The sequence below is a fragment of the Limosilactobacillus caccae genome (assembly GCF_900156885.1).
GTDB lineage: Bacteria > Bacillota > Bacilli > Lactobacillales > Lactobacillaceae > Limosilactobacillus > Limosilactobacillus caccae.
The window spans coordinates 1-57,671 of the sequence record NZ_FTOY01000011.1; the positions used below are offsets into that span (position 1 = coordinate 1).

Annotated in this window: 54 protein-coding genes, 6 tRNA genes, 2 rRNA genes and 3 pseudogenes (1 of these 65 running past the window's edge); 57 read left to right on the top strand and 8 right to left on the bottom strand. The window is 45.9% G+C overall.

Translation table 11 applies throughout. The features are described 5' to 3' along the window. Positions 1–132 precede the first annotated feature (132 nt). The 5 genes from CZ502_RS06015 (at position 133) to CZ502_RS10930 (ending at position 3,662) form a co-directional block, all read left to right on the top strand. Positions 133–3,054 (top strand): 23S ribosomal RNA (locus CZ502_RS06015). 81 nt (positions 3,055–3,135) lie between these two features. After that, positions 3,136–3,252, top strand: a 5S ribosomal RNA gene (rrf, locus tag CZ502_RS06020). A 5-nt stretch (positions 3,253–3,257) separates the two neighbouring features. Next, a tRNA-Asn gene (locus CZ502_RS06025) sits at positions 3,258–3,330 on the top strand. A 50-nt stretch (positions 3,331–3,380) separates the two neighbouring features. Next, a tRNA-Thr gene (locus CZ502_RS06030) sits at positions 3,381–3,453 on the top strand. Between the two features lie 86 nt (positions 3,454–3,539). After that, a complete protein-coding gene (locus CZ502_RS10930) occupies positions 3,540–3,662 on the top strand; it encodes a hypothetical protein (RefSeq protein WP_255372234.1) in 123 nt (40 codons plus the stop codon). Between the two features lie 328 nt (positions 3,663–3,990). Here the strand turns inward: CZ502_RS10930 and CZ502_RS06035 are convergent, their stop codons facing one another. Next, positions 3,991–4,266 carry a hypothetical protein gene (locus CZ502_RS06035; protein WP_076460601.1) on the bottom strand — a complete coding sequence of 92 codons (276 nt, stop codon included), beginning with the start codon at positions 4,264–4,266 and terminating at the stop codon, positions 3,991–3,993. Between the two features lie 388 nt (positions 4,267–4,654). Here CZ502_RS06035 and CZ502_RS06040 point away from each other — a divergent pair. From CZ502_RS06040 to CZ502_RS10935, 8 genes and pseudogenes are all read left to right on the top strand, one after another. Beyond that, positions 4,655–5,743: pseudogene (locus tag CZ502_RS06040) on the top strand (DUF389 domain-containing protein). A gap of 77 nt (positions 5,744–5,820) precedes the next feature. Next, a complete protein-coding gene (locus CZ502_RS06045) occupies positions 5,821–6,465 on the top strand; it encodes an ArsR/SmtB family transcription factor (protein WP_076460603.1) in 645 nt (214 codons plus the stop codon). A 127-nt stretch (positions 6,466–6,592) separates the two neighbouring features. After that, positions 6,593–6,880, top strand: coding sequence for a thioredoxin family protein (locus CZ502_RS06050; RefSeq protein WP_076460605.1), 288 nt, complete (start codon positions 6,593–6,595; stop codon positions 6,878–6,880). A 14-nt stretch (positions 6,881–6,894) separates the two neighbouring features. Beyond that, a complete protein-coding gene (trxA, locus tag CZ502_RS06055; RefSeq protein WP_076460607.1) occupies positions 6,895–7,209 on the top strand; it encodes a thioredoxin in 315 nt (104 codons plus the stop codon). A 12-nt stretch (positions 7,210–7,221) separates the two neighbouring features. Continuing rightward, the gene (locus tag CZ502_RS06060; RefSeq protein ID WP_076460609.1) at positions 7,222–7,545 is read left to right on the top strand and encodes a thioredoxin family protein; all 324 of its coding nucleotides are present in this window, start codon (positions 7,222–7,224) and stop codon (positions 7,543–7,545) included. Positions 7,546–7,555: 10 nt separating this feature from the next. Then, positions 7,556–8,521 carry a thioredoxin-disulfide reductase gene (gene trxB / locus CZ502_RS06065; protein WP_076460611.1) on the top strand — a complete coding sequence of 322 codons (966 nt, stop codon included), beginning with the start codon at positions 7,556–7,558 and terminating at the stop codon, positions 8,519–8,521. After that, positions 8,511–9,158, top strand: a complete 648-nt coding sequence (locus tag CZ502_RS06070) for a DsbA family oxidoreductase (protein WP_076460613.1) — start codon at positions 8,511–8,513, stop codon at positions 9,156–9,158. The genes trxB and CZ502_RS06070 overlap by 11 nt, the downstream gene beginning before the upstream one ends. 10 nt (positions 9,159–9,168) lie before the next feature. Continuing rightward, a complete protein-coding gene (locus CZ502_RS10935) occupies positions 9,169–9,303 on the top strand; it encodes a hypothetical protein (RefSeq protein WP_255372235.1) in 135 nt (44 codons plus the stop codon). 81 nt (positions 9,304–9,384) lie between these two features. Here the strand turns inward: CZ502_RS10935 and CZ502_RS06075 are convergent, their stop codons facing one another. After that, entirely contained in the window at positions 9,385–10,290 is a 906-nt protein-coding gene (locus tag CZ502_RS06075; RefSeq protein WP_076460616.1) for a LysR family transcriptional regulator, read from the bottom strand. A 123-nt stretch (positions 10,291–10,413) separates the two neighbouring features. Between CZ502_RS06075 and CZ502_RS06080 the strand changes: the two genes are divergently transcribed. The 7 genes from CZ502_RS06080 (at position 10,414) to CZ502_RS06110 (ending at position 15,451) form a co-directional block, all read left to right on the top strand. Continuing rightward, positions 10,414–11,400: an NAD(P)H-dependent flavin oxidoreductase gene (locus CZ502_RS06080; RefSeq protein WP_076460619.1), complete on the top strand. Its 987-nt coding sequence runs from the start codon at positions 10,414–10,416 to the stop codon at positions 11,398–11,400. Positions 11,401–11,469: 69 nt separating this feature from the next. Further along, positions 11,470–12,321 (top strand): AraC family transcriptional regulator, encoded by an 852-nt coding sequence (locus CZ502_RS06085; protein ID WP_076460622.1) that lies wholly within the window; start codon positions 11,470–11,472, stop codon positions 12,319–12,321. Between the two features lie 123 nt (positions 12,322–12,444). Further along, on the top strand, positions 12,445–13,266 hold the full coding sequence (locus tag CZ502_RS06090) for an MFS transporter (RefSeq protein ID WP_076460625.1): 822 nt from the start codon (positions 12,445–12,447) through the stop codon (positions 13,264–13,266). A gap of 11 nt (positions 13,267–13,277) precedes the next feature. Continuing rightward, positions 13,278–13,613: a hypothetical protein gene (locus CZ502_RS06095; RefSeq protein WP_159434556.1), complete on the top strand. Its 336-nt coding sequence runs from the start codon at positions 13,278–13,280 to the stop codon at positions 13,611–13,613. A gap of 44 nt (positions 13,614–13,657) precedes the next feature. Continuing rightward, positions 13,658–14,587: an alpha/beta hydrolase gene (locus CZ502_RS06100; protein ID WP_234982452.1), complete on the top strand. Its 930-nt coding sequence runs from the start codon at positions 13,658–13,660 to the stop codon at positions 14,585–14,587. A gap of 307 nt (positions 14,588–14,894) precedes the next feature. After that, positions 14,895–15,146, top strand: coding sequence for a type II toxin-antitoxin system RelB/DinJ family antitoxin (locus CZ502_RS06105; RefSeq protein WP_076460630.1), 252 nt, complete (start codon positions 14,895–14,897; stop codon positions 15,144–15,146). A gap of 11 nt (positions 15,147–15,157) precedes the next feature. Beyond that, complete coding sequence (locus tag CZ502_RS06110; RefSeq protein ID WP_076460632.1) at positions 15,158–15,451, top strand: type II toxin-antitoxin system RelE/ParE family toxin; 294 nt, start codon at positions 15,158–15,160, stop codon at positions 15,449–15,451. Between the two features lie 249 nt (positions 15,452–15,700). On the opposite strand, the gene CZ502_RS06115 is transcribed toward CZ502_RS06110, so the two are convergent. Beyond that, the gene (locus CZ502_RS06115; protein ID WP_076460634.1) at positions 15,701–16,339 is read right to left on the bottom strand and encodes a TetR/AcrR family transcriptional regulator; all 639 of its coding nucleotides are present in this window, start codon (positions 16,337–16,339) and stop codon (positions 15,701–15,703) included. A 126-nt stretch (positions 16,340–16,465) separates the two neighbouring features. On the opposite strand from CZ502_RS06115, the gene CZ502_RS06120 reads away from it, so the two are divergent. Beyond that, entirely contained in the window at positions 16,466–17,578 is a 1,113-nt protein-coding gene (locus CZ502_RS06120; RefSeq protein ID WP_076460636.1) for an NADH-dependent flavin oxidoreductase, read from the top strand. Between the two features lie 93 nt (positions 17,579–17,671). On the opposite strand, the gene CZ502_RS06125 is transcribed toward CZ502_RS06120, so the two are convergent. Together CZ502_RS06125 and CZ502_RS06130 are read right to left on the bottom strand one after the other, a co-directional pair. Further along, the gene (locus CZ502_RS06125; RefSeq protein WP_076460638.1) at positions 17,672–17,935 is read right to left on the bottom strand and encodes an alpha/beta fold hydrolase; all 264 of its coding nucleotides are present in this window, start codon (positions 17,933–17,935) and stop codon (positions 17,672–17,674) included. Further along, on the bottom strand, positions 17,892–18,260 hold the full coding sequence (locus CZ502_RS06130) for a winged helix-turn-helix transcriptional regulator (protein ID WP_076460640.1): 369 nt from the start codon (positions 18,258–18,260) through the stop codon (positions 17,892–17,894). Before CZ502_RS06130 ends, CZ502_RS06125 begins: the two co-directional genes overlap by 44 nt. A 123-nt stretch (positions 18,261–18,383) precedes the next feature. On the opposite strand from CZ502_RS06130, the gene CZ502_RS06135 reads away from it, so the two are divergent. The 7 genes from CZ502_RS06135 to CZ502_RS06165 all read left to right on the top strand — a co-directional run bounded on the left by CZ502_RS06135 (position 18,384) and on the right by CZ502_RS06165 (position 24,318). Then, the gene (locus tag CZ502_RS06135; RefSeq protein ID WP_076460642.1) at positions 18,384–18,746 is read left to right on the top strand and encodes a phenylpyruvate tautomerase MIF-related protein; all 363 of its coding nucleotides are present in this window, start codon (positions 18,384–18,386) and stop codon (positions 18,744–18,746) included. Between the two features lie 116 nt (positions 18,747–18,862). Further along, the gene (locus tag CZ502_RS06140; RefSeq protein ID WP_076460644.1) at positions 18,863–19,978 is read left to right on the top strand and encodes an NADH-dependent flavin oxidoreductase; all 1,116 of its coding nucleotides are present in this window, start codon (positions 18,863–18,865) and stop codon (positions 19,976–19,978) included. A 22-nt stretch (positions 19,979–20,000) separates the two neighbouring features. Continuing rightward, entirely contained in the window at positions 20,001–20,858 is an 858-nt protein-coding gene (locus CZ502_RS06145; RefSeq protein WP_076460646.1) for a DsbA family protein, read from the top strand. 11 nt (positions 20,859–20,869) lie between these two features. Next, entirely contained in the window at positions 20,870–21,730 is an 861-nt protein-coding gene (locus tag CZ502_RS06150) for an alpha/beta fold hydrolase (RefSeq protein WP_076460648.1), read from the top strand. 27 nt (positions 21,731–21,757) lie between these two features. Further along, entirely contained in the window at positions 21,758–22,882 is a 1,125-nt protein-coding gene (locus CZ502_RS06155) for an NADH-dependent flavin oxidoreductase (RefSeq protein WP_076460650.1), read from the top strand. Between the two features lie 17 nt (positions 22,883–22,899). Next, entirely contained in the window at positions 22,900–23,760 is an 861-nt protein-coding gene (locus CZ502_RS06160; RefSeq protein ID WP_076460652.1) for an alpha/beta fold hydrolase, read from the top strand. Between the two features lie 3 nt (positions 23,761–23,763). After that, a complete protein-coding gene (locus CZ502_RS06165; protein ID WP_076460654.1) occupies positions 23,764–24,318 on the top strand; it encodes an NUDIX domain-containing protein in 555 nt (184 codons plus the stop codon). Between the two features lie 55 nt (positions 24,319–24,373). On the opposite strand, the gene CZ502_RS06170 is transcribed toward CZ502_RS06165, so the two are convergent. Beyond that, positions 24,374–25,126 carry an NADPH-dependent oxidoreductase gene (locus tag CZ502_RS06170; protein WP_076460656.1) on the bottom strand — a complete coding sequence of 251 codons (753 nt, stop codon included), beginning with the start codon at positions 25,124–25,126 and terminating at the stop codon, positions 24,374–24,376. A gap of 101 nt (positions 25,127–25,227) precedes the next feature. Between CZ502_RS06170 and CZ502_RS06175 the strand changes: the two genes are divergently transcribed. The 22 genes and pseudogenes from CZ502_RS06175 (at position 25,228) to CZ502_RS06280 (ending at position 48,311) form a co-directional block, all read left to right on the top strand. Continuing rightward, entirely contained in the window at positions 25,228–26,091 is an 864-nt protein-coding gene (locus CZ502_RS06175; RefSeq protein ID WP_076460658.1) for an NAD(P)-dependent oxidoreductase, read from the top strand. Positions 26,092–26,093: 2 nt separating this feature from the next. Continuing rightward, positions 26,094–26,867, top strand: a complete 774-nt coding sequence (locus tag CZ502_RS06180) for an SGNH/GDSL hydrolase family protein (RefSeq protein ID WP_076460660.1) — start codon at positions 26,094–26,096, stop codon at positions 26,865–26,867. Beyond that, complete coding sequence (locus CZ502_RS06185; protein WP_076460663.1) at positions 26,851–27,597, top strand: alpha/beta hydrolase; 747 nt, start codon at positions 26,851–26,853, stop codon at positions 27,595–27,597. Before CZ502_RS06180 ends, CZ502_RS06185 begins: the two co-directional genes overlap by 17 nt. A 78-nt stretch (positions 27,598–27,675) precedes the next feature. Then, complete coding sequence (recQ, locus tag CZ502_RS06190) at positions 27,676–29,472, top strand: DNA helicase RecQ (RefSeq protein WP_076460665.1); 1,797 nt, start codon at positions 27,676–27,678, stop codon at positions 29,470–29,472. Positions 29,473–29,566: 94 nt separating this feature from the next. Then, a tRNA-Asn gene (locus CZ502_RS06195) sits at positions 29,567–29,639 on the top strand. Positions 29,640–29,926: 287 nt separating this feature from the next. After that, a complete protein-coding gene (locus CZ502_RS06200) occupies positions 29,927–31,426 on the top strand; it encodes a peptide MFS transporter (RefSeq protein WP_076460667.1) in 1,500 nt (499 codons plus the stop codon). Positions 31,427–31,498: 72 nt separating this feature from the next. Further along, the gene (locus tag CZ502_RS06205; protein ID WP_076460669.1) at positions 31,499–32,320 is read left to right on the top strand and encodes a metallophosphoesterase; all 822 of its coding nucleotides are present in this window, start codon (positions 31,499–31,501) and stop codon (positions 32,318–32,320) included. Positions 32,321–32,420: 100 nt separating this feature from the next. Beyond that, positions 32,421–32,503: transfer RNA gene (locus CZ502_RS06210), tRNA-Tyr, on the top strand. 10 nt (positions 32,504–32,513) lie between these two features. Beyond that, positions 32,514–32,585, top strand: a tRNA-Gln gene (locus CZ502_RS06215). A 69-nt stretch (positions 32,586–32,654) separates the two neighbouring features. Continuing rightward, positions 32,655–33,302: a hypothetical protein gene (locus CZ502_RS06220; protein ID WP_076460671.1), complete on the top strand. Its 648-nt coding sequence runs from the start codon at positions 32,655–32,657 to the stop codon at positions 33,300–33,302. A 106-nt stretch (positions 33,303–33,408) separates the two neighbouring features. Continuing rightward, the gene (locus CZ502_RS06225; protein WP_076460673.1) at positions 33,409–34,791 is read left to right on the top strand and encodes a DHA2 family efflux MFS transporter permease subunit; all 1,383 of its coding nucleotides are present in this window, start codon (positions 33,409–33,411) and stop codon (positions 34,789–34,791) included. Between the two features lie 123 nt (positions 34,792–34,914). Then, positions 34,915–36,564: an aspartate-alanine antiporter-like transporter gene (locus tag CZ502_RS06230; RefSeq protein ID WP_076460675.1), complete on the top strand. Its 1,650-nt coding sequence runs from the start codon at positions 34,915–34,917 to the stop codon at positions 36,562–36,564. 27 nt (positions 36,565–36,591) lie between these two features. After that, positions 36,592–37,308, top strand: a complete 717-nt coding sequence (locus CZ502_RS06235) for an aspartate/glutamate racemase family protein (RefSeq protein WP_076460677.1) — start codon at positions 36,592–36,594, stop codon at positions 37,306–37,308. A 151-nt stretch (positions 37,309–37,459) separates the two neighbouring features. After that, complete coding sequence (locus tag CZ502_RS06240; RefSeq protein ID WP_076460679.1) at positions 37,460–38,161, top strand: GntR family transcriptional regulator; 702 nt, start codon at positions 37,460–37,462, stop codon at positions 38,159–38,161. A gap of 70 nt (positions 38,162–38,231) precedes the next feature. Further along, positions 38,232–39,698: a nicotinate phosphoribosyltransferase gene (locus CZ502_RS06245; RefSeq protein WP_076460681.1), complete on the top strand. Its 1,467-nt coding sequence runs from the start codon at positions 38,232–38,234 to the stop codon at positions 39,696–39,698. A gap of 12 nt (positions 39,699–39,710) precedes the next feature. Continuing rightward, the gene (gene nadE / locus CZ502_RS06250) at positions 39,711–40,538 is read left to right on the top strand and encodes an NAD(+) synthase (protein WP_076460683.1); all 828 of its coding nucleotides are present in this window, start codon (positions 39,711–39,713) and stop codon (positions 40,536–40,538) included. 65 nt (positions 40,539–40,603) lie between these two features. Continuing rightward, positions 40,604–42,112: pseudogene (locus tag CZ502_RS06255) on the top strand (Tex-like N-terminal domain-containing protein); the annotation flags it as partial. Then, positions 42,067–42,423: pseudogene (locus CZ502_RS06260) on the top strand (SprT family protein); the annotation flags it as partial. The pseudogenes CZ502_RS06255 and CZ502_RS06260, both read left to right, overlap by 46 nt. 48 nt (positions 42,424–42,471) lie before the next feature. Then, positions 42,472–42,557, top strand: a tRNA-Leu gene (locus CZ502_RS06265). Positions 42,558–42,712: 155 nt separating this feature from the next. Beyond that, on the top strand, positions 42,713–44,662 hold the full coding sequence (locus tag CZ502_RS06270) for a glycoside hydrolase family 2 TIM barrel-domain containing protein (protein ID WP_076460685.1): 1,950 nt from the start codon (positions 42,713–42,715) through the stop codon (positions 44,660–44,662). Next, positions 44,646–45,605 (top strand): beta-galactosidase small subunit, encoded by a 960-nt coding sequence (locus CZ502_RS06275; RefSeq protein ID WP_076460687.1) that lies wholly within the window; start codon positions 44,646–44,648, stop codon positions 45,603–45,605. Before CZ502_RS06270 ends, CZ502_RS06275 begins: the two co-directional genes overlap by 17 nt. 234 nt (positions 45,606–45,839) lie before the next feature. Then, positions 45,840–48,311, top strand: coding sequence for an MMPL family transporter (locus CZ502_RS06280; protein ID WP_076460689.1), 2,472 nt, complete (start codon positions 45,840–45,842; stop codon positions 48,309–48,311). Between the two features lie 42 nt (positions 48,312–48,353). Here the strand turns inward: CZ502_RS06280 and CZ502_RS06285 are convergent, their stop codons facing one another. After that, entirely contained in the window at positions 48,354–50,138 is a 1,785-nt protein-coding gene (locus CZ502_RS06285) for a putative glycosyltransferase family protein (RefSeq protein WP_076460691.1), read from the bottom strand. Between the two features lie 168 nt (positions 50,139–50,306). Between CZ502_RS06285 and CZ502_RS06290 the strand changes: the two genes are divergently transcribed. The 7 genes from CZ502_RS06290 to CZ502_RS06320 all read left to right on the top strand — a co-directional run bounded on the left by CZ502_RS06290 (position 50,307) and on the right by CZ502_RS06320 (position 56,575). Further along, the gene (locus CZ502_RS06290; RefSeq protein ID WP_076460693.1) at positions 50,307–51,257 is read left to right on the top strand and encodes an AEC family transporter; all 951 of its coding nucleotides are present in this window, start codon (positions 50,307–50,309) and stop codon (positions 51,255–51,257) included. Between the two features lie 63 nt (positions 51,258–51,320). Then, positions 51,321–52,019, top strand: a complete 699-nt coding sequence (locus CZ502_RS06295; protein WP_076460695.1) for a 2,3-bisphosphoglycerate-dependent phosphoglycerate mutase — start codon at positions 51,321–51,323, stop codon at positions 52,017–52,019. Continuing rightward, complete coding sequence (locus CZ502_RS06300) at positions 52,006–52,872, top strand: alpha/beta hydrolase (protein ID WP_076460697.1); 867 nt, start codon at positions 52,006–52,008, stop codon at positions 52,870–52,872. The genes CZ502_RS06295 and CZ502_RS06300 overlap by 14 nt, the downstream gene beginning before the upstream one ends. Before the next feature lie 275 nt (positions 52,873–53,147). Next, complete coding sequence (locus CZ502_RS06305; RefSeq protein ID WP_076460699.1) at positions 53,148–54,290, top strand: trans-sulfuration enzyme family protein; 1,143 nt, start codon at positions 53,148–53,150, stop codon at positions 54,288–54,290. Between the two features lie 23 nt (positions 54,291–54,313). Further along, positions 54,314–55,009 (top strand): amino acid ABC transporter permease, encoded by a 696-nt coding sequence (locus CZ502_RS06310; protein ID WP_076460701.1) that lies wholly within the window; start codon positions 54,314–54,316, stop codon positions 55,007–55,009. A 12-nt stretch (positions 55,010–55,021) separates the two neighbouring features. Beyond that, on the top strand, positions 55,022–55,771 hold the full coding sequence (locus CZ502_RS06315; RefSeq protein WP_076460703.1) for an amino acid ABC transporter ATP-binding protein: 750 nt from the start codon (positions 55,022–55,024) through the stop codon (positions 55,769–55,771). A gap of 12 nt (positions 55,772–55,783) precedes the next feature. After that, positions 55,784–56,575, top strand: coding sequence for a transporter substrate-binding domain-containing protein (locus tag CZ502_RS06320; RefSeq protein ID WP_076460705.1), 792 nt, complete (start codon positions 55,784–55,786; stop codon positions 56,573–56,575). A 58-nt stretch (positions 56,576–56,633) separates the two neighbouring features. On the opposite strand, the gene CZ502_RS06325 is transcribed toward CZ502_RS06320, so the two are convergent. Beyond that, positions 56,634–57,671, bottom strand: partial view of a putative polysaccharide biosynthesis protein gene (locus CZ502_RS06325; RefSeq protein ID WP_076460707.1) — the 3' portion only. Its footprint extends 567 nt past the window's final position; only the last 1,038 of its 1,605 coding nucleotides appear in the window; its start codon lies off the right edge, out of view; the stop codon is at positions 56,634–56,636.

Here is a 57,671-nt window from a genome sequence, read left to right on the forward strand (position 1 = left end):
TTGTACTTTGAAAACTAAATAATATCTAATTTCTTTATTCATAAAACAATAAACCGAGAACACCGCGTTATTTGAGTTTTATTAACGAAATAATCGCTAACTCAATTAATCAAACGATCGTCAGATCGTTTAGGTTAAGTTATGAAGGGCGCATGGTGAATGCCTTGGTACTAGGAGCCGATGAAGGACGGGACTAACACCGATATGCTTCGGGGAGCGGTAAGTACGCTTTGATCCGGAGATTTCCGAATGGGGAAACCCAATCAGCTTAATCGCTGATTACTTGACTAGTGAATCTATAGCTAGCAAGGGGAAGACGCAGTGAACTGAAACATCTTAGTAGCTGCAGGAAGAGAAAGAAAATTCGATTCCCTGAGTAGCGGCGAGCGAAAAGGGAAGAGCCCAAACCAACGAGCTTGCTTGTTGGGGTTGTAGGACTGAACATTAGAGTTACCAAAGTGCGACGTAGTCGCAACAGTTGGGAAGCTGTGCCAAAGAGGGTGAGAGCCCCGTAGACGAAACGTCACACTCTCTATTCAGGATCCTGAGTACGGCGGGACACGTGAAACCCCGTCGGAAGCAGCGAGGACCATCTCGCAAGGCTAAATACTACCTAGTGACCGATAGTGAACCAGTACCGTGAGGGAAAGGTGAAAAGCACCCCGGAAGGGGAGTGAAATAGTTCCTGAAACCATGTGCCTACAAGCTGTCGGAGCCCGTTAATGGGTGACGGCGTGCCTCTTGCAGAATGAACCGGCGAGTTACGATTGCATGCAAGGTTAAGGTGGAAAAACCGGAGCCGTAGCGAAAGCGAGTCTTAAATGGGCGCATAAAGTATGTAGTTGTAGACCCGAAACCAGGTGACCTACCCATGTCCAGGTTGAAGGTGCGGTAAAGCGCACTGGAGGACCGAACCCGTGTCAGTTGAAAATGGCTGGGATGAGGTGTGGGTAGCGGTGAAATTCCAAACGAACTTGGAGATAGCTGGTTCTCTCCGAAATCTCTTTAGGGGGAGCCTTGAGGTAAAGAATCGTGGAGGTAGAGCTACTGTTTGGACAAGGGGCCCGTCATGGGTTACCAACTTCAGATAAACTCCGAATGCCATTGATTTATACTCAGGAGTCAGACGATGAGTGATAAGATCCACCGTCGAAAGGGGAACAGCCCAGATCACCAGTTAAGGTCCCTAAATATATGCTAAGTGGAAAAGGATGTGGAGTTGCATAGACAACTAGGATGTTGGCTTAGAAGCAGCCACCATTTAAAGAGTGCGTAATAGCTCACTAGTCGAGTGATCCTGCGCCGAAAATGTACCGGGGCTAAGCATATTACCGAAACTGTGGATGTGCACTACGTGCACGTGATAGGAGAGCGTTCTAAGGGCGGCGAAGTCAGACCGTGAGGACTGGTGGAGCGCTTAGAAGTGAGAATGCCGGTATGAGTAGCGAAAGACAGGTGAGAATCCTGTCCACCGAATGACTAAGGTTTCCTGGGGAAGGCTCGTCCTCCCAGGGTAAGTCGGGACCTAAGCCGAGGCCGAGAGGCGTAGGCGATGGATAACAGGTTGAGATTCCTGTACCAGTTAACTGCGTTTGACGATGGAGGGACGCAGGAGGCTAAGCAAACCGTACGATTGGAAGAGTACGGCCAAGCAGTAAGTCAGGATGTGAGTGAAATGCTTACATCCGGGTTGACAAGCTGTGATGGGGAGCGAAATTATAGTAGCGAAGTTGCCGATGTCACACTGCCGAGAAAAGCTTCTAAGGAGTAGTTAACTGCCCGTACCGCAAACCGACACAGGTAGTCGAGGAGAGAATCCTAAGGTGAGCGAGAGAACTCTCGTTAAGGAACTCGGCAAAATGACCCCGTAACTTCGGGAGAAGGGGTGCTGGCCGCAAGGCCAGCCGCAGTGAATAGGCCCAGGCGACTGTTTATCAAAAACACAGGTTTCTGCAAAATCGTAAGATGAAGTATAGGGGCTGACGCCTGCCCGGTGCTGGAAGGTTAAAAGGATGGGTTAGCTTCGGCGAAGCTCAGAATTGAAGCCCCAGTAAACGGCGGCCGTAACTATAACGGTCCTAAGGTAGCGAAATTCCTTGTCGGGTAAGTTCCGACCCGCACGAAAGGCGTAACGATCTGGGCGCTGTCTCAACGAGAGACTCGGTGAAATTGAAATCCCTGTGAAGATGCAGGGTACCCGCGACAGGACGGAAAGACCCCATGGAGCTTTACTGTAGCTTGATATTGAGTGTTTGTACTGCTTGTACAGGATAGGTAGGAGCCATAGAAGTCGGAACGCTAGTTTCGACAGAGGCGTTGGTGGGATACTACCCTTGCATTATGACCACTCTAACCCGCAGCACTAAGCGTGCTGGGAGACAGTGTCAGGTGGGCAGTTTGACTGGGGCGGTCGCCTCCCAAAAGGTAACGGAGGCGCCCAAAGGTTCGCTCAGTATGGTTGGAAATCATGCGCAGAGTGTAAAGGCACAAGCGAGCTTGACTGCGAGACAGACAGGTCGAGCAGGGACGAAAGTCGGGCTTAGTGATCCGGTGGTTCCGTATGGAAGGGCCATCGCTCAACGGATAAAAGCTACCCTGGGGATAACAGGCTTATCTCCCCCAAGAGTCCACATCGACGGGGAGGTTTGGCACCTCGATGTCGGCTCATCGCATCCTGGGGCTGTAGTCGGTCCCAAGGGTTGGGCTGTTCGCCCATTAAAGCGGTACGCGAGCTGGGTTCAGAACGTCGTGAGACAGTTCGGTCCCTATCCGTCGCGGGCGTAGGAAATTTGCGAGGACCTGTCCTTAGTACGAGAGGACCGGGATGGACATACCGCTGGTGTACCAGTTGTTCCGCCAGGAGCATCGCTGGGTAGCTATGTATGGATGAGATAAACGCTGAAAGCATCTAAGTGTGAAACTCGCCTCAAGATGAGATTTCCCATTCCTTTATGGAAGTAAGACCCCTCAGAGATGATGAGGTAGATAGGATGGAAGTGGAAGTGCTGTGAGGCATGGAGCGGACCATTACTAATCGGTCGAGGACTTAACCAAGCAGAGCGGTCAGGTATATTGTTAGGAAGAAGATATTATTTAGTTTTGAGAGCACAAGCTCTCGTCCGAGAGGACAAGTAGTGTGGTGATGATGGCTTGAAGGATACACCTGTTCCCATGCCGAACACAGAAGTTAAGCTTCAACACGCCGAAAGTAGTTGGGGGATCGCTCCCTGCGAGGATAGGACGTTGCCACGCGTTATTCCGGCATAGCTCAGTTGGTAGAGCACCTGACTGTTAATCAGGTTGTCGTCAGTTCGAGTCTGACTGCCGGAGTTGCTTAAGATGTTGACTGCCCTCGGTTAGTTAGCATCTTTTCTTTTTATGCCAACTTAGCTCAGCTGGTAGAGCATCTCCCTCGTAAAGAGAAGGTCGGAGGTTCGACTCCTCTAGTTGGCATTTTTTATTTTTAAATAGTTTTTATACTTGGACTATTATAGTCACCGGTGCAACTTACATTTAGTTAGCAGCGGTGACTCTTTATTATGGCAGAAAAACATGAAATTATTACTCCGGTTTTCAAAAGTAAGCCGAGCAATTTAAAAAAGCATCTTTTTATGGCCTGGCCAACAGTCAAAGCCCAGCTTAAGGAGCCAAATCAACTTTAGCAACAGATATTGCCAAAGTGGCTATTTGTTATGCTCATTAATTGGCAGAAACTAGGCCGTACCTACCTTGTTTGTAGAAAGACTGACTATTACTCAGTATCTGTTTGCTTACTATGGGCAAAAACAGTTCAAGCAGAATGTCATGAATAACGAAAGGATCATGAACCACCAAATGCGGGTGCCCATGATCCTTATTTTTCAATTTGTAGAGATGCAGCGCTAAATACTATTTTTTATAAAGTTTGCGATAAAACTGCGACAAAAATTCTACTTCTGGCCAGCGTACCTAAGTTATCTTATGGGTGGCTTTTGCTATCTTATCCCGGCATTAATAATATAGAAATTCAATGTCGTTTAGGTAATCGATTAATGGCTTATCGGTAAGCGTTGCGCGAAGAACTTCATCGGGGTCGGTTGAATTGATGGTCTTTGCGGTTTCGCCATTATCAGTCGATAGTAACCACGCAACGGCAAGGGATTTGTCGTCGCCATAGATTGGCCCTAAGTAGTATGGCTTACCTTCAAAGATAAACTCGATATCCATTTGGATGGTAATTGACTCTTTTAAGGCATTTATTAGCTTTTGCTTCTCAGTATCATTCATTTTGCTACCTCATTAGTTTTTTGGCCTAGCTGCTCCTGCTTTAATTATACAATGACCTGGTAATATAAGGTTAAATCTACTTAAGAGTCGCCGATTCAACGCTAGTGCAGAATTTGTTTAGGTTAATTGACTTCAATATTGTTCTTTAGTAATCTGAGTAAAACAGCTGGCGCAGTTTCCCATTAAACATGATGGAGTAGCCGCCCGCGAGAATTTTGTTCAGAGGAATAGCAAATTGAAAAGAAAAAACTACTTGCCGTCAGAATTGATTAGTCAAATTAATAAGGATAGTCAACTAACCTGGGAAAATTTAATCATCCTTGTTTGTGCAATTTTTATTGCCTGCATTGGCTTAAACTTAAATTCAACCGCCACCGTCATCGGGGCAATGCTCCTTTCGCCATTAATGGGACCACTGTTAGCCATTGGGAGCGGCGTGGCGTTGTATCAATCAAAGTTATTTAAGCGTGGAATCGGCGCGTTAATTGTGGAAGCGGGGATCAGTATCATCACTTCGACCCTGTATTTTGCCTTTTAGCCGCTGAGCTATGCCAGTCAAGAGATTATTGCCCGGACCAGCCCGACAATCTGGGACGTTTTGGTGGCCTTCTTTGGTGGAGTTGCAGGTATTATCGGTGCCCGGAAGTCAGGAGCAACCAATGTTGTCGCGGGGGTGGCAATTGCGACGGCACTGATGCCACCGTTGTGTACCGTGGGTTACGCAGTCGCCGCGCATAATCTCCAATACTTTCTTGGGGCTGGATACCTCTTTGTGATTAATGCGGTTTTCATCATTTTGACGTCCTTTCTCGGGGTTAAGATGATGAAACTCCTTCATGACAACGGGTCGTTGAAGACTGATTTGCGGCAATTAACTTTTCGCAAAGTACTGGTATTGATTGCCCTGGTAATCTTAATCATCCCCAGTTTTTGGTCGGCCAAGCAATTGGTAAACAAATCAGTTGTGGAGGCAAACGTCCAACACTTCATTGCTGATAAGTTGACTACAACGGAAATCATTAAGCAGCAGGTCGATATGGAAAAACACACCATCAACTTAACGGTGACCGGTTCCCAGCTTACGACAAGTCGCCTAAAGGAACTAAAACAGCAATTGCCGTCATATCACTTAAAAGGTTATTCGCTAAATATTATCCATATTGCATCGATTGATACCGTCAGTGAAAAGCAGCTCAACAACCGGGTAACGAACATTGTCAACCAGCAACAACAAAAGCTTGCGGAAAAGCAAGAAAAAGAGTTGGCAAAACAGGAGAAGCGTAACCAGCAAATTAAAAAGCTGTCACCGGAGATTGCCTCGGTAATGGCGGTGAATGACCAGGATAAGCAAAAACAAGTCGTCCTCATTGAGCTGAAGAGCAAGCTAGAAAAAGATGAAAAGACGAAGATTGAAAAGAAGATCATGGACCGTTACCCAGAAATTCATAAGGTGGAATTTGTCCAAAAAGATGACTAGGCCGCTGACCTAAATCCTCGCTTATCACGTTAAATCCTGTTAAACTATTCAATAAAATAATTGAAGAGGATAAGATCATGTTTGAACAGGCAAAAGAATATAAGGACCAACTATACAAAGAGCTATCGCGCGTCGGAAAGGGGCTTAGTAGCGATCGGCGGTTAGAAATCCTTGACCTCCTCACCCAGGCGCCGAAAACTGTTGACGAGATTGCTAAGGCGGCAGGAATTAGTGTTGCGAACACCTCCCGGCACTTGCAAGTATTAAAGGATAGCCACCTGGTCAAGACTGCCCGGGACGGTAACCACATCATTTACCGTGTCAGTTCTCCACAAATCACGGAGCTCGTTCACCTATTAATCGCGATTGGTGAAAATGAACTTTCGGAGATGAAAGTCATTCAGGAGCAGGCTGACTCACGGGAAAACGTCAAAATAATCTCCCTTGAGGAGGCCCAAAAAGAGTGTGAAGATAGTGTTGTTCTGGACGTGCGGCCGGCTGATGAATACGCGGCGGGACATATCCAAGCGGCAGTAAACATTCCGTTGGATACGCTGGAAGAGAAAATGACGACCCTCCCAAGGGATCAGCAAATCATTGTTTACTGTCGGGGAAGACTGTGTGCTAATTCCAATATTGCAACGCAAATCCTAAATCAAAATGGTTTTCATGCAAAAAGTTTAAATTGTAGTTACTATGATTGGCAACGAGTAAGTGAATAGGAAAAAATGACTTAACGACAAACGGTTAGGTCATTTTTCTTTTAAACTTTTTTATTGACTTACAAAAAGTATGTGGTAATATTTAACTATTCAATAAATTAGTTGAATAGTTAAAGGGGATTTTCCAATGGTAACGAAAACGACAATTAAGCCCTTAACTTTAATTGCGTTTGAAAACAACTGGTGCGCCCAGTGCTATACGGAGCGACCAGTGGTAAAGAATATTCAGCAAAAATTTGCGGCTGACCTAGATGTTCACCTTGTTAATGCGGATCAGAATCCCACGTTAACGGAAAAGTATGGGATCTATTCAGCACCGAGCCTAGTTTTACTAAAAAATGGGGAAGTTGTTGAAGAGGTTTCCCGCTTTGTTGATGAACAGCAACTAACGACAATAATTAGCTATTACAGATAAGAGGAGCGATGACGATGATTAAGAATTTAACGGATAAGGATTTTGCAAAAGAAACGGCGACCGGGGTAACCCTGACTGACTTTTGGGCAACTTGGTGTCCACCATGTCGGATGCAAGGCCCAATTGTCGAAGAACTTGATAAAGAAATGGGCGACCAGGTCAAGTTTACGAAGATGGATGTTGACGAAAACCAAGCAACCCCAATGTCATTTGGGATCATGTCCATCCCGACCTTGATCGTTAAGAAGGATGGCAAGGTCGTCGATAAGCTAGTCGGCCTGCACAGCAAGGACCAGTTAAAGGCCGTCCTCGCTCAGTACACGAATTAACGGGGTGTCATAATGGAAAAATTAGCAGTAATGAATAAGCAAGAATTAGAAGAAAAGCTCAGTAATGGTAAGTATGTGCTGACATTTATGGCAACTTGGTGCCCAGATTGCAGTTTTATCAAGCCCCACTTACCGGAAATTGAAAAGGACTTTGCGGACTACCACTTTATTAGTGTTGACCGTGATGAGAATATCGACCTTGCCCAGGAGTTAAATGTTTTCGGGATTCCGAGCTTCATTGTTTACCAGGATGGGAAAGAGGTTGACCGTTTTGTAAATAAGGACCGCAAGACCAAGGAAGAAGTTGAAAACTTTCTTACAGCAGCGGATAACTAAGGAGAACAAAATGAAGAAGTACGATGTAATTGTAATTGGTGCCGGCCCCGGGGGAATGACGGCGGCGATGTACGCTGCCCGGGCTAACCTTAACGTTGCGATGCTTGATCGCGGGGTGTACGGCGGACAAATGAATAATACTGATGATGTCGAAAACTATCCGGGATTCACTTCGATTAAGGGTCCTGAACTAGGGGAGAAGATGTATCAAAGTGCGGTCAACGCCGGGGTTGAATTTGTCTATGGCGATGTCCAACAGGTGACCGTTGGTGACGACCAGCTAAAGACGGTAAAAACTGACAGTGACGAGTTGGTGGCGCCCGCAGTGATTATCGCAACCGGGTCAACTAACCGTAAGCTGGGGGTTCCTGGTGAAGAAGAATTTTCTGGCAAGGGTGTTTCCTATTGTGCCGTTTGCGACGGGGCATTTTTCAAGAATAAGGACGTCACGGTTGTCGGCGGCGGTGATTCGGCCATTTCAGAAGGACTGTACCTCGCAAACGTGACTGATGAGGTCAACGTGATTCACCACCGGGACCAATTGCGTGCCCAGAAAGTTTTACAAGACCGCGCATTTGATAATGATAAGATGGACTTTACCTGGGACACCAGGGTAACCGCGATTGTCGGCGATGATACGCACGTAACCGGCGTGAAGGTCCACAACAACAAGACCGGGGAAGATCAGATTGTCGATACCGATGGGGTCTTTGTTTACGTTGGTAATATTCCAAATAGCCAGATGTTTAAGAACTTGAAGATCACCGATAAGGCCGGTTGGATTGTTACGAATGATGAGATGGAAACGAGCATTCCGGGGATCTTTGCGATCGGGGATGTCCGCCAAAAGAAGTTACGGCAAATTACAACCGCGGTTGGTGATGGCGGAATTGCTGGGCAAAATGCCTTTGAATACGTTGAATCACTAAAACACCAAGCTCTCGCAACACAATCGGAGGTCACTAATGGAAATTAAGTATTGGTCAGATATCGCCTGCCCATTTTGCTATATCGGGTCGAACCGGATGAAACGGGCGATGAAAGAAGTCGGCATTTACGAGCAAACGCCACTAGAATTTAAGTCGTTTGAGCTTGATCCGACGACACCAAAAGAAACTGATGAAAGCTACCTTAACCACTTTACCCATGGTGATCAGGCGCGCGAACCACAGGCAAAGAAGCAGATGGAAGCCATTGAAAAGATGGCCCATGACGATGACTTGCCGATGGATATTAATCGCGTTATTCCAACGAACACGGTCGATGCCCACCGCTTAATCAAGCTGGCGGAAAGGAAGAATGATCCCGCCTTAACCGAACGGGTTATTAGTCGCTTTTACAAGGTATACTTTAACGATGGAAAGTCGATTGCGGACCACGATGTGTTACTAGCGGCAGCGGTTGAAGCTGGTCTGGCTAAGGATGAGGTTGAAGCAGTTTTAAATTCTGACAAGTACCGGCAAGAAGTAGTCAATGATGAAACCGAAGCCCAGCAACTAGGGATTCACGGGGCGCCATTCTTTGTGATTAACAATAAGTATGCGATCAGTGGCGCGCAACCATACGAGACCTTTGTGCAGGCGTTGAAGCAAATTCAAGAAGAAGAACAATAGGAGATTATCAATGGCTGACGATGAAAAAAAGTTGCAACCACTAACCGCATTAACTAACAATGATGCGGCTGGTGTTTGTGGGCCGGATGGCTGCAAGATTGCAGACCACCGGCAAAAGGAAAAAGAGAAGCAAGTGGATAAATAAAAAAATGGATTTAGGTGAAGCACTGGCGTTTTCACCTAAATCCATTTTTATTTAACTTAGTTTGTCATGACTAGTCGACGACTACTGGAGTATTTTTTTGAGGTAGTGGTGAATCTCACTAATCTTAGTTGGTCCATGCGTAAGCGAGGAAATCGCAATGTGAAGATTTAGTGTATCCTTGGGAAACACCATTAAGTTGTAATCATGGCGATCATGAAGAACCTGGTTAGCAATTGCGGTAGTGGTAATCGTAGTTGCGTGCTGCGAAATTGCGATTTCGGTTGCAAGCTGAATTGACGACACTGTTGCCAGCTGTTTAATCTGAATTTTATTTGTGGCAAGAAAATTATTGACCAGAACCTGGATGAAGGAACTGTCATTTGCTTCAACATAGGTAGAGCCGTTTAAGGTTGCTAGATTATTTTCTGAAAAGGGACAGTATAGTCTTCCTGGACGATAAAGTGGACAGCTAGCAGGAATTAAGAGGGCAAGTTCTTGTAGGGGCAGGGGGCTAATATTGATTAACGGATTATTCCACTTGGGGCCAACCAAAATGTCAATGTTTTTATCGAGAAGGTCGCCTTCGGTGGGCCGTTGCCCATCAACAATGATATTAAATTTGACGGTTGGAAAGTGCTTGATTAGCTGGTCAGAAATAGCAATAATTCGCTCATGACCAAGGAGGGAGATTAAGCTAATCGTGACCGTTTGACTTTCCTGCTTTTTTAACTGGGCAATATTTCGTTGCATTTGGACCTGTGCTTGCTGAATTTGCCGAAGATCATTAAGAACCGTTCTCCCGGCGAGAGTTAATTTAAGTGGCTGCTTGTTTCGCTCAATAAGCGTAACTTGGTACTTATCTTCCATTTGTTTGATGAGGCGACTTATGTATGGCTGGCTTAGAAAAAGCGATTGCGCCAGGTCCGTGATGGTATTACTGGTCGTGATGTTTTCAAGAATTTGAATTTGCCGGTTTAAATTATTCATATTTTTCTCCATAACTAATTAGTTATAATCAATGATTTATTAAGTATTTCACAATGCGGTAAATTGGGATGATAATAAAGATGCTGAAATAAACTATGCTAATTCTATTATATGGAGGAATCGATGATGGTCAATCGGATTACAAAAATTTTAGGGATTGAAAAGCCAATTATTCAAGGACCGTTATTTTGGCTAACTAATGCAAAGTTAGTTGCAGCGGTTTCAAATGCTGGTGGATTAGGAGTCCTTGGCGCTGCTGCAGGGCAGTATAAGCCAACGGGAAATACTGCAATCACCGTTGACAACATGCGAAAAGAAATTGTTGCGACGAAGAAGCTTACGGATAAGCCTTTTGGGTTAAGCTTAATGTTTGACGATGACCCTAGTAAGGATCGTCATGCGCAGCCGATGATTGATTTGATGGTGGAAGAGAATGTACCGGTTGCGGTCGTTTATGCTAACCACTATATCCCAAAATGGTTTGATCTCTTAAAAGAAAAGGGGATCAAGATCGTCTATCGTCCAGCCACGCCGACCAAAGCGGTTGTAAAAGATGCAGTTGACCATGGCGTTGACGTAATCGTTGCAACGGGTTTTGATGAAGGGGGAACAGTTCCTTCTAATGTAATTGGGACATTTTCAATTGTGCCTTACATTGTTGACGTTGTTGATGGACAAGTTCCAGTAATGGCTGCCGGTGGTATTGCGGATGAACGTGGTGTCCGGGCTGCATTTGACCTGGGAGCAGAAGGAATCTTTGCCGGAACTGCCTTTTTGGCAACTGATGAAGCGCCAATGGCCGAAAATATTAAGGAACAACTTGTTAAATTAGATGCTGAAGATGAAGTGATGTTTAAGGCAGAATCAAAGTACTACCGTTCAATTCCCGGGACGTTACCTGCTAAACTTGTCAAGATGAGTGAAGAAGGAAAGAGTAACGAGGAAGTATGGCGTGCGGCAGACCATTACAAGGGAATGCAACGAGGGATGGTCGAAGGCGATCTAGATAATGGCTATGCTTCATTTGGGATGGGGATGTCATTTATTAAAAAGATTGAACCGGTTAAGACGGTAGTTGACCGCCTTGCGAAGGGAATTCCAACGAAATAGCTGCGAGAAACTGACGATGTGAGTAGCAAAAGCTGCGGCATCGTCTTTTATTTAAGGAGGAAAAAGTTAATGGCAAGACATCATGCTAATCATGAATATGTACTGCCACGGGCTAATTTGCCATTCTGGTATCAAAACTTTCATAATGATCACGCGGAATATGTTGCACCGCATTGGCATGAAGCAATTGAAATTTTGTATGTTTATCGCGGATTAGTAACTGGTTTTATGATTGACCAGCAACAGTACACGGTTGCGGAGGGGCAAATGCTAGTAGTCCCATCTGAAGCAGTTCATGCTGTAGATACTCCACCAATGTTTCATGAGTCGATCTCATTACAGTTTCCACATAAGATGATTGCCGAATTATACCCGCAAATTCAACAACGCCAATTTATTACTAATGACCGGCAACAATGGAAGAAACATCAGAAACAAGCTTATAAGCAATTGCAACCAATTTTGCAAAAAATGTTTGAACTAACTGCCACACCGTTAAAGAGTGTTGATAATATTTTAATCACAGCACTCGCCTACCAGGCACTGTATATCTTAATTAATGGTTTTACTATTGCGGCAAGTTCAGAAAAACAGCTTCACCGTAATAACAAATTGGTAGTTGAAATTGTTGACTTTATCGAAGAACACTTGAAGGAGCCGCTTTCGTTAACTGAGTTAGCGGCACAGTTAAATTATTCCAAGGATTACTTATCACGACGGTTTAAGCAGGAAACCGGGATGACCATCCATCACTATTTAATTTGTCAACGAGCAAGGCAGGCTTATTATGAACTGCAGCAACGTGATGCGCCATTATATATAATTGCTCATGACTGTGGCTTTAATAGTCTACGTTCAATGGACCGCGCATTGAAAGTGAATTACCAGAAGACTGCTTTTCAGATTGCGCGCGAGCAATGAAGAGTGAGGTCGTTTTTTGCGGGTTAAAGGTCGCTTTTTGTCGTTTGTAGCGCTTTCACGGGTGCTAGGATAATTAGTGAAGCGAGGAACCGCTTACAAATCATCCTAGGAGGTATTATTCAAATGGCAACGACGCTTAGTAAGAAAAGTTGGCTGTTTAAAACATCACTTTTATCAATTTCATTGCTGACCGCTAGCGCACCAGCAGTCGCTGCAACTATTCCAGCGATGGCTCGGAGCTTAAAGGGCGTTTCATTGACAAGTGTTGAAACGGTCTCATCAATTCCTAATTTGGGACTATTAATATTTGTTTTTCTTTCACCGTGGATTGTAAAAGTTCTTGGCGAGAAAAAGACGGTAATGCTAGGGGTAGTTATTACCCTTTTAGCCGGAATAACGCCGGTTTTTACGAATAATTTTACGGTTATTCTTATTTCCCGGTTCATTCTTGGTTGTGGAATTGGAATGTTTAATTCACTTGCTTATAGTTTAATCTCGATCTTTTATGAAGGTAGCGAACGGGCAACGATGCTCGGCTTTCAAGCTGCTACTGGGCAGATTGGAACCTCAATTTTGGAATTTATTGTTGGACTGTTATTAGTTGAAGGATGGCATATTACCTATTGGGTATACGCGATCTCCCTTCTGCCATTGATTTTATTTGGTTTATTTATCCCAGACCGGTCTGCAACACAACAGCAATCACAATCAATGCATTTTTCACTTGCAGCAATTTTTTACGCAATCTTTTCCTTCTTTGTCTATGCTGCTTACCTTACATCAAGCTACAAGTTAGCAACATTAATTATTAAAAAGGGTTACGGGAGTCAGCGAGTCAGGCTAGTTATGTTCTTGCAATTGGCACGCTCCTCGGCTTTATCTCCGGCCTCTTCTTTGGCAAAGTCGATAAGGTTATTGGAAAGAAGATTATTCCTTGTGTATTGATAGCATTTATTGTGCTATTTGTAGGAATCGGTAGCTCACGGCAGTTAATTTTGACTGGAATTTTATATGCCATTGTTGCGGCAATCTTGAGTTGGCTACAAGCAGCAACGATGAATGAAGCAGCGGCATACAGTGATGCTGCGTCGCAAACTTTGACTTCGTCGCTCATCCTCGTTGGCATAAATTTAGGAGTATTTGCTAACCCGGCAGTTAATCGTGTTATCGGTAGTTGGATTGGTAATTATAGTGCCCAAGCAAGCTTTGCGATTGCTAGTGGCCTCTTTATCGTCGCCCTTATCCTCTACTGGGTATTTGTCCGGATTCTTAAGATGGGCCAGCAAAACTAGGGCGGTTAAGTTACCAGTGTTTTTGAGAAAGAAGTGGAGAAAAAATGAAAATGATTGTTAGCTATCCTGATAATGTTCTTAATGCGGGTGATACTGCAGCTATTACTGAGGCTGCCCGTCAAATGTTCAAAGCAGGTGATGATAAACGTGACGCGGGTCTACCACATGTCTTAAAAGGTGTTACCCGGCATGACGACCTTTCCTATGGTCCTGATCCAAAATGGAATTTACTTGATATTTATACCCCAACCAACTATACGGGAAAATTACCAACAATTATCAGCAGCCATGGTGGCGACTGGTGTTACGGGACGAAGGAAACTTACCAGTACTTTGGAATGACCTTAGCGCAAAAGGGCTTTGCCTTTGTTAACTTTAACTATCACTTGGCACCAACGGCAACTTATCCTGAGCAAACGCTTGAAGCAAACAAGGTTATGCACTGGGTTGCTGCTAACGCCGAAAAGTATGACTTAGATCTTAATAACGTTATTTTGACTGGTGATAGTGCAGGTGCACAGATTACGGCCCAGCTTCTGGTAGCATATACTAATCCAAAATATCGGCAGTTATTTAATGGTGATATTACGGTTCCAAAGTTTAATATTCGGGCAGGAATTTTAAACTCAGGTTCATGCTTTGTACTAACGCCGGGGATGATTGATCCAGTATCGAGTGCTTACTTTACTCCTGAAAAGGTTGCTTCTTGTAAGGAACAGCTTGAAGTGGAAAAGTATATGACAACTGCCTTACCACCACTATTCATTCAAAGTGGTTCAATTGATATGCTGCGGGACCTTGATAGTCAGTTATATGGCTATTTAATGGCAAAAGGCATTAAGGCAGTTCATCGGGTATACGGAACACCAGATGAGCCACAAGACCATGACTTTATTATGGACCCTTGTCACAATGAAGTAGCAATGCAGGCAATTGATGATGAAGTAGCTTTTATTCGGGAATACCTGAAGTAAAGCCATAAGAAAAAGCAGCAAGCAAGGAGTAGCCTTTAATCACTGTAATACATTATCAAGGGCATTATTGTATTCATCAGCGCCTTTCTTTAGCATTTAATCCATTTCTTGATTATCCATAACGATCACCTCCAGTCTTATTAACTACGAACTAATGAAAATGGTATATTTTGTTATGTTCTCCGTGTTAAATCTAAACTCAAACGCTTGATAATATCATCAATTGCAATTCTTTTGATTGCGTTTATATTGCTAACGTATGTATAATATATATCGAAGAGCGGTAAAATAATGATGAGGTGATAGGATGACAAAAACGTATAGCTTGCGGTTAGATGAAAAGACTAGGGATGACGCAAAAAAAGTATTTGATGATCTGGGAATGGATTTTTCAACTGGTATCAAAGTTTATTTGAAACAAGTAATTAAAACTAACGGGATTCCTTTTGAATTGTCTAATCGTTCATCTAGCATTGATCGTTCACTAAAAGAGTTAAAAGCTGGTGATTATAAGTCATTTAATTCTGTTGATGATTTATTTGACGACTTAAATAATTAGGGGGACTTAGATTGATTATTAATCGAACCTCTGAATTTAAGCGGTCTTACAAGAAATTAAAGCGAAAACATTATGATATGGATAAGCTTAAAAATGTAATTGAGTTAATCGTAAATAATGATCTTGATACGCTACGCCAAAAGCACAAACTCCACCAACTTAAGGGCAAGTATCACGGATTGAGTGAAGTACACGTTGACCGTCAGTACAACGATAACTGGTTATTAGTTTATGTTATTCATAATGAGCAGCTAACAATTTTAGATTTAATTGACACGGGTAGTCACGATCAAATATTTAGATAAAAAGGCTTGTCACTGTTTGAAGCAGCAAGCCTTTTTTTATAGCTTTACAGGAACGCCGGAATGCTTAATGTATGCACTATGCACGATAAAGAGACTAGTTATTTGAAAATAATAAAACGCAAATTTAATTATTATTTTTTAATCCCAGTAATTCAAACGGACTCATAATAAAAAGTCGTTCGGTTTATCTGTGCCTCTTGGGTAATTTGACGAATGGTGATCTTGTCAAGACCTTCTTGTTGGCTTCATTTAGATAAGGGGCTGTGCGAGTGATTTTAGCATATTAGTATAAAAAATTTTGGCGTCTAGAAGGGGGGCACCACCAAAAATTTTAAGGTCTCGCATGACCGTTGCTTGTTCTTGTGGAATACTAATGTAGTTATTTATTGTTGGCAACAGTACGTTGATTTGTTCGATGAAATGATAAAGCTGTTCAGTAGCGGCCCTAGGAAATTCCTGCTTTGTAATTATAAACATCGTCCTAAAGAATGGGACGGTACTGGTTTTAAATTCTTTCATCTGGGCAATCCCGACTTTGGTTTCCATCACTGTTTGGTGAAGCGCGAGGAGTTTCAAAAATAGACGGTGATGAAGAAAGATTGCAACCAGGTTAGCACAAAAGTCTTCGAGGCCAATAGGTTTAGTAAATTTAACCTGCATCTCTTTAGCAACGGTGATGTATTCCCGCTTGCTTAATTCTAGAAAAAGAGCTTCCTTGGAATGAAAGTAGCTATATAAGGCAGGTCGTGATAATCCAATTGACTTTGCAATACTAGTTAAACTGAGATCTTCGTAATTGTTATCCATAAATAGTTCACTAGCGGCATTGAGAATATCTGTATAGCGTTGATCTAGCTCTGCCTGTGAGCGAGCACGTAATTTTCCCATCTTAATATCCTCCTTTATGTAAATCAAATTTTATCATATAAATTACTGACCGTAAAATAATAATTGACACAATGTAATTTATATCATATTATAATTTACACATTGTAAATTATTTGGAGGAACGAAATGAAAAATTTATTTGAAAAAGTAGCGTTAAATGATAAGGTAACTCTCCCTAACCGAATTGTGATGGCGCCGACTACTACCTGGTCGAGTAATAGTGATTTAACAGTATCAAACCAAGAATTAGCGTATTACCAAGCCAGAGCCCATGATATTAGTATGTTAATAACTGCATGTGCCCATGTTTCAGCAAATGGGATTGGCTTTACTGATGAGATTGGGGTATATGATGACCGCTTTATTCCTGGCCTTACGAAATTAGCGAAGACAATTAAGCACAATGGAGTTAAGGCCGTTCTCCAAATTAATCATGCTGGGAACAAGGCCTTACCTGAACTTATTGGAGCGGATAACGTTGTTAGTGTAAGCCAAATTAAGACGGATATGATTCCTAATCCTGCAGTTCCCCGTGAACTAACTGACGAGGAAATTCAGCAAATAATTCGTGATTTTGGTGAAGCAACGCGACGTGCGATCCAAGCTGGCTTTGATGGAATCGAGTTACATGGGGCCCACGGTTTTCTCATTCAAAATTTTCTTTCACCACACTTCAACCAGCGAAATGATAAGTGGGGTGGTTCGTTAACTAAGCGAATGCGGTTTGGCCTGGCAGTATTCGATGAGGTTAAACGGGTCGCTAATAAATATGCTGATGGTTCATTTATTATTGGTTGGCGGCTTTCACCAGACGAACATTATGCTGATGGCCTCCGCATCAATGATACCAAGGTGATGGTTGATGAATTGATTAAGCGAGGGGTAACGTACGTTCATGCTTCACTGACAAATGCGGTAACTGCGGTACCGCGGGATACCGATGGAAAGCAAACCTATGTAGAAAGTTTAGCTGCTGAAATTAATGGCCGGGTTCCATTAATGGTAGCAGGGATGCTGCAAACTGGAATTGATGCGCAAAAGGCATTGGACTGCGGGGCTGATCTCGTGGCGATTGCCCATGGATTGGTAACGGATCTTGACTGGGTAAAAAAAGTCCGGTCCGGTAAAAATGACCAGCTTCATTTATCAATTAGCCAGGATGAGTTAAGGCAACTTTATATTCCTGATGGCTTATGGACAACCATTCAAAACTCAGGGTCATGGTTTGAGATTAAATAAAGTAGTGAAATGACTTTCCCATAAACGTTAATAAGGCTCCAGAGGTCGGAACTTTCCGCACTTTGGAGCCTTATTGATGGACTGTAATTCTTTTTATTTATTATAAAAATGATCAATGATTGCTTGGTTGAATTTTTTTGCTTCAACGTAAAAGAGCATGTGACCACCTTTACCAAAGGTGATTTCTTTGCCGTTTTGAACTTCCTGGGCTTCCCATGTTCCCTGTTCTTTACTGCGGGGAAAAATACTACTATTCCCGGCAAAAACTAGTGTTGGTACATCAATTGTCTTAAGAATTGATGTGAAGTCGTTATTACTTTTTTTCTTCCATTTCCATATGGCTCTTTCCCCATTCAAAGAGATCACCCATTGTGTAAATTAAACTCTTACCGGTATCAGTAAGGTGGTAGGTAACTGACGGGGGAACGGTCCCCTTGGAAATCCGCTTTAATAGGCCGTCTTCTTCCAGCTCCCGCAAGCTCTTTGTCAACATTGTGTTGGTAATTGAACCGATGCTGCGCTTCAATTCATTGTAATGCTGACCATCGTTGAGCATCAGATACCACATTACCGGAATTTTCCACTTGGAACCAATGATTTTCATTGAATAGAGAATTGGGCATTGTTGTGGCATATTTTCGTGGAAATACTTAATCTTTTCATCAAATTCTTTTTGATTCATCGTTATCCCTCCAAAAAAATTTAAAGGAAGAAAAATGTGCGTACTTGTTTTTCCTTTTCTTGAATAATACAATTACTTCAGTTGCTCGTCAAGAGATGAAATCAAAACTAAGGAGTGAGTAAAATGCCATTCATAATGTCACGAGTAAATGTAAAATTACCAAAGAGTAAGGAACTGATGTTGAAGAAGCGACTAGGACAAGCAATTGCTAACGTTCCTGGCAAGAGCGAAGAAGTTTTGATGGTCGGCTTTCAAGATAATTATTCATTGTACTTGCGGGGAAATGGTGATGAACCATTAGCATATATTGAAGTTGCTATTTTCGGGACTGAACACCATCTCGGTTACCAGGGATTAAATGCCGATATTACCCAGGCATTTTACGATGTCTTAGGGATTGAACCGGACCACCTCTACATTAAATATGATGATATTACTAGTTGGGGTGTTCAAGGACAGTTCATTGATCGTCGCGATTATATGTGACGAATTATTTTTTTACCCTTTAAGGAAGAAAAATGTGCGTACTTGTTATTTTGTATTTACGCACATAAAATAAAATCATCGATTAACACAAAACAGATAAAGGAGACTTATTAAACATGGATAAAAAGTATGAACCACTATTTCAACCGTACACTTTGAACAACGGTGTTGAAATTAAGAACCGTTTAGTTGTTGCACCACTGACTGTTTATGATGCAGGGCCCGATGGTGAATTAACGCCTGCTTCACGGAAGTTCTGGCATGACCGTTTTAATGGCTTTGGGATGTGGATCATTCCATTTACCAATGTTCACCCAAGTGGAATTGGTTTTGAGTCACCAAACGCATTTAGCGAAGACCACCTCGCTAACTTAAAGGAATATGCCCGCATTTCTCATGAACAAGGTGCAAAAGCAGTTATCCAGCTTGCTCATGCGGGGGTCAACGCTGATGCATCGATGACCCGGGGCAATGGCGTCTGGGGGCCAAGTGCGATGCCATACTTCAACGCCCGGGCAATGACCGACGCTGAGGTTCGTGAAATCATTCATTCATTTGCTTATGCGACTGAATTAGCAATCAGGGCAGGGCTTGATGGTGTCGAAATTCATGGTGCCAATGGATGGTTAATTCAACAATTTGTTTCCGCTAACTACAACCAGCGGACTGACCACTGGGGCGGAACGATGGAAAAACGTTTCAACTTCCCACTGGAAATCATTGATGCCGTTGATGAAGTACGGCAAAAGCTTAACCGGCCTGACTTTATTGTTGGTTACCGTTTCTCGCCTGAAGAACCCGGTGCTTACGGTTTAACGATGAAGGAAACGTTAGCGCTTGTTGACCGTTTAGTTGAAAAGCCACTGCAATACATCCACATTTCACTATGGAACTTCTACAAGAAGGTTCGTCGTGGTGGTGATACGAATATGACCCGGATGGAAGCCGTTCACGACCGGATTAATGGTCGTTTGCCATTCATCGGTGTCGGGGACCTCTTTGCTGAAGAAAAGGGATTAAAGGCCTTCAACACTGGTTGGGCAGACTTCCTGGCAGTTGGTGGGTCAGTAGAATTGAACCCGCACCTTGTCCAAATGATTAAGGACGGTAAGGAAGACGAAATTCAAAGTGAATTTGATTGGGAAAAGATGGACTCTTACCGGTTCACGCCAGCAATGCTTTACGGAACGCTTGCCGGTAATGCAATGTTCCCGAAAGTTAAGCAAAAGTAATCATCAAAGGAGGTAAATGACAATGGCAAAATTAACAATTACGGCAGTTACAGATCCGATGATGGGGATGCTGTGGGAAACCTGGCCAACCATGCGCAAGTTGGAAACTCATTTTGGTGAGCAAATTGACTTCAAGTTTATGATGGGGCAATTGGTAAAGGATGTCTATGACCTGGTTGACCCTAATGTCGTCAAGATGTACGGCAAGAAAGTGGCGTTAAACCAATATTGGACCCGGTTGATGCAGGTTTACTTACAAGAAGAGCAGATTGCGGGGATGCCGATTTACATGGGCGGTAATGAACGGCTATTTGATGATACCCACACGTCTTCAACGCCACTTGATTTAGGATTACGGGCGATTGCTGGTCACGATGAGAAGCTTGAAGACCAGGTCCTGTATGAGATGCAATATGATACGGTCGTAAAAAATTTGCAGACCAATGATCTTAAGTACCTGACAGGTCTAGCTGAAAAGTTTGGGATTGACCAGCAACAATTTACAACTCGTTACCAGTCAACTGGTTTAGCAAATGAATTGGCGCAAGAACAGCAAATTATGCAACAAATGCAAATCGACCAGTTGCCAGCTTACCTCCTTACCTATGGTGGGAAAACATATGTGGTGAAGGGAATTCCAAAATATGATGAATGGAAAAAGCTGATTGACCAGGCAACGGAAAGTCAGCTTAAAGAAGGGGCAGTTAAGTTTGACCTGCCGACAGTGACGGCATTTATTAACCGCCACCCACATATCTCAAGTTTGGAATTAAAAGAAGCATTTGATGTAAAAGACGAGCATGACGTAATTGACATGCTAAAAGACAGTTCATTAGATAAAAAGAAAGTTAAGGCAACCATTTTCTATCAAAAGAGTTAGGAGGCACAGTAATGGAACAATTAGCACTAGCAACGAAGCGGGGGAGCGTTTTAACGGGCGTATTATTTGATGCTCCGCAGGCCAAAACATCGACGGTAGTAATTGCAATTACCGGGATTCACGGGAACTTTTATTCCAACCCCTTCTATGTGAATATCGGTAACACCCTTTCAAAAGCCGGGATTGACTTTATTTATGCGCAAACAGCCGATGCATTTGGGGAGATTCCTACCTTAAATGTTAAGACGGGGAAAGAAGAAATAATCGGTTCATGGAATGAAGATTTCCATAATACCGATGAAGATATTGAAGCCTACTTAAACTATGCGTATGACAAGGGCTACCAAAATGTAATTCTCGCGGGTCATTCGTTGGGTGCTAATAAGGTGATCTATTACTTAGCGCGGCACCATGATGACCGGATTAAGCACTTTATTTTCCTTAGTCCAGCAAACTTGGAACACTTAACGAGCGTTGTTACTGATGAACAAAAGAAGGCGATCCTTGACCAACGGCAACGTGGCCAAGGGGACCAGAAAATGCCCTTTGAGTTATTAGGGTGGATCCCCGGAACTGCTAATACTGATTACCAATGGGTATTTGATAACATCCTGAACAATGTCCACGTTGAAGCCGAAAAAGATTTTTCCCAGGTTGCCGCAATTAAGCAAAGCGGGGCGATGGTGATTGGTACTTACGACCGCTTTACCTATGGTGACCCTGCCGGCTTTCTTAAAAACATTAATGACCATATGCAAACAGCAAAGCAAAACAAGCTGATTTATATTGAAAAGACTGGTCACACTTACCAGCAAAAGGAACAGCAGTTAGCAAATAAACTATTAAAAGTTCTCCAGTCATGGGGATACTAACCTCGATTAGAAAGGAGAGTTGAAGTAATGAAGAAAAAATATGAACCACTATTTGAACCCTTTACGTTCAACAATGGGGTGCAATTAAAAAATAAATTAGTTGTTGCCCCAATTACCGTCTATGATTCAGGAAGCAATGGGGAATTGACCCCGACTGCCCGGAACTTCTGGCGTGATCGTTTCCGTGGCTTTGGGATGTTCATCATGCCTTTTACTAATGTTGCCCAGAGCGGGGTTGGTTTTGAGTCCCCTAATGCAATTGATGACGCAAATTTGCCGACGCTAAAGGAATATACGCAATTAGCCCATGATCAAGGAGCAAAGATTGTGATGCAAATTGCCCATGCTGGTTATAAGGCCAAAAAATGGATGACCAAGGGGCACCCGGTAGTGGCGCCGTCTGGTGATCGCCGTGGACGGGCCCGTTCAATGACTGGCGCAGAAGTTAAGCAAATGATTGACAACTTTGCGCACGCCGCTGAATTGGGACTTAAGGCTGGAATGGATGGTGTTGAGATCCAGGGTTCCAATGGCTGGCTAATTGAACAATTCTTTGCTGCTAATGTTAACCACCGGACAGATGAATGGGGCGGTAGTTTTGCGGCCCGGGTAAAGTTTTCAATGGCAATTATCGACGCAATTGATGCAGTTAGGAAGAAGTACAATCGACCTGACTTTATCATTGGCTATCGCTTTTCACCGGAACGGCCATACCAGGGCTTCACAATGAAGGACACCTTAGCCTTGGTCGATGAGTTAGTTAAAAAGCCACTGCAGTACCTTCATATTTCATTGCTCGGCTTCTACTCTCATCCACGGCGGGGAGCAAACCGCAATCTTACCCGGATGCAGGTATACCATGACCGGATTGCTGGTAAGCTACCGTTGATCGGTGTTGGTTCCCTCAAGACGGCGGACCAGATTCTTGATGCCTATAATACCGGCTGGGCGGACTTGATTGCCGTTGGCCGGGCGGTAATGTTGAACCCGGATTTAATTGACTTGATTAAAAATGATCACGAAGACCAGATTGAAACGAAATTTAACTGGAAAAACGCGGCTCACTATCGCTATACGCCTTCGATGCTGCAAGCTGAGCGTGACCATTTAGACTTGGCAATCCATAATCCACGGCCAGTAAGGCACAACTAAGAAGGGAGTGATGAATAATGTTACGACCCTTTGAAGTGACAACCAACTCCGGAAAAGTTTTACGCGGCAATATTTTTAAGACACCGCGGGCAAGGACAGTTGTTATCCTGGTGACCGGGGTTGAGGGAAATATTAACAACAATCCTTTCTATACTATTATTGGGAAAAAACTCGAAACGGCAAACATTGACCTCGTAGTTGCCCATCCCCGTGATGCCTTTAATCACGTCACGGCCTTTAACCGGGTGAGTGGTGAACGGGAAACATACGGTGCTTTTAATGAAGACTTTCATGATAGTGATGAAGATGTGGAAGCCTACTTGGCCTTTGCAAGGCAAGCAGGTTACGACCAAATCGTTCTTGGTGGTCAATCATTGGGGGCCAATAAGGTTATTCACTATCTCGCAGGCCATCCGGATGCGGCGGTCGATAAGTTCTTGTTAATGAGCCCTGTTAACGTGGAAGTGTTGCGGCAAAGTATCACGAAGCGTCAGCAACAAACTATCCAGGAATGGTTAGCAAATGGGAGGGCTAATAAGGTATTACCTTTCCGGCTCTTCCGTTGGCTTTCCAGTACGGCCCTTACGGCAAGCCGTTGGTTGACAGATGACACCCTTAACAACGTTCATCCTGGGCAAACCGGTGATTTTACGCAGCTGGAAAAAATTAACTATTCTGGTGCGCTGCTGATTGGGACTCGTGATCACTTTACAGGTGGTAACCCGGTTAACTACTTGCAAAACATCAACCACCACCTGCCAACGGCAAATGATAACCAGTTAGTATTCATTAAAAATACCGGTCACATCTACCGGCAAAAAGAGGGAGATGTGGCTGATGAGATACTTAAACTACTAAAACAATGGGCAAAGGAGTAGTTGATGATGGTTAAGTTTTGTCCCCAATGTGGGAGTGAAATGGTTAAACGGCAAATTAAGGGGAAGCAACGGCTGACCTGTTCGTGCTGTGGCTATGTTCATTGGAATGTCGAAAAGATAAGTGTAGGCGGTATAGTAACTAGGAAAGACCGGATATTACTTGTCCAGCGGGCGAACAACCCTGGTAAGGGGCGCTGGACGATTCCTGGCGGCTTTGTCGAACAGACTGAAACACTACCGGCAGCGATTGAGCGAGAAATTGCGGAAGAAACTGGAATTACCACAACTGCAAAGAAAATCGTTGCGATCGGTGAACTGCCTAATCCTAAGCAACATGATATTTATCTGACCTTTCAATTGGATTATTGCCACGGTCAAATTAAGAAACAGCAAGAAGAGGTTCTTAACGCGGGCTTCTTTTCGATTGAAGAAGCGGAAAAATTGCCCCTGGCAGATTTGACCCGCCAATTGCTGACACATTACTCCGGGGATAAACTAGGGATTAAGCAAAGCAAAATTGCCCCGCAACACGCGAATGGTTTTTATTTATATATGTAGAAAGAAGCCACTAACATTCAGGAAACGAATGCTAGTGGCTTCTTTGTAATATTAATTAGCGCAGGGCAAGTCCTTGGTCGTGAACCGCCTGGATAAGTTCATCACGGCTGCTTATTTGATCAGCTAACTTGGCACCATTGATTTGGTGGGTGAAGGAATCGATTCGCTTGTTGGCGTCACGAAGGTCGTAATACTTGGTGACAACCTCGTCGTAATCTTTGAGTTCATCAATCGTAAAGTCGTGTGGATATTCATTTTCAAAAACAAGCTGGTTAAGCGGTAGCCGTGGCTTTCGTTGGGGCTCCTGATCAGGAATCCCAACTTGCAGGCCAAGCACGGGGAAAGTCATCTTGGGAAGGTTGAGGACTTCAATCAGCCGCTTGGGTTCATTTTTGATTGACCCGAGGACCACCCCACCAAGACCAATGCTTTCAGCGGCAGTAAGGGCGTTTTGAACAGCCAATGTTGCGTCTTCCACCGCTTGCATAAAGAGGTCGGCCGTGTGCAAGCGACCATCATCGTTGCCGGACTGTTCCCGGATTTGTTGGTTTCGCCGGAGGTCAGCGAGAAAAATTAGGAGGTCACCGTTTGCTCCAACATAGGGTTGCTTACTGATTTCCCGGATTACTGCCCGCTTCTTGGGGTCAGTGATGTGGAGAATCGTCATTTGTTGGTAAAACATACTTGTCGACGTGTGACGGGCAGCCTCGTAGATAGTATTTAGTTGCTCATCACTCAATGATTGTGCCTTAAACTTACGAATTGACCGGTGGTTAACTTGCTTGTCGGTCGTTGAATTATGAATCATGAAAAAGCCTCCTATTCTTACTTCTAAGATAGCTAAAAAATAATCATTCAGCAAGAAATCTGCTGGTAGTAAAATAAGGGTAAAGGAAAAGGAGTGGTTGGATGAAAATCGGCTTTATCGGAACTGGTGTAATGGGCACCGGAATTATCAATAATTTGCTGAAACATGGTGAAGAGGTGTGGGCTTTTAACCGGACAAAGGAGCACGCTAAAGAAGTGATTAGCAATGGGGCCACATGGGTTAATAGCCCAGCAAAATTGACGGCCCAGGTCGACGTAGTGTTGACGATGGTCGGCTTCCCGCATGATGTCGAGGAGGTGTATTACGGCACGGACGGGATTATGCAGTCAGCCCGTGCCGGTCAGTACCTGATTGATATGACGACGAGCACGCCGGCGCTTGACCAACGTATTGCCCAAGATGGGGCCAAACGTGGAATCCACGTCCTCGATGCGCCGGTATCTGGTGGTGATATTGGGGCAAAAAGTGGAACCTTGACGGTAATGGTTGGCGGCGATCAAGATGACCTGGCCGCTCTTGACGGCTTGTTTCGTGAATTTAGCAAGGTAGTCACCTATTTTGGCCCGGCCGGGAGCGGTCAAAATGCCAAGATGGCAAATCAAATTATGATTGCTGGCACGATGACAGGAATGACAGAGGCTTTCGTTTACGCCAAGGCGGCTGGATTAGACTTACAACAGGTGATGACTACCCTTCAGGCAGGGGCAGCAGAAAACTTTAGCCTTGGAAGTTATGGACCGCGGATACTAAAAAACGATTACACGCCGGGTTTCTTTGCGAAGCATTTTCTAAAAGATCTGCGGATTGCGTTAACGACGGCCGAGCAATTAAAAGTGGACCTTCCGGGAACAACCGAAGCCAAACGCTTATACGAAAAACTAGTCGATGAAAAGGGCCACGGTAATGATGGTACCCAGGCCCTGATTAAACTATGGTGGGCTTAACGATGAAAATACAAAATCAAGGAGCAAAACTGCAAGAGTTGCTGGTGTCCATGCAGGGTTCAGCAATTTATCAGCAAGGCAACGCCGCGGAGTTTAGTCCTGATAAGGTCGCCTTTAATCCTCACTCACCGTTAGCAGGAAAGAAAATTGCCTTTCTCGGTTCATCAGTTACTTACGGCTTTGCGGCAAAGGGAAAGTCATTTGTCGACTACTTAGCGGCTAAGGATGGTGTACTGGCTACTAAGTCGGCAATCTCGGGGACAACCTTAGCGGGACGCGAAAGCGGGGGTTACCTTGACCGCCTCAAAAAAGATTTCCCGGGAAATATTCACTACGATGCTTTTGTTTGCCAGCTATCTACTAATGATAACCGCCATGGTAAGGACCGGGGAATCGTTACGTCAACTGGTCAGCGGAGTGATTTTGACTTGACGACGACCCTCGGAGCGATTGAAGAAATATGTCGTTATGTTCAGGCTAATTTTAACTGTCCGCTAGTCTTCTATACTTGTCTGCAAGACGACCCCCACCACCAGTATGCGGATCTGGTTGACCAATTGGGGAACCTTCAAGAAAAGTGGCACTTTGCAATTATTGACCTCTTTAATAATGAAGGACTCCTAGCAAGCACTGCGGCGCACCCGCAGGCAATGTTTGATGATGTTCACCCGACGCAGGAAGGATACCTGAAGATCTGGCTACCAGTCTTTGAAAAAGAATTAGCAGCAATTTTAGCAAATACCGGAAAGGATGACGAAAATGAAAATTACAGTTAAAGGAGCCGGTTTAACGCTCCGGGGTGTTTTAGAAGGCACTACGACCATCCAAAATGATGAAGTAGCAATTCTGATGCATGGCTTTCAAGGCGATCGTGGAAATGAGCCGGGAAAATTGCTTTATGACCTTGCCCACCATTTAAGCGCAGCGGGAATACCGACGATACGCTTTGACTTTGCCGGGTGTGGGCAGAGTGATGGTGATTATTCTAAGATGACGATTCTTAGTGAGCTCCTTGATGGGATGGCGATAATTGATTTTGCCCGGACAACGGTTGGGGCGAAGAAGATTTACCTAGTTGGGCACTCCCAGGGTGGGGTTGTTGCCTCAATGCTGAGTGGTTATTACCGTGACCTTATTAGCAAACTGGTTTTACTCGCCCCGGCTGCGACCCTTAAAGATGATGCGCTGCGTGGGGAATGCCAGGGGACGGCATATGACCCCCAACATATCCCGTTGACGGTACCTGTTAATGGTCAAGTGGTGAGTGGGCAGTATTTCCGAACAGCACAGTTATTGCCAATCTATGAAACAGCACAGCACTTCGCCAATCCAGCATTGATTATTCACGGGAATGATGACCAGGTAGTTTCGCCAGAAGCAGCAAAGAAATATAACGTGATTTTGCAAAATAGTCGTCTTTACTTGGTGGATGGCGAGGATCACTCGCTAGAAGGCACCAAAGTGGCAGAAACGCTGCAGTTAGTTACTGATTTTCTGCAGGAGTAGCTCCCTTATTACTTGCCCACCCGATAAGTGATACTGGTACAATTGGAGAAGGAGTTTAGGGCAAAAGGAGCAGTTTTTATGGTAGAAACACCGCAGCAAATTTTAAAAGACAATTTTGGCTTTGATCACTTTCGTCCTGGCCAGGCAGAGATCATTGACCTCGTTTGCCAGCACCACAATGTTCTGGCTGTCATGCCGACTGGTGGTGGGAAGTCGCTTTGCTATCAAATCCCGGCATTGCTTAATCCAGGAGTTACCCTAGTGGTCTCACCGCTAATTTCTTTGATGAAGGACCAAGTTGATTCGTTGCGGCAAAACGGGATTGAAGCGGCGGCGTTAAACAGTGCAACCCCGAAAGAAGAGGTAAACCCAATCTTGCGGCAGGCGTATGAGGGTAAGATTAAGCTGATTTATGTAACTCCAGAACGGTTAAGTATGGAATACTTTCAGTACCAGCTTAACTACCTTAACGTTAACTTGGTCGCCATTGACGAGGCTCACTGTATCTCCCAGTGGGGACATGATTTTCGCCCGGCGTACCGGCAATTAAAAGCCGCAATTGACCGGCTGCAATCCCGGCCGAATATTTTAGCCTTAACGGCGACGGCGACCCCACAGGTACAAGATGACATCGGCCAGCAGTTAGGGATTGCGAGGGAGAACTTTATCATTACGAGTTTTACCCGCCCGAATATTAGCTTTAAAGTTGTCCATCCACGGTCTGGCACCCGGCAGTATATTGTTGAATACCTAAAGAACCATCAGAATGAGGCCGGGGTAATCTATGCAAATACGCGCAAACGGGTTGAATCACTGACCGCCTACCTTCGTGACCGCGGCTTTAGTGTTGAAGCCTATCATGCAGGGATGACTAACGACCAACGAGCCACCGTTCAAGATGACTTTCAGTTTGACCGGGTGCCATTGATTGTGGCAACGAACGCTTTTGGCATGGGAATTGACAAGAGCAACGTCCGCTTTGTCCTTCATGCTACCAGCGCGAAGAACTTAGAGTCGTATTACCAAGAAGCAGGTCGGGCGGGCCGTGATGGCTTGCCAAGTGAAGCGGTAATGCTCTTTCATGCCAACGATATCCAGCAGTACCGGTGGTTTGTCGACCAGTCAACCGCCGATGAGGAATACCGCAATGTTCAATATAAAAAGCTCCAGGCCGTGATCGCTTATGCGAATACACCGCGGTGCTTACAGCAAGAAATTGTCGCCTACTTTGGGCAAGAATGTCCGCCGTGCGGGCACTGTAGTAACTGCCTTGACCAACGAAAGATGGAAGACATTACTGAAGAAGCGCAAAGCGCCATTGCCGCAGTTAATGAACTCCACGGACGGTTTGGCAAAACCTTCGTCGCCCAAGTGCTAACCGGGTCGACCAACCAACGTGTCCGGCAGGTAGGAGCAGATCAACTGCCTCATTATGCTGCCCTCGATAGTCTTTCCCAACAAGCAGTGGTCAGTTTGCTTGACTACCTGATTGCGACCGATTACTTGCAACTAGCGGGGAGCCAGTACCCGGTCGTTGCTGTTGCTTCGGCGGGCTGGCAAGTGCTTAACGGTGAAGCAAAGGTCTATCGCCGGCAGGAGGTTAAGCCCGACCGGCAAGCAACTAAGGTCGTTGAATCGCCAGAAGAAGCGGCCCTATTCGATGTGCTCCGGGAAAAGCGGTTAGCGCTGGCCAATGAACAAGGGGTTCCGGCCTTTATGATCTTTTCGGACCGCACCCTCCATGAGATGGCACAGCAAAAGCCACAGACCCCAGCGGACATGTTAGCGGTTAGTGGTATTGGTAAGAAGAAGCTGGAGCAATACGGTGAAGAAATGATTGCAACGATTGCCAAGTACCTGCTGGGAGAGAGTTAGTGGCGTGATTAATAATTATAGGTGATCGATAATAATTATCTTGACGAAAATGGGCATTATAAGATACAATATTTATTGTTGATTAACCTATTATTCCGGCATAGCTCAGTTGGTAGAGCACCTGACTGTTAATCAGGTTGTCGTCAGTTCGAGTCTGACTGCCGGAGTTACAGATAAATGAGAAGTCATTGCTGATTGCGGTGGCTTCTTATTTTTATTTTGTTTTAATTTCTGCTGATCGGTTAAAACACGCGACATAATTAAGAAAATGAACAATTTTAGCTCGTTAAGCCGGCTGTCTTCTCATCAAAAACTTATTTTTTAATTGACTGCTCAAAAAAACGTGTATATAATAGTGTTATTCTAAATTTTATTGTGAGATTTTTTTAATATTTGGAATGAGTATGTTCGGTTATCAATTTAATTGAATAGCAGACTTATTTGGAGGAATTTTATGAGTAAACAAAAGAATTTGGATACCTCCTTCTTTGGGCAACCACGGGGATTGTCCACGCTGTTCTTTACTGAAATGTGGGAACGGTTTAGTTACTACGGAATGCGGGCTATCCTTTTATTCTATATGTACTATGCTGTTAGCAAGGGTGGTTTGGGCATGGACCAAGCCACTGCAGCATCAATCATGTCAATCTACGGTTCACTAGTTTACTTAGCTAGTGTTGTCGGTGGATGGCTTTCTGACCGGGTATGGGGATCGCGGCGAACGGTCTTCATCGGTGGTGTCTTGATTATGTTTGGGCATATTGCCTTGTCACTGCCGTTTGGTATTTCCGCTCTTTATGTTTCAATCGCCTTGATTGTTATTGGGACTGGTTTGCTAAAGCCAAACGTTTCTGAAATGGTCGGGGGCTTATATAGCCCAGAAGACCGGCGGCGTGATTCTGGTTTCAGTATGTTCGTCTTCGGGATCAACTTAGGGGCCGCTGTTGCTCCATGGGCAGTTCCGTGGGCTGCAAACGGCTTTGGGCTAAACCTATTCGGCGGTGAGATGAACTTCCACGCCGGGTTCTCACTAGCTGCGATTGGGATGTTCTTCGGCTTAGTTCAATACGTAATCGATGGCCGGAAGTACCTTTCAAAGGACAGCTTGTATCCTGATGACCCAATTGACAAGGAAGCTCTTCGCCCAGTGATCATCTGGTCATTAGTCGGGGTTGTTGCCTTGATCATTATTCTTGGTTTACTAGCAGCAATGGGGCAGCTTAACATCAACAACATTATTATGTTGATCACAATCATCGCCATTGCTTTGCCAATTTACTACTTCGTCATGATGTTGAACTCAAAGAAGGTGACGAAAGCTGAAAAGTCACGGGTTGTTGCTTACATTCCACTTTTCATCGCTGCTGCTATCTTCTGGGCAATTGAAGAATCTGGTTCAGTTGTCTTAGCACTTTACGCTGAACAACGGACGATCCTACACGTCGGTAGTTGGCACTTTGCAGCTGCCAACTTCCAGACGCTGAACCCATTGTTCATCATGATCTTGACGCCATTCTTCGTTACCCTTTGGGATCGGTGGAAGCGTCAGCCAAGTGCCCCTGGTAAGTTTGCTGCCGGGCTTGTTATCGCTGGTCTGTCATACGTATGGATGGCCTTACCAGCGATCATTCACGGAACCACTGCTGGACGGGTTAGCCCATTCTGGCTTGTTGGTTCATGGTTTATCGTTGAAATTGCCGAAATGTTGATTTCCCCAATTGGTCTTTCCGTTACGACTAAGTTGGCACCAAATGCCTTCAAGTCACAGATGATGAGTATGTGGTTCCTTGCCGATGCTGCCGGTCAAGCAGTTAACGCCCAGGTTGTTAAGTACTACTCATCCGCAACAGAAGTACCATACTTCTTAATCATTGGGGCTGTAAGTATTGTCTTCGGACTTATCCTTTGCCTCTTTGTTAAGCGAATCCACGCATTGATGGATGGGGTCGACTAATTAAATAATAAGTGCAACGGTTGAGAATTTTCAGCCGTTGTTTTATTTTTAAAGCAAAAAAGAGGTGTAAGGATGAAAATTGCCATCAGCAGTGACCTGCATATCGACCTCAACCACGCTGATGCGGAATCGCTTTGCAAGCAACAGGCCCATTACCTTGATGAACAGCACATCGATTATTACTTTTCCTTAGGGGATGCCTTTAATGACTTCGTTAAAACGCAGTGGTACTTCAAGAAACTTAACCAGGCAATGACTGATTCGACGGCCTACTACCTGGCAGGCAATCATGATATGCTGGCAAATACCAGCGCTGAACAACTGGAAGGAAAGGTTGATGACTACTACTTCCATAACCGTGTCCTCGACCTCCCGGGGACGGCCTGGCGAATCATTGGTAACAATGGCTGGTATGACTATTCCTTTTCCACGTATTACGATGACCCAGCAGCCGTTGCGCAGTGGAAGCGAGCGTACTGGGTAGACCGGGCGATCAGCCAAGGCATTACAGACTATCAGCGGATGGACCGGGCGTTAGCACAGATCCGAACACAGCTACAGCAAGCGGCTGATGACCAGCGAAAAGTAATCTTTTTGACCCATTTTGTGCCAATTCGCCAGGCAGTGCCGGCACTGCACTTTGCTAATCCACGGCGCCAGCGAATGTGGGAAATGACAAAGGCAATGATGGGGAGCGCACGGTTGGGGCAGTTGCTATCAGCATTCCCGCAAGTTCGAGAAGTCGATTACGGACACCTGCACCATGCACTAGATAAAATTGTTAATGGTGGAGTTAGTTATTATAGTCGGCCAGTTGGTGTTCAGCGCAAGGAAGGCTGGCGTGGGAGTTTATATGATCGCTGGCAGGCGACCCTTCAAATACGAAAATACTAACTTTTTCAAAAAAAGTCGAAAAAACTCTTGCAAAAGGGTGGAGAATTAGTTATGATAATAAACGTTGATTGATACGAGTTATCTGATCAAGCAACTTCTTGGAGGAGTAGCGAAGTCTGGTTAAACGCGACGGTCTGTAAAACCGTTCCTTCGGGTTCGGTGGTTCGAATCCACTCTCCTCCATTTTTATTATTGGGCTATAGCCAAGCGGTAAGGCAACGGTTTTTGGTACCGTCATGCGCTGGTTCGAATCCAGCTAGCCCAACTGTCTAAAGCTGTGACATAAATGTGTCGCAGCTTTTTTGTTACCAAAAATTTCTTAGGAGACGATTGAATGCCAAAGCAGGGTCACTTTGCTAAGTCAAGCCGGGTTAAACAAGTTAATAATTTCAAAGTTAAGCGCCGCCAGCAGGAACAAGCGATTGACGCTGACCAGCTGACCGATTTTTTAGTGGTTCGCTATGCGCTGACAATAAAACGGCGAGTGCCGGTTGCTGCACAGGAGACGATTCAGCGCCTATTGATTGAGGTTAGTGACCGCTTGTTAAAGGCGGATGGGGACCTCCAAAAGATTCTTCCAGCGCTACTGACTGATATCAACTCCCGGGTACCCTGGCAGTTTTTCAAGCAAGTGGTGGAAGAGTGGGCGACTTTACAACGGTTTTTGCAAAAAGAGCTACCGGCAGTCCCTTTGGAGCAACGCTTACGTGTCACGGCGACAGTTTCAACGACGGAACTTAGCAAACGGGTGGCAGAATTAATGGCCACGCGGGCGGCGGCAATCACCTTCTTAAACCAACCCCAGCTGGCGAAAACAATGACGGCACAGACCGCCCGCCGATTATTGCCGACAATCTATCATGATGACCGGCTCGACTGGGAAAAGGTGCGGGCCTTGCTAGCGCCATTTTCCTTTAAGGTTGATGACCAACTGGACGCGGGGACTAAGGAATGGTTACTAGCGCTAAGTAAGCTGAAATAATATTGGCTTTTTGTTAAAAGCTTGGTAGAATGAAAATGATATGGAGCTGTGGTGGAGCTAATCACCATGGCTTTTTTATTTTGTTGTTAGGGAGGAATTAACACAGATGGAAAAGAAAAGTTACCGGCGGATATACCTCGCGATTGCGTCGCTGGCGTTGTTAACCTTTATTGGGATCTTAAACGAAACGTCGATGAACGTTACCTATCCGGAGCTTGCTAGCCAATTTGGCGTTTCGCTTGATGTTATTCAGTGGATTACGACCGGCTATCTCTTGATGGTAACCATCACGATGGGGACGACGGCCTACCTATTACGGCAGTTTCCGGCCAGGTGGCTCCACTTAGCTGCCGTATCTGTTTTTATCGTCGGGGATTTGATGTGCGCACTGACGCCTAATTTCCCCCTCCTGTTGACAGGGCGGTTAGTTCAGGCCATTGCGACTGGTTTGTCAACGCCAATTATGTTTCACTTGATCTTTTCTGAAATTCCCCATGAGCGGACGGGGATAATGACTGGCTTTGCCGGGATGGTGATTTCCTTTGCGCCAGCACTGGGACCAACCTATGGCGGGCTTGTTTCCCAAACGCTTTCCTGGCGGATGATCTTCTGGATCTTATTGCCGCTTGTTTTAATCAGTTTAGTTGTTGGGCAGCTATTTATCAGAAATCAGCCGACCGGGAATGATAAGCAGTTTAGCTATGGAAGCCTGGTTACCCTGGCAGTTGCCCTTGTTAGTTTTATCAGCGCAATCGCCGCAGTTGGTAAACGGGGCTTTGACTACCGCTTCTGCCTATTACTAGTAATCGCGGTTATTTTCTTTACCGCATTTGTTTACATTAATAATCATGGTAAGTCAGCTTTGTTTGACCTCCGTGTCTTCCGTGTTTCCACGTTGCGGTTGTCGACCTTGACTTACTTTAACCTCCAGTTTATTAATATCGGGATTTCCCTGGTAATCCCGGTTTACCTTCAGTACGTTCTCCACTCGTCGCCAGTCGTGGCCGGATTGGTCTTGTTGCCGGGTTCCCTTTTTGGGGCATTGATCTCACCATTTGCGGGCGGGATTGCAGATAGTCAGGGATTTGCTAAGCCAGTTATTACAGGGGGTGTCTTGTTAGTAATCGGGACACTTTGCTTTGTTATTTTCCAATCCCAACTGACCCCCTGGCTGGTTGCGCTATTCTTTGTGATTTTACGGATTGGCTTTAATTTTGCCTTCTCAAACACGATTTCCAACGCATCGATGCAGGTTCAGCCGCAAAGTGCCCCGGATGTTAACTCGATTTTTAACATGGTACAGCAATTTGCCGGCTCATTTGGGACCAGTTTGTTAGCGTCAGTCATCGCCCTCTACCAAAAAGGGACGGTCGCTAATTTGGCTAACCGGACCTATGACGGGGGCAAGTTTGACTTTATTTTATTAACTACCTTAGCGGTGATTACCCTGATTGCAATGGTGACAAATTACCATAAGCAACGGGTGTAATTTAAGTAAAAACGGGAAGCAAAAGATTCTCTAAGAAGTGGTTGAATTAGCTGGGCAACAATGTGATAATGTGGCATGGTTAAGCATGCAACTGACATTATTATAGAAAGTGAATAGGAGAAAATGATTGATACAATCGTTCACTTTATGGTGAACAACCAGGTCTTTACACTGTTTATTTGTTTGGCCCTTGGCTTTTTAATTGGTAACTATAAGATTGCGGGAAAATTTAATATCGGTGCGACGGTTGGAACATTGATTGTCGCCCTGATCGTCGGCCAAATTGGGGCCTTTCCCCGTGATGAAATGCTCGGGACGATCTTCTTCGGGGCATTTATGTTTTCCGTTGGTTACCGGATCGGCCCCCAACTATTGGTGAGTTTGAAACTGTTTGGGGTGCGGATCTTAATTGCTAGTCTTTTTTGGATGCTTGCGGCGTTCCTCGTTGCGTGGGGGCTCTTTGTGGCTTTCCACATTGGCCCCGGAGTTGCCGCCGGTGTGATCGCTGGTTCGTTGACCCAGTCAGCGACGGTTGCTAGTTCACTTCAGACGATCGGCTCCTTGCCGGTCAGCAATGCTGTTAAGGCAACATATGAAGCCCAGCTGCCCGTTGCATATGCATTAACGTACGTTTTTGGGACACTTGGTGTTATCATTTTCTTACGCGATATTGCCCCAAAACTTTTAGGGATTACGGTTGAAGAACGTGGTCCGCAGATGGCAGAGCGTTACCACTTCCACGCGAAGAACCCAAACCCAACATGGCGGCGGACGTATAAGATTGCGCCGGATTCACCAATTGTTGGGAAGACATTGGAAGAGTTCAACCGGCGTTCACATTACCGGATTATCGGTTTAGCGGTCTTTCATAACAATAAGATGACTGACCATCTCGAATACCGCTTACAGCCCGGCGACTTGTTGACCGTGATTGGCTACGCTGTCCACTTTGACCGCTTAATGCAGGTCAAGGGACTGACGGAAGTCCTGACCCCCACAAATGCGCCGAAAGAACGGGAATTTGTCCTCGGCAAGAACTTTAAGCCAAGCGAACTGGCAGTCCTGCGTCAGCACGGGGTATTTATCAACATCCAGGACCCGATAAGTGGTAGCCAACAACTGATTAACCAGTTACGGCCGGGAGATGTGATTTCCCTGACTGGTAATACCTCCCGGACAAAGAAGGTATTAAAGGGCATTGGGCGGTGGAAGGCTGCTGATTCCGCGATGAACTATTCACTATTCTCCCTGGGAATAGGTTGTGCTTCCCTTTTAGGAATTATCGGGATAAAATTGAACAGTATTCCGCTCCAGCTTGGAAACGGGACGGCGGCGTTAATCATGGGCTTGCTCTTAAGCTCGTGGATCGAACGCCACCGCGACTATAAGTCGATTCCTCATACAGTGACGGACTTTTTGCAAAGCTTTGGTCTAACAATCTTTGTTGGGACCGTCGGCTTGCAGTCGGCCCAGGCTTTTACCGGCGCCATTAAGTCACTAGGCATCGGTGTGTTGGTTGTGGGGGCAGTAATTTCAATTGCGCCGCACTTCCTAACGCTGTTGTTTAGTCGCTATGTCTTGCGGATGGAGCCGTTAGCACTGATTGGGGCATTAACCGGAACCGGGACGATGGCAGCGGCGATGAATGAGATTTCACAACGAGCAGGAGCGGAAGGGGGCGCGTACTACGCGGCCTCCTTTACGCCGGCGTTTGTTGTCGGGAACATCGGGATTACTTTACTAGGACCGATTTTTGTGGCATTATTGTCGTAAGCAAATGTTAGGAAGGGTGGACTGGAGATGCAACAGTTTTTTACAGTGTTAGGTGGAATGGGAACGTTAGCGACAGAAAGTTATGTGCGCTTATTAGATAAGCGGACCCCCACTAAACGTGATCAGGATTATTTAAACTACATTGTAGTTAATCATGCGACGGTTCCAGACCGGACAACGTGGATCCTTGACCACGACAATCCAGACCCTAACGAAGCATTAATTGAAGATATCAAGCAACAGAGCTTACTCAATCCAGCATTCTTCGCGCTAATCTGCAATACGGCCCACTATTCATTTAGTAAGTTGCAAGCAGCAACCGAAGTGCCAATTTTAAACATGCTTCAAGAAACTGTTAACGAGGTAAAGAAGATCAAGCCGACAGCCAAGCGGGTTGGCCTATTGGCAACTAAGGGAACCCTCGCGGCTAACTTATATGACCCGTACGTTGAGGCTGCTGGCTATGAAGTGGTCCGGCCGACCGCCGAGATTGCTGATATGACAGAAGACTTAATCTACCATGATATCAAGGAAGCCGGTCACTCTGATGGAGAGAAGTACCATGAACTGGTTAGAAAAATGGTTGAGGAGCAGGGAAGTGACGTTGTTATCCTCGGGTGCACCGAACTTTCCTTTGCAGAAGAAATGAACCCCGAGACGCAGTATCCGGTTGCTGATTCACAGTCAGTAATTGTTGACCGGTCGCTGGAATGGGCGTTAGAAATGCGGAAAAAGACAAAGTAAACAATTGCGTGACTTTCCGGGGAGATATTTCCCGGGGAATAAGTCACGCTTTTTTATTGCAAATGATAAAATTGGTCTAGATGGATAGAATGGTGTAGAATAAAGAGATAACCAAGCTATCTAAGATAGTGGCGTAAGGAGGAAGAAAGAGATGAGTTCACCTGTCTACATTCAAATTCATAATCAATTACGAAAGAATATTGAAGACAGTAAGTGGAAAGTGGGGGAAAAGATTCCGGCGGAACGAGAGTTGGCAGCAGAGTTTAACGTTAGCCGGATGACCTTACGACAAGCCATTCAGGCCCTGGTTGACGAAGGGATCCTTGAACGACGGGTTGGTTCAGGGACCTTTGTGGCTAACCGGAAGGTCCAAGAGAAGATGTCGGGGGTGACCAGCTTTACGGAGTTGATGCAAGCAACCGGGAAAAAACCGGCTAGCAAGACGATGTCTTACCACCTGACAATCCCATCACAGACAGAAATTGAGAAGCTCCAGTTGGCTGACGGCGAGCAGGTATTGCGGATGGAGCGGATCCGGTATGGAAACGATGTACCGCTGTGTTATGAAGTTGCGACCGTTCCCGCAAAGTTGGTGGAGCACTTTAGCAAGGAAGAAGTAACAACGTCCTTTTACCGCACACTAGAGGAAAAGGCCAACTTATATCCTGGACATGCGACCCAGCACATTTCAGCTACCAAGGCAACGGAAAAGATCGCAAACTACCTGCAAATTAAGCGGGGCGATGCCTTATTGCGGATGACGCAACTGTCATTTTTGCAAGACGGGCGGCCATTTGAGTATGTTCATACTCAATATGTTGGCTCCCGGTTTGAATTTGTCTTTGAGAAGTGAAACCAGCACGTTTTAAGCGATCGTGTTACAATACTGAATAACTAATAAACAGTTTGAGAGGAATACTATAATGAAATTTGATTATCCGGATGATAGCCTCGCCCTACACACTGATGCTTATGAGTTGAGCATGATGCAGACATTCTGGAAACAAGGAATGGGTAACCGGCGGGCCGTTTTTGAGGCCTTCTTTCGGAAGATGCCATTTAAAAATGGTTATGCTGTCTTTGCAGGACTAGACCACCTTATCCGTTACATAAAACAACTGCGCTTTACTGATAGTGATATTGAGTACTTGAAATCAACTAAGCAGTTTGATGATGACTTTCTCGAATACCTTCGCGACTTTAAATTCACGGGGTCGATTAGCTCTTTTGAGGAAGGGGACCTGGTATTTAACCATGAGCCAATCATTCAGGTTGATGCCCCCATCATCGAAGCCCAGCTGATTGAGACAGCGATTTTAAATGTCATCAACTATCAAATTATGGTTGCTACCAAGGCTTCACGGATCAAATCGATCGTCGGCGACCAACTAGTGATGGAATTTGGCTCGCGGCGGGCCCAGGAGCTCGATGCTGCCTTGTGGGGAACCCGAGCAGCCTATATTGGTGGCTTTGACGCTACCAGTAATGTCCGGGCCGGTAAATTATTCGGAATTCCAATCTCGGGAACCCATGCCCACGCGCTCGTCCAGGCTTACATGAGTGACTACGATGCCTTTAAGGCGTATGCTGAAACACACCATGACTGTGTTTTCTTAGTCGATACCTTTGATACTTTGAAGAGTGGGGTACCAAATGCCATCAAGGTTGCCAAGGAATTTGGCGATAAGATCAACTTCCAGGGTGTCCGGATTGATAGTGGTGACATGGCCTACCTATCCAAGAAGGTTCGGAAGATGCTAGATGACGCCGGTTTCCCTGACGCGCAGATTATCGCTTCAAATGGCCTCGACGAAAAGACAATCCAAAACCTCCAGATGCAAGGGGCAAAGATTGATACCTGGGGCATTGGGACCAAACTAATCACTGCTTATGACCAGCCAACGCTGGGGGCAGTTTACAAGTTAGTTGCCTTTGAAGATGAAAACGGCAAGATGGTTGATACGATTAAGCTGTCAAATAACGTTGCAAAAATGTCAACTCCCGGTAAGAAGCAGGTATGGCGGATTAATGACCGGGCGGATGGGAAGAGTGAGGGTGATTATATTACCCTTGTTGACGAGGATCCCCGGGAGAAGGATTCTCTCAACATGTTCAACCCCAACTTCCCACTCCAGCAAAAGGATATTGATGACTTTACTGCCCGGCCAATGCTTAAGCCAATCTGGCAAGACGGTAAGTTTGTCTACGATCAACCGACCCTTGAACAGAGCCGGCAACACCACTTTGACAGCTTGAACGCATTGTGGGACGAGTACAAGCGGGACCTGAATCCAGAGGTATACCCCGTTGACCTGTCCAAGAAGTGTTATGACAATAAGCTCGACTTAATCCACCAAGTTCACGAATATGTTAAGTCATTGAATAACTAGGGGGTATTTAGGATGCGGAAAACTCAAGAAGAAATTATCAATGCGCTGCGGGTAAGTCCACGGATTGACCCGCAAGAAGAAGTCAGGAAGCGGGTGAAATTCATCCATGACTTTTTACAAAAGACGGGGATGAAGACGCTGGTTCTCGGAATTTCTGGTGGGCAAGACTCCACGCTGGCGGGCCGGTTAGCCCAACTAGCAATTGAAGGCCGCCGCGAAGAGACAAATGATGATGAATACCAGTTTATCGCGGTCCGGCTTCCTTATGGTGAGCAGGCTGACGAATCAGATGCGATGGCAGCGATTAATGACTTTATCAAGCCGGATAAGGTAATGCGGGTGAATATCAAGCCGGCGACTGACGCAATGGTTGAATCATTGACGAGTGCAGGCGCTTCGATTAGTGACTTTAATAAGGGAAACATTAAGGCCCGGGAGCGGATGATCGTTCAATACGCCATTGCTGGGCAATTCGGCGGGGCCGTTGTCGGGACCGACCATGCGGCGGAAGCAGTTACTGGTTTTTATACCAAGTTTGGTGATGGTGGGGCAGACATTACCCCCCTTGCCGGTCTTGATAAACGTCAGGGGAAAGCATTGTTGCAGTACCTTGATGCGCCAGCTAAGCTTTACGATAAGACACCGACGGCTGACCTTGAAGAAGACAAGCCGATGCGGCCGGATGAAGAAGCCCTTGGCGTGCGGTATACAGATATTGATAATTATCTTGAAGGCCACGAAGTTCCTAGTGCGGCTGCGGAAAAGATCGAAGCATGGTATAAGCGGACGCAGCATAAGCGCCACTTACCAATCGCCCCACTAGATACGTGGTGGAAGTAAATAAAAGTTAAAGAGGCTGGGCAAACTCAGCCTCTTATTAGTTTAGGAATCTCTTGGAGGAAAAGATGGAAGAAGAAACGATTCAACTTGTCAGCAAGCAATTACCGGACATTCGGCCCCACCAGATCAAGGCGGCCTTAGACTTGATGGATGATGGTAATACAATTCCCTTCATTGCACGTTACCGGAAGGAAGCGACGGGCACCCTGGATGAAGTGCAGTTACAGTCGATTCGGGACGAGTACCACCGGGTAACGACGCTCCGTGAACGGCAAGAAACGGTGATTAATAAGATTGCGGAGCTGGGGAAGCTGACCCCCGCCTTAGAGAAGCAGATCAAGGCGGCAACTGAATTGCAAGAAGTGGAGGACCTTTACCTGCCTTATAAGCAAAAGCGGCAGACAAAGGCGCAAAAGGCCCGGGAGCATGGCTTAGCACCGTTAGCTAACTGGCTGCTTACTTACCCTGCAGGGGACTTATCAGCCAAGGCCGCTGACTTTATTAACGATGATGTTCCCGATGCGCAGGCGGCTCTTGAGGGTGCCCACGAAATCTTAGCGGAAGCGATTAGTGAAATGGCGACCGTTCGTAGCTGGTTACGAAACTATACCGTCCACCACGGGCAAATTATGACAAGCCTGAAGAAGGATGGTGAGGAAAAAGACGAGCTAGGGACTTATAAGCAATATTATGAATTTGCGAGTGAGATTGAAAAGCTGAACTCGTATCAAATTCTGGCCTTTAACCGGGGTGAAAAGGAGGGCGTGATTAACGTTAAGGTGGCCGTTGATGACCAGCCAATCATGAACTACTTGCACTTCCGCTTAATTAAGACAAGGGAGGAAAACGACGCAACGGCCTTCATTGAAGAAGCATATGCCGATGCCTACAAGCGCTTCTTAGGCCCGGCGATTGAACGGGAACTCCGCCGGCAGTTGACGGAAAAAGCGGATGAGCAGGCAATTAAGGTCTTTGGTGAAAACCTCTACCACTTGTTAATGCAGGCGCCAATTAAAGGGAAAGTTGTGCTCGGCTTTGACCCAGCCTACCGGACTGGCTGCAAGTTGGCGGTGCTGGACGAAAACGGGAAGTTCTTAGAAAAGGCCGTTATTTACCCCCATAAGCCTGCGCCAGAAAAGCAGCGAGCAGCGGCCGAGGGTGAGTTTATCGCCTTGCTTGAAAAATACCACGTTGAGATGATTGCAATCGGCAACGGGACTGCCAGCCGGGAATCGGAGCAGTTTGTTGCCGCCGCCCTTAAGAAGGTCAGCCGGCCAATTTACTATGTGATTGTTAACGAAGCCGGTGCCTCGGTTTATTCGGCAAGTAAGGAAGCACGGGACGAATTTCCTGACCTTCACGTGGAACAGCGGAGTGCGATCAGCATTGGTCGCCGCTTACAAGATCCCCTGGCAGAACTAGTTAAGATTGATCCGCAAGCAGTCGGGGTTGGACAGTACCAGCATGACTTGCCGAAAAAGGAATTAAGTGGGGAGTTAGACACGATTGTTGAACGGGCAGTTAACCGGGTCGGCGTTACCACCTTCGCGACCACCATATCGATATTAACCCGTTGATGTATTCCGAATTTGACCTTGTGAATTTACGGCAGGTAGTTCTTCACGAACTATGCCACTACCACCTGCACTTACTGGGGATGGATTACCACCACCGCAGCCGAGCGTTTAAGCGTCTCCTTGCCCAAGTCGGTGGGTCACGCTATGCTCCCCCGACGAGCAAGCGGCAAAAGAAGCAGGGGGCCAAGTGGATTTACCAATGTACGGGTTGTGGGGTTGAAATCGCCCGCCAGCGCCGCTTTAACACCCGCCGGTATGTCTGTCGCCGATGTGGTCACCATTTTTACTTAAAAAGTTTAAAAAAGTAGTTGCCAATCAACGGGTATCTTGCTATAATAATATTCGTTGATTGATATGCGGCCGTGGCGGAACTGGCAGACGCGTAAGATTAAGGATCTTATGGTCGATTATGACCGTGGAGGTTCAAGTCCTCTCGGCCGCACTATTAATAAAGGATCAAGCTAAGTGCTTGGTCCTTTTTCTTTTTAAATTTTTTGATAAATAAAATTTCAGTAAATTTTACCTTCAATCCTTGCTAATCCAAGAATGAAAGCGCTATACTAAAACTGTTGTATTAGTATGAGGAGGGATTCATTAATGGATGCAGATATTAAATGGCTTGATGACCCGACAATTTTCCGGGTCAACCAGTTGCCTGCCCACAGCGACCACCACTACTATGGTGATTATGCTGAGTGGCAGCATGATGACAGTCGCTTTGTCCAAAACTTAGATGGTCAGTGGCGGTTTAAGTTTGCCAAGACACCACAGGAACGGTCACAGGGCTTTTATGCCGCTGACTTTGACAGTAGTGATTTTGACCACATTGCGGTGCCAAGTGAGATTGAACTGAGCGACTATGCGCAAAATAACTACATCAATACCCTGAGCCCGTGGGAAGGGAAGATCTACCGGCGACCAGCTTATGCACTGAGCCAGGATGACCCAGAAGCCGGCTCATTTAGTAGTGGTAAGGACAACACAGTCGGTGCTTACCTCAAACACTTTGACCTTGATCCGGCCCTGCGTGGCAAGCAAATCCGGGTACGCTTTGAAGGGGTCGAACGGGCAATGTACCTGTGGCTCAACGGCCATTTTATCGGCTATGCGGAAGATAGCTTTACCCCGTCAGAATTTGACCTTACACCGTATATTCAAGATAAAGGTAACGTGATGGCGGTTGAAGTCTTTAAGCACAGCACCGCATCCTGGATTGAAGACCAGGATATGTTCCGCTTTTCCGGGATCTTCAGAAGTGTTGAATTAATGGCCCAACCGGTTACCCACCTAGAAGACCTCGACCTCCGTCCCCGGGTGACTGATGATTACCAGGATGGGGTTTTCAACCTTAAGGCCCACCTTGCTGGCGAAAAAGATGGGACGGTTAAGGTAGTCGTCAAGGATGCGGCCGGTAATACCCTCGTTGACGAGCAGGTTCCGGTTGAAGAAGAAGTAACGGTTAGTGATAAGTTAATCAAAGACGTTAACCTCTGGGACAACCACAATCCGTACCTTTACCAGCTACTAGTTGAGCTTCGCGATGCCGATGGGAACCTGGTAGAGTTGGTTCCTTACCGCTTTGGCTTCCGTCGGATTGAAATTAACGAAGACCATGTTGTCCTCCTTAACGGCAAACGGCTAATTATCAACGGGGTTAACCGCCATGAATGGAATGCCAAGCGTGGCCGGGCAATCACGATGGCCGACATGACCAGTGATATTGCTAGTTTTAAGGAAAACAATATCAACGGGGTTCGGACTTGCCACTATCCTGACCAAATTCCGTGGTACTACCTCTGTGATGACAATGGTATTTACATGATGGCAGAAAATAACCTTGAGTCACACGCTACTTGGCAAAAGATGGGCGCCATTGAACCGTCATACAACGTGCCAGGTTCAGTTCCACAATGGAAAGAAGTAGTCGTCGACCGGGCACGGACGAACTACGAGACCTTTAAGAACCACACGGCCATCTTGTTCTGGTCGCTCGGGAACGAATCATTTGCTGGCGACAATTTGGTGGCAATGGAGCAATACTACCATGAGCATGACGATAGTCGCCTCGTTCACTATGAAGGAGTTTGCCACACGCATGACTACAGTAAGCAGATTCCAAGCCTAGACAAGAAGAACTACTTGCCAGCGGGTGGGACCAAGGACTACCGTGACCAGATTTCAGATGTCGAAAGCTGGATGTACTTGCCACCAAAGCAGGTTGAAGAGTACCTCCAAAACAACCCGGATAAGCCGTTTATGGAATGTGAATACATGCATGACATGGGTAACTCTGCCGGTGGCATGGGTTCCTACATTTCATTGCTTGATAAGTACCCGCAATACTTTGGGGGCTTTATTTGGGACTACATCGACCAAGCACTGCTGGTCAAGGACCCAGTTAGTGGTCAGGAAGTAATGCGTTATGGTGGCGACTTTGATGATCGGCACTCAGACTATGAATTTTCAGGTGACGGCTTGATGTTTGCGGATCGGACACCAAAGCCAGCAATGCAGGAGGTAAGGTACTACTATGGCTTACACAAATAAATTACAGCTCGTCTACGGTGACGGCACCCTTGGCCTCGCCAGTGATGGCTTTCACTACATCTTCAGCTATGAACGTGGTGGGCTCGAATCACTAAAAATCAACGGTAAAGAGTGGTTATACCGTGAGCCGATGCCGACATTTTGGCGGGCAACGACGGATAATGACCGGGGAAGTGGCTTTAACATTAAGTCTGCCCAGTGGTTGGCTGCTGATACCTTCCATCAGTGTGTCGGTATTGACTTGACGGTTGATGGCAAGCATTTTGACCAGCTGCCGATTGCACCGTTGAATAATGATTACAGTGACCATGAGGAAGCAGAAGCGGTTACTATTAAGTACTCATACAAGACGCTGACGGTGCCGGCAACCGATGTAACGGTAACCTATGACGTGACGGCTGACGGCCAGATTAAGGTAACGATGCACTACCAGGGACACGCGGACTTACCAGAACTGCCGGTAGTCGGAATGCGCTTTATTATGCCAACAACGGCGACTGGCTTTGATTACACCGGCCTATCAGGGGAAACTTACCCCGACCGGATGGCTGGTGCAACCAAGGGGACCTTCCATGTGGAGGGACTCCCAGTCACCAAGTACCTGGTTCCACAAGAAATGGGGATGCACATGGCAACGGAAGCAGTGACGATTACGCGTAATAGCACGCAAAACAACGCCGACCATGATGATCAGCCATTCTCCCTGAAGTTTGCGCAGGGCGAAACACCGTTTGCCTTTAGCTGCCTGCCATACACGGCTGAAGAATTGGAAAATGCGACCCATCTTGAAGAATTGCCATTAGCAAGGCGGACAGTCCTTGTCATTGCCGGTGCGGTTCGTGGTGTAGGGGGAATCGACAGTTGGGGTGCCGATGTTGAACAGCAATACCATATCCCCGCAGATAAGGATATTGACTTCTCATTTATTATCAATGCTAAATAAAACGATTTAACTCGATAAAGTCTGTAGCATCAACTGCTACAGGCTTTTTGCTTTAAAAATCAGTAACCGCTGCCATGTAGGAACATGAAAAACATCGCTATTTTTGTTTATTGATACATCTGTCTTGCAGGTATACAATGTTCGCTGTCGATTTAAAAGTAAGGAGGGATAGGAGAGAAGTATTTCCCAGGAAATTTTAAGAGAGAAAAGATTAGAAAGTGAGGCAAAGATAGCTTGAAAAAGTGGATTCATAACCATGTTTTTTCGCTGGTTGCATGGGTTTTAATTACTGTAATCGCAATTGTTTCTTTGCCGAATGTTAACCTGCTGACACGGGAGCATTCAGCAATTAACCTTCCCCAGGACGCGCAGAGTCAGATTGCAAGCACAATTCAAGATAAACACTGGGGGCACCACCAAAACAATACGTATCAAGTCGTTGCCGTCTTTAATAACGGGGATAAGGCGATGTCGAACACGGACAAGCAAAATGTCCAAAAAACGATTGATAAGTTACAAAATCATCAGAAGCGGTATGGGATCAAGAACATCACCGCACCTAATGATAATGCGGCAACCAGAAAGCAGTTGATTTCAAAAGATAAGACCACGGAAATCGTCCAGCTAGACGTCAGTAAGAGTCACGGGACAATCCAAAATATTAATCAGCAATTATCATCAACGATTAAGACCAGTGGCGTGAAAACTTATGTGACTGGGGCAGATATCTTAAATGATGACTTCTCCGAGGCCGTTCAGGAGGGAATTAAGAAGACTGAAGTAATCTCCGTAATCTTCATCTTCGTTGTCCTGCTGCTGGTCTTCCGTTCACCGATCACCCCGTTGGTTTCATTGCTGACCGTCGGCGTTTCTTTCATCACGGCCTTCAGCATTGTTACGAACTTAGTGAGCCGCTTCAATTTCCCATTCTCAAACTTTACCCAGGTCTTCATGATCATCGTCTTGTTTGGGATTGGGACAGACTACAATATTTTGATGTATAACCGGTTCAAAGAAGATCTCGGTAAAGGAATGGATAAGTGGGAAGCAAGCCGTGACGCCCAGCATAAGGCTGGCCGGACAATTCTGTATTCCGGCTCTTCGATTTTAATTGGTTTTACCTCCTTAGCGCTGGCGAAGTTCTCCGTTTACCAGTCAGCAGTCGGCGTTGCCGTCGGGGTGGCTGTCTTATTGGTTGTCCTCTTGACCCTTAACCCCTTCTTTATGGCGACGTTTGGGAAGAAGATGTTCTGGCCTGAGAAGCGGTTTACCGGTGAAGCAAGTAGTAAGATTTGGCACCGGATGGCTAATTCATCTGTTCACCACCCGATTATTTCATTGGTCGTGGTCTTTGCGATCTTACTGCCAATCGGTCTGTCATACCAGAACCACTTAAACTATGATGATAGTGATGAAATTGCTAACTCGACGCCTTCAAAGAAGGGATTCTTAGTTGTTGAGGACCACTTCTCAAAGGGGACCGCTGAGCCAGTGACGATTTATATCCGGTCAAACCATAAACTGGATAATGAGCACGACATGCTGTTGATTGACCGGCTCACTAACCAGCTAAAGAAGAGCGAGGGTGTGAAGACGGTTGCCTCTGTCACCCAACCGGCAGGTTCAAAGGCAAAGCAACTTTATGTTAATAACCAGTTGCAACAGATCACTGGTAAGCTCGGGACGGCGCAAAGTAGTATGTCTCAGCTTTCTTCTGGAATGCAGGCCCAGGAATCAGCAGAAGCCATGCAGGCGGAACAGTCTGGCGCAAGTGCAGCACAGATGGCCGCTGCCCAGCAGAGTGGAACACAGATGATGCAGGGAATGGACCAGATGAGTGCTGGCTTAGCAGCCGGGGGTGACTACCTAACCGGGCTACAAAACTCGGCGGCAGCTAACACCTTCTACATTCCACAAAGTCAAATCAAGAATGCCCAGTTCCAAGAATCAATTAATAACTACTTATCAGCAAACAAGAAGATTGCCAAGATTACGGTCATTCTTGACTCAAACCCTAGCGGGGACCGGGCAACTAATGAGATTCCACAGATTACCAAGCTTGCTCGCTACTCGTTAAAGGGGACTAAACTCGGTCATGCCCAAGTCGTTGTCGGTGGGCAGTCATCAAAGATTGCTGACACGAAGACGGTTGCTGGTGGTGACTTTGTACGGACCGCGGCGATTATGGTTGTTGGGATTGGCTTAGCCCTCATCTTGATTACTCGGTCATTGCTCCAGCCAGTTTATATTCTCGGTACCTTGATTACCGCTTACCTAGCGGCTCTATCCATTTCACACGGCCTGACCCACCTATTCCTCGGTCGGCCATTATTGACCTGGAATACACCGTTCTTCAGCTTCATCATGCTTTTGGCACTGGGAGTTGATTACAGTATCTTCCTTGTCATGCGTTACCGGGACTTTGATCAAAACAAGTACTTGCCGACTGAACGAATTGTCCGTGCGGCAACGATTATTGGAACAGTTGTTATTTCCGCCGCAATTATCCTTAGTGGGACATTTGCAGCCTTAATTCCATCAGGAATTCCAACGTTAATCGAAGTGGCGATGACGGTTATTACCGGGTTAATCATCCTTGTAATCATTATTCCACTGGTAGTCCCAAGTACCATTCACTTAACTTACCCGATTAAATCAACGTTTAGAGATGATCAGGGAAACCGGAAACAGCAATTGAATCGGTAAATAAAAAAACTCCACGAATTTTTTCGCGGAGTTTTTTGTTGGCTAAATTGCCTTTAATTCATCAAGTTCACCCGTACTAATCTGGCGGAAATAACCCGGGACGTGCCGGCAGAAGTAGTAACCACCGTAAATCATAAAGAAGGCAAGGCCAACTAATGAAATTACTAGTAGGCAGGTAAACCAAGTTGCCTGCTTAAAGTAGAGGGTAGCGGTGTTTGTCCCTTTCTTTTGTTGGACATAAGGAGCCCCGACAGAGGAACGCTCGATGTTGTGCTGCCGCTGCCCATTGACGGTTAGCTGTGACTCGTGATAGATGATGATTGGCAGCCGGACCCTTCCGGCCTTTTTGGCGTCCCAGTCAAGTTGGAGGCCGCCATCGGCCAGTACAGTATGCTTAAAGTGCTTTGACCCGTTGATGATCTGGTCCTGGTAAGCAAAGGAGCGGACATACTTGCGGTTCATATACTTTGGGGGAATCGGTAGGTAGTCGGGACTCCTTTTTTCAACCATTGTTAGTAGTTGCCCCGGATAAAGATCGTGGACGGACTGACGAATTGCCTTCTTATTGTCACTTACCCGGGCGATTGCACTAAAGCTATTTAAGACATTTTCAGATTCGTAACGGGCGGCGCGCTTATAGACGTCAATCGTTGTTGGGGTAAAGACGAGGAAGAGCATTAATACTAAGACCCCGGTAGAAAGCTGCCGGTGAATGTCTTGTTCGCTAACCTTCTGCGTTAAGTTAGTTGCCGTAATTGCGACCCCCGTTAGCAACAGGGGGTAGGCGATAATCGTTAAGCGGTTAGGAAACTGCAAGGTATGCGCAAGGACCGGGATTGCTTCCTGAATTGCATCCCACGGTAATAGGAAGGAACTGATGATCAAGACGACTGTTCCTAAAATAGTGACGGTGGTATTGACCAGTGACTTGCGGAAGTTTTTGACGACGTAAGCAAGCTGAATGATAAAGAGGATCCACATTCCGTGGATTAAGAAGCCACGGGTACTACTAAAATGGGAGGGCTGCAGGGCGTTTCCTAACATGTCAAAGTCAGCGGGGTGGGCGATGTTGTTGTGCAAGTTGAGCATCAGCAGGGCGCCCCAGACGTTTGCGGTTAAAATAATCGTACCGATAACGGCCTTGATTGCTTCGCCCCACATTTGTTTACGGTCGTCAGCAAGAATCAGTCCGATTACGAAAAAGGGGACTAGGGCTAACGCAAAGAAAAGGGAACTTAGCATGTGGATTTGGATGATGATCGTCATCAGCGCCATTAGCTGCAACCAGTTGATGGGACGGTCGTGGTCCTGGAGCATCCGCACCCCACAGATCACCATGTATGGTGCCAGGGCAGCGCCCCAGGCATTCATATTCTGGGCTAATTCCCACCGGGGGAGCCAGCCAATGTTCATGTAAATCAAGGCGCAGGCAATGGCAAAGACCCGTTTACTATGGACCTTAATACCAAGTTTGTACATGCCGATCCCACCGAGCATGTAAACGATAAAGGTTGTCACAATCTGGTAACGGTACCAGGTCCCGACCATGCCGAGAATAATCCCGTTTAGGTAGGCGAAGAGGGGGCCGTAGACGGCGTTAATAATCCGCCCACTTTGCTGGAAGCAGTAGTTACTTTGAAAATAGCTAAAATTCCACTGTTGAATTTGCTTGGCGGCATCGTAAAAGCGATTGAAATGAAAAATTGAATCCGTCCCGAGGATCACCCCGTGGGAGACAAGCTGGGGGAACATTATTAGGTAAGCCATTGCCGCAATGGCCGCATAGGGGATGCCCCAGTTAATAAAATTAGCGATTTTTGCTTTCATAAAAATTTGGCTAAGTTCGAAGCATAACTTCTTCCCCAGCCATCCTTTCCTCAAATACTTAACATTCCCATTATACGGCAGAAAAGTAGTGGAGGAAAATAACCATTGTAATAATTTTGTCGACGAAATACAATAAACGATAATTATTGTGAAAAAGAGATGGAAGAAATGCTAACGGTTTTTTTGTCGGCGGTGTCGGGGGTTGCGATAATCCTAGTCATGGTGATCATCGGCTTTATCTTAAATGAACGCGGCTGGTTTAATGAGCAGTCTCCCCGGATCATTTCCCGGATTGTGACGGAGATTTCGCTCCCTTGCTACATGATCACCACGATTACCAAGGATTTTTCCGCTAATGAGTTGCAAACACTGCTGCCGGATCTTCGTTATCCGGTTTTGTCAATGATAATCTTGTTTGGACTATCATTTGCGGTGGCTCGGGCGATTGGGATTAAGCGGTCCCACCTGGGCTTGTTTTCATCGATGTTTTTTAACTCCAACACGGTCTTTATCGGCCTGCCTATCAACCTGGCCTTGTTTGGCAGTGCTTCGATTCCTTATGTCCTGGTCTACTACATGGCAAATACGACCTTTTTCTGGACACTGGGGGTTTGGTTAATCCAAAAAGATGGGATGAAGGAAGCAAGAATTGACGTGAAGACAGCGCTAAAAAAGGTCTTTTCACCGCCACTATTAGGTTTTATCATCGGGGTCCTCCTGGTGATTTTCCATATCCACTTGCCGAAGTTTTTGCTTAGTGACTTTAGCTATCTCGGTGGATTGACGATCCCACTGTCGATGATTTTCATCGGAATTGCGATTTCAAATGCGGGACTCAGTCGGATTCGCTTGAGCCGTGATGCATTAGGCATCCTTGTCGGTCGGTTCTTGTTTGCCCCGGCCCTGATGGCGTTACTGGTCTTACCAAGTGGGATGTCACCGCTGATGAAGCAGGTCTTTATCTTGCAAGCAGCAATGCCGGTGATGACTAATGCACCAGTTGTCTCCAAACTCTACCATGCTGATGCAAATTATGCGGCAATCATGGTCACGGAGACAACGGTCCTCAGCGTGGTTGTAATTCCCATTTTGATGGTGATCATTAAGGCATTCATTTAGGCTGTCGCTTGTTAGTCGCTGGCGAAATGCGCTATTATTAGTAGTGGTAAGGGGAGTGAGAAAATGGCAGATTTAGTAATTGTTCGTCACGGGCAAAGTCAGGCCAACCGTGACAATATCTTTACTGGGTGGACGGATGTCCCGTTAACCGCAAAGGGAATTGAACAGGGCAGGTTGGTCGGCAAGGAATTACGTGACCGTGGCCTGCAATTCGCCGCTGCGCATACTTCCTACATGCAACGCGCGATTATGACGACGGATATCATTCTTGAAGCAATTGACCAGCTATATATTCCAGTCCATAAGACTTGGCGGCTGAATGAGCGTCATTATGGGGCCCTCAGTGGTCGCAATAAAGCGGTCGTTAAGGAAGAAATTGGGGCCGCCAAGCTACACCGTTGGCGGCGGGGCTTTAAGGACCTGCCCCCACAATTGCCTACTCGCCAGCACGAGCGGCGTTATGACCGTCTCGGGGTCAAGATCCCGTTGAGTGAAAGCTTAGCAATGACCCAAAAAAGGTTGTTGCCGTATTGGCAGGACCAGATTGCCCCGCAACTGCTTGACGGGCATAACCAGTTAATCGTTGCCCACGGCAGCTCTTTGCGGGCGTTAATCAAGTACCTCGACCAGATTCCCGATGATCAAATTGACCAGGTGGAAGTGCCGAATGGTAAGCCAATTCTGTACCACTTTGATGACCACCTTAATATTTTGCAAAAGACTTTTATAACAATGGATGGTGAAACTGATGACAATTCATGAAATAGCAAATAACCCCACCCTCAGTGGCCAGGTACGGGTAATTGAAGATGTTGTTTATACGGCAATGGATGGTGAGCCGTTACACATGGCAATCCTGACGCCATGGACCCAACGTTACCCGAAGGACTACCAGACCAATCCCCGCCCGTTAATTGTCTTTGTCCAGGGGAGCTCCTGGCGGACACCAGTACTAGGCGAAAAGATTCCCCAGCTGGTGCAGTACGTTAAGAAGGGCTATGTCGTCGCCACTGTCCAACACCGGAGTGCAATTGATGGTCACGCCTTCCCCGCATTTTTGCAAGACGTGAAGACCGCCATCCGCTTCTTACGGGCCAATGCACAAAAGTACACGATTGATCCTCACCGGGTAGCCATCTGGGGAACGTCATCTGGGGCGAACGCGGCGATGCTAGTCGGCTTAACCGGTGATGATCCGCGGTATAAGGTTGACCGGTACGCTGACCAATCGGATGCGGTTGACGCAGTGATTAGCTGCTTTGCCCCGATGGATGTGGCGGACACCTTTAAATACACTGCTAAAGTCCCTGGCAACCAATTATTGCAATTCTGCCTCTTTGGTCCGGACCCAACGAAATGGCCAGCAATCGAAAAAGAAATGAGCCCGCTGTACCAAGTGAAGGACGGGCAAAAGTACCCACCATTCCTGCTCATGCATGGGGATGCGGACAAGGTTGTTCCCTATGCTCAAATGGAGAAGATGTACCACCGCTTACAGGAAAATGGTAACGCAGTGACTGCTTACCGGGTCAAGGGTGCTGACCATGAGCGGGACTTCTGGAGTCAAAAGGTCTATAACATTGCTGGCGACTTTCTTGACCAGCAAATCAAATAAATTCCCAATAAGTTCTTGACAGCTTATTTTTTATAAGTTATTCTGTTTACATATTAAAAGTTAGGAGATCACGTACTATGTTAAACAGCCAAAAGCTTAATGCGATTATGTGTTGCTGTGGATCGCGTCTTATGCGACCCACGTTTTGGCGTGCTCATGAATAGTGTGAGTTTCGACTAACGAAATACGGGATAAATGCATAAGGCGCAGATTCAAGCAATCCTTGAGTTTGCGCCTTTTTTGTATCTATTTACGGAAAAAGGAGCGGAATAATAATGAAGTTTAACACACAGTTAATCCATGGCGGTAATAGTGAAGACCCAACAACCGGTGCCGTGTCGACCCCTATCTACCGTTCGTCAACTTTCCACCAGCACGTTCTTGGTGGTGAACCGAAGTGGGAATACTCACGGACGGGTAACCCGACCCGGGCGTCACTAGAAAAGTTGATTGCAGAATTGGAGCAGGGGAAGGCGGGCTTCGCCTTTGCTTCTGGCTCAGCAGCGATTCACGCGGTTTTCTCCCTGTTTTCGGCAGGTGACCACTTTGTCGTTGGTAGTGACGTTTATGGTGGTACCTTCCGCTTGATCAATAAAGTTTTGAAGCGCTTTGGCTTTGAATTTACGGTTGTTGATATGCGGGACCTATCAGCAGTTGAAAATGCCATCCAGGATAATACGGTGGCGGTTTACTTTGAAACACCGACGAACCCGCTATTGCAAATTGCTGACATTAAGGCAATTGCCACGATTGCTAAGCGGCACGGGGTGAAGACGATTGTTGACAACACCTTTGCGACTCCATATAACCAGCGGCCATTAACCCTGGGAGCGGACATCGTTGTTCACTCTGCGACGAAGTACCTTGGTGGTCACAGTGACGTGGTCGCGGGACTGGCGGTAACGAGTGATGAAGAGGTTGCTAGCCAGTTAGCCTTCTTGCAAAATTCCATCGGTAGTACTCTTGGCCCAGATGATAGTTGGCTATTGCAACGGGGAATGAAGACTCTTGGCGCGCGGATGCGGGTTCACCAGGAAAACGCCGATGCGGTCATTGATTTCTTACAAAATGATTCCCATATTGGCAAAATCTATTATCCCGGCTTACCAGACTTTCCTGGTCACGAGGTTGCCGCAAAGCAAATGCGCAACTTTGGGGCAATGATTTCCTTTGAATTAAGGGAAGGGCTTGACGCAAAGAAGTTTGTTGAAAGCCTGCAATTAGTTGACCTGGCCGAAAGCCTTGGGGGAATTGAGAGCCTAATCGAGGTTCCGGCAGTCATGACCCATGGGGCTATTCCCCGGGAAATAAGATTGAAGGACGGGATTACGGATGAATTGATCCGGCTCTCCGTCGGAATTGAAGACCCAGCAGATATTATTGCCGACTTACAACAAGCGCTTGAGAAACTAGACTAATAGCAAAGAGGAGAAGTTGACTTATGTGGGAAATAATTGAGACGTCACTGCCACAACTACTGGCGGCGGGATTTAAGTACACGATTCCGTTAGCCCTAATTTCATTTTTCTTTGGGTTAATTATCGCCCTCGTTACGGCCCTGATCCGGTTGTCAAAGCAGCGGGGAGCATTTTCAATCCTCAAGTGGATCTTTAGCTTCTACGTATGGCTGTTTCGGTCAACGCCACTACTGGTCCAGTTATTTATCGTCTTTTTCGGGCTACCCTACCTCAGAATCCAAGGGGTATTACCCCACGGGATTAAGCTGGAGCCATTTACTGCCGGAATCATTACCTTTTCGTTGAATACCGGAGCATACGCGTCAGAAACGATCCGGGCAGCGATTAGTTCTGTTCCAGAAGGGCAATGGGAGGCGGGGGCCGCAATCGGGATGACTAGGTTGCAGGTTCTTTGGCGGATTATCTTGCCACAGGCCTTACGGGTTGCCCTGCCTCCGCTGTCGAATAGCTTTATTAGCCTCGTCAAGGACACATCACTGGCTGCATCAATTACGATTATGGAAATGTTTGCGGTCAGCCAGCAGATCGCTGCGGAAAACTACCAGCCACTGGTAATGTACAGCCTCGTTGCCCTGGTTTACGCCGTCTTTACCACGGTGCTCTCTTACCTGCAAAAGTACCTTGAGAACGTAATGAACCGGCAAGTAAACGCAAGATAATAGGTGAGAAAAATGAAAATTACAAAGATCAATAAAACATTTGGTGATAAGCACGTCTTGAAAGATACCACATTAGACTTCCCCGCGGGTAAAACGACCGTGATGGTTGGGCCATCTGGCTCAGGAAAATCGACGATTCTCCGGTCGCTAAACTTGCTGGTCGTTCCCGAGAGTGGGCATTATGATTTTGACGACCACCACCTTGACTTCAGTAACAAAATTACTAACAAGGATAAACTAGCAGTGCGTAAGGAGACGGGGATGGTCTTTCAAGATTACAACCTGTTTCCTAACAAGACCGTCCTCGGGAATATTATCGAAGGCCCAACCCAGGTGTTGAAGCAGTCAAAGGAAGAAGCAACCGCGCGGGCAAAGGAACTACTTGCTAAGGTGGGCTTGGCAGAGTATGGGGACGCCTACCCAAACGAATTATCCGGTGGGCAGGCCCAGCGAGTCGCGATCGCCCGCGCCTTGGCAATGACACCCAAGTATATCCTCCTCGATGAACCAACCTCCGCCCTCGATCCCGAGCTAGAATTGAGCGTGCTAAAAGTGCTCTTGCAATTGGCGGCGGAAAGGCAGTCAATGGTCATCGTTACGCACAACATGATGTTTGCTAAGCAGGTGGCGGATAAGATTATCTTCGTGGAAAACGGCGAAATTATCTATGACGGTTCTCCCGATGAGTTCTTTGCGCCGGACAATCCGAACCAACGGATTAAGAACTTTATCGCATCAATGACAATGGAAGATTTAAAATAAGGAGCTAATACAATGAAATTTTGGAAGAAAGCACTAATCGCAGTTGCAGCACTCACGGTCGGCACCGCTACTGGGGTTTCCAGTATCCATGCCGCTTCATCAGCCGTTAATTCCGAGTTGAAGAGTAAGGGGAAACTAACAATTGGGTTAGAAGGAACTTATTCACCGTACTCATACCGGAAGAACAACAAATTAACCGGATTTGAAGTTGACCTCGGTAAAGCGATAGCAAAGAAGATGGGCTTGAAGGCAGAGTTTGTGCCAACCAAGTGGGACTCTTTAATCGCTGGTCTCGGATCGGGAAAGTTCGATGTAGTAATGAACAACATTACCCAAACCCCAGAACGGGCGAAGCAATATAACTTTTCAACGCCATACATTAAGTCCCGTTTTGTCTTAATCCTCCCAGCGGACAGTAAGATTAAGAACCTGGACCAGATCAAGGGCAAGAAGATTGTGGCCGGAACGGGGACTAATAACGCGAACGTTGCTAAAAAGTACGGGGCCAAGATTGTGCCAAACGGTGACTTCGCAAGTGCCGTCGGAATGGTAAAGGATGGCCGGGCTGATGGGGAAATCAATTCCCGGGAAGCATGGTACGCTTACAGCAAGAAGAACAGTACCAAGGGCCTCAAAATGATTGACGTTTCCAGCAAGCAAAAGCCAGCGAAGATCTCTGCGCTCTTTAACAAGAAAGATACGGCAATCCAGTCTTCATACAATAAGGCATTGAAGGAATTACAAAAGGATGGGACCGTTAAGCGCCTATCAGAAAAGTATTTCGGTGCTGATATTACAGAATAACAAAAAAATCTCGTTAGCCAGTGATGGCAACGAGATTTTTATTTTTAACTAACGGAATTCACCTAAGTAATATAGTTCGGAGCTGGCTAATTATGTTACAGCCGAAGATTCGACGAGAAGCTCCTAACATATCACTTAAGATTATATAGAGCATGATTGCTAAGCCACCAAAGATTCCTGCTTCAAGGAAGGCAAGAACTTTGCCGTCAGGAATGAGGACGAGGTTGGCGAGCTGGTGCATCGCAAGGATAATTAAGGCAAAGATAATATTAACGATGAAGATTGGAGCCATTTGTCGGTAGTCAAGATGATAAGCGTGTTGTAGATTAGTATAGACTAATGTAGCGACAACAAGGAAAGCAATATCAGTAGCAATAATTGCTCCCATTCCCTGCATCCAAAATACTAACGGGTACTGAAAAACGAGTTTAACTACTAAACCGATTACGAGATATTTAACCGCTTGCTTGCTGTTATGGAGGGCCTGCATAATTGTTAGACCATTAATTGTGAGAGCTACTAGCAGGCTTTGGATGAGGTTAGCTTGAAGAAACGAGCTACCAATATGACTTGGCGAGAAGAAAACTAGGTAAACCTCATATGCAATGGTGTATAGAATAATAACAGCTGGAAGTAGGATGTAGAGAAGATAATTCAAATTTTGTAAAAGTGTCTTCCTTACGGCAGCTGGTCCATTGCCTTGTTCTGCGGCGAGTAATGGTAGACTAGTTTCAGGAATCGAGAGGGCTAGTGAGATTACGACAGTGGTGATCTTAGCAGGATTAGCAGAAAACATTGTAAAGGTTGTCTGGGTGACTACCGAACTCAAGTGCAGCGGTCCTTCCATAATCTGTTTGAAGAAAAATTGATCGATTAGTTGCATAATAGTAGTTCCTGCGCCAATCAAGAGAAAAGGGAGGGACTCCATCGCAATTGTTAGTGCTAGTTTTTGATGATTAATCGATTTTGCTGTTGGTAAATTATTATCAAGTGGGAAGTTATCATTCTTATGCTGATGGTAGTACCGAAGGAGGTAGAGGTAACTAGCAATTTCCCCGATAAAGGCAGCGAAGACACTTAGTTGAACACCAACAAT

Coding starts and splice junctions, on each gene's coding strand:
- CZ502_RS06100 (WP_234982452.1), top strand. CDS start 13,658: ATGAAAATGATTGTTAGCTATCCTGATAATGTTCTTAATGCGGGTGAT.
- CZ502_RS06180 (WP_076460660.1), top strand. CDS start 26,094: ATGAAAATACAAAATCAAGGAGCAAAACTGCAAGAGTTGCTGGTGTCC.
- CZ502_RS06220 (WP_076460671.1), top strand. CDS start 32,655: ATGCCAAAGCAGGGTCACTTTGCTAAGTCAAGCCGGGTTAAACAAGTT.
- CZ502_RS06205 (WP_076460669.1), top strand. CDS start 31,499: ATGAAAATTGCCATCAGCAGTGACCTGCATATCGACCTCAACCACGCT.
- CZ502_RS06135 (WP_076460642.1), top strand. CDS start 18,384: ATGCCATTCATAATGTCACGAGTAAATGTAAAATTACCAAAGAGTAAG.
- CZ502_RS06245 (WP_076460681.1), top strand. CDS start 38,232: ATGAAATTTGATTATCCGGATGATAGCCTCGCCCTACACACTGATGCT.
- recQ (WP_076460665.1), top strand. CDS start 27,676: ATGGTAGAAACACCGCAGCAAATTTTAAAAGACAATTTTGGCTTTGAT.
- CZ502_RS06275 (WP_076460687.1), top strand. CDS start 44,646: ATGGCTTACACAAATAAATTACAGCTCGTCTACGGTGACGGCACCCTT.
- CZ502_RS06230 (WP_076460675.1), top strand. CDS start 34,915: ATGATTGATACAATCGTTCACTTTATGGTGAACAACCAGGTCTTTACA.
- trxA (WP_076460607.1), top strand. CDS start 6,895: ATGATTAAGAATTTAACGGATAAGGATTTTGCAAAAGAAACGGCGACC.
- CZ502_RS06130 (WP_076460640.1), bottom strand. CDS start 18,260: ATGAATCAAAAAGAATTTGATGAAAAGATTAAGTATTTCCACGAAAAT.
- trxB (WP_076460611.1), top strand. CDS start 7,556: ATGAAGAAGTACGATGTAATTGTAATTGGTGCCGGCCCCGGGGGAATG.
- CZ502_RS06185 (WP_076460663.1), top strand. CDS start 26,851: ATGAAAATTACAGTTAAAGGAGCCGGTTTAACGCTCCGGGGTGTTTTA.
- CZ502_RS06305 (WP_076460699.1), top strand. CDS start 53,148: ATGAAGTTTAACACACAGTTAATCCATGGCGGTAATAGTGAAGACCCA.
- CZ502_RS06165 (WP_076460654.1), top strand. CDS start 23,764: ATGATGGTTAAGTTTTGTCCCCAATGTGGGAGTGAAATGGTTAAACGG.
- CZ502_RS06050 (WP_076460605.1), top strand. CDS start 6,593: ATGGTAACGAAAACGACAATTAAGCCCTTAACTTTAATTGCGTTTGAA.
- CZ502_RS06235 (WP_076460677.1), top strand. CDS start 36,592: ATGCAACAGTTTTTTACAGTGTTAGGTGGAATGGGAACGTTAGCGACA.
- CZ502_RS06145 (WP_076460646.1), top strand. CDS start 20,001: ATGGCAAAATTAACAATTACGGCAGTTACAGATCCGATGATGGGGATG.
- CZ502_RS06300 (WP_076460697.1), top strand. CDS start 52,006: ATGACAATTCATGAAATAGCAAATAACCCCACCCTCAGTGGCCAGGTA.
- CZ502_RS06225 (WP_076460673.1), top strand. CDS start 33,409: ATGGAAAAGAAAAGTTACCGGCGGATATACCTCGCGATTGCGTCGCTG.
- CZ502_RS06155 (WP_076460650.1), top strand. CDS start 21,758: ATGAAGAAAAAATATGAACCACTATTTGAACCCTTTACGTTCAACAAT.
- CZ502_RS06170 (WP_076460656.1), bottom strand. CDS start 25,126: ATGATTCATAATTCAACGACCGACAAGCAAGTTAACCACCGGTCAATT.
- CZ502_RS06315 (WP_076460703.1), top strand. CDS start 55,022: ATGAAAATTACAAAGATCAATAAAACATTTGGTGATAAGCACGTCTTG.
- CZ502_RS06045 (WP_076460603.1), top strand. CDS start 5,821: ATGTTTGAACAGGCAAAAGAATATAAGGACCAACTATACAAAGAGCTA.
- CZ502_RS06075 (WP_076460616.1), bottom strand. CDS start 10,290: ATGAATAATTTAAACCGGCAAATTCAAATTCTTGAAAACATCACGACC.
- CZ502_RS06120 (WP_076460636.1), top strand. CDS start 16,466: ATGAAAAATTTATTTGAAAAAGTAGCGTTAAATGATAAGGTAACTCTC.
- CZ502_RS06310 (WP_076460701.1), top strand. CDS start 54,314: ATGTGGGAAATAATTGAGACGTCACTGCCACAACTACTGGCGGCGGGA.
- CZ502_RS06085 (WP_076460622.1), top strand. CDS start 11,470: ATGGCAAGACATCATGCTAATCATGAATATGTACTGCCACGGGCTAAT.
- CZ502_RS06070 (WP_076460613.1), top strand. CDS start 8,511: ATGGAAATTAAGTATTGGTCAGATATCGCCTGCCCATTTTGCTATATC.
- CZ502_RS06295 (WP_076460695.1), top strand. CDS start 51,321: ATGGCAGATTTAGTAATTGTTCGTCACGGGCAAAGTCAGGCCAACCGT.
- CZ502_RS06090 (WP_076460625.1), top strand. CDS start 12,445: ATGGCAACGACGCTTAGTAAGAAAAGTTGGCTGTTTAAAACATCACTT.
- nadE (WP_076460683.1), top strand. CDS start 39,711: ATGCGGAAAACTCAAGAAGAAATTATCAATGCGCTGCGGGTAAGTCCA.
- CZ502_RS10930 (WP_255372234.1), top strand. CDS start 3,540: ATGGCAGAAAAACATGAAATTATTACTCCGGTTTTCAAAAGTAAGCCG.
- CZ502_RS06290 (WP_076460693.1), top strand. CDS start 50,307: ATGCTAACGGTTTTTTTGTCGGCGGTGTCGGGGGTTGCGATAATCCTA.
- CZ502_RS06035 (WP_076460601.1), bottom strand. CDS start 4,266: ATGAATGATACTGAGAAGCAAAAGCTAATAAATGCCTTAAAAGAGTCA.
- CZ502_RS06115 (WP_076460634.1), bottom strand. CDS start 16,339: ATGGGAAAATTACGTGCTCGCTCACAGGCAGAGCTAGATCAACGCTAT.
- CZ502_RS06140 (WP_076460644.1), top strand. CDS start 18,863: ATGGATAAAAAGTATGAACCACTATTTCAACCGTACACTTTGAACAAC.
- CZ502_RS10935 (WP_255372235.1), top strand. CDS start 9,169: ATGGCTGACGATGAAAAAAAGTTGCAACCACTAACCGCATTAACTAAC.
- CZ502_RS06320 (WP_076460705.1), top strand. CDS start 55,784: ATGAAATTTTGGAAGAAAGCACTAATCGCAGTTGCAGCACTCACGGTC.
- CZ502_RS06270 (WP_076460685.1), top strand. CDS start 42,713: ATGGATGCAGATATTAAATGGCTTGATGACCCGACAATTTTCCGGGTC.
- CZ502_RS06105 (WP_076460630.1), top strand. CDS start 14,895: ATGACAAAAACGTATAGCTTGCGGTTAGATGAAAAGACTAGGGATGAC.
- CZ502_RS06200 (WP_076460667.1), top strand. CDS start 29,927: ATGAGTAAACAAAAGAATTTGGATACCTCCTTCTTTGGGCAACCACGG.
- CZ502_RS06060 (WP_076460609.1), top strand. CDS start 7,222: ATGGAAAAATTAGCAGTAATGAATAAGCAAGAATTAGAAGAAAAGCTC.
- CZ502_RS06175 (WP_076460658.1), top strand. CDS start 25,228: ATGAAAATCGGCTTTATCGGAACTGGTGTAATGGGCACCGGAATTATC.
- CZ502_RS06080 (WP_076460619.1), top strand. CDS start 10,414: ATGATGGTCAATCGGATTACAAAAATTTTAGGGATTGAAAAGCCAATT.
- CZ502_RS06240 (WP_076460679.1), top strand. CDS start 37,460: ATGAGTTCACCTGTCTACATTCAAATTCATAATCAATTACGAAAGAAT.
- CZ502_RS06150 (WP_076460648.1), top strand. CDS start 20,870: ATGGAACAATTAGCACTAGCAACGAAGCGGGGGAGCGTTTTAACGGGC.
- CZ502_RS06160 (WP_076460652.1), top strand. CDS start 22,900: ATGTTACGACCCTTTGAAGTGACAACCAACTCCGGAAAAGTTTTACGC.
- CZ502_RS06285 (WP_076460691.1), bottom strand. CDS start 50,138: ATGAAAGCAAAAATCGCTAATTTTATTAACTGGGGCATCCCCTATGCG.